We start from the raw sequence: 53,462 nt of genomic DNA, 5'->3' as shown, positions 1-53,462 counted from the left end.
ACTATGGGACATTGCGCAAAAGATCTCCGGACGCGGGGGTCTTTTTAACTTTAATTTACCTTAAATCAATAAACTTAAAAAATCCTTAACATAATCATCCCAAAATATTCACAACTCTATTGTATTCTAATAGCAGAAGATCCTACTTAGATAGAATAAGACTACATGAAAAAGCCAAAAAACCGCCCTATTTGAGGCGGTTTTTTGGCTGTCTTGGCTAACAGGGACTCCTCTGTCCTAACTTTTCCGTTTTTTATACCTCGAAATCAAATAATTGATGAGGTTTTTTCGAATACACTTGTTCTGAGAAGAAATGGAAAAATAGATTTCAAGTTGCAATTGAGATAAATGATGTCAAGAATGTAGAATCTGCAGTAAGACAATTGCAAAATGAAAATGATTAGTGCAATTATATTCCGCCAAGAGTTTGCAGTGGGACCATGAGTAGTTGCTCATTTTTAATAATTATTTACTCATTTATTTTTAGAGGATACTCTGTTATAATTCATATGACTCAAATAAATTTAGATAATAGACACGCAAGCCCGTGTATGACCCAACAAAAGATAAGCAAAATAAGGAGATTGAGTTATGTCTGACAAAATACCTATTTATCAACACCCTTGGGTAGGTGAAGATCCATTATTGGGAGAGTTAACGGACAAACAATGGAAAATACTAAAAGCGGCCCTTAAGGTTTTCACTGAAAAGGGATACAGTGCGTCCACCACGAGCGAAATTGCTCGTGAAGCCGGAGTGGCAGAAGGAACGATCTTTCGCCATTTTAAAACCAAAAAAGAGATTTTGTTAGCTACTTTAATTCCCTTGATGCAAAATTTTATTGGTCCAGGAGTGACAAATTCTCTGCACGATCTTTTATTGCAACATGATAATTTACCCATGGAAGATGTTCTTCTGCTCATTTTGGAAGATCGGCAAAAACACATTTCCGCCTTGTGGCCCTTGCTTCGGATCGTTCTACTTGAAGCTAATTATCACCCCGAACTCAGGGATGTCTTACTAAATAATGTGGTAACACGTGTTCAAGAGTCCTTATTAACGTTTTTGCAGAAACGCCAGAGTAAAGGCGAACTGCGTGACGATTTGGATGCTTGGACCTTGATGCGCAGTATTGTTGGGGCATTTGCCGCTTATCTCGTGTCCAAAACCCTGTTTCCGGAACGTGAGCAGGGCCACGAGAATCGGCAAGAACTTAAAGCGATTGTAAACCTTTTTTTGAGTGGAGCCAAAAAAAAGTCTTGAGTGTATGGTGAAGGAGGAAGAGAAAGAAGCCATGAGAAAAAAAATTGCCTTAATTGTCGTTGTTCTTATCCTTATTACCCTATCAGTTTTGGGTAACAGATATTTTAACCGTCCCTCAGATACGAACTCATATTCCGGTACGATTGAAGCAAATGAAATTCCTATCCAGCCAGAACTTGGTGGTAGAATCGTCGAGCTGTCCGTACGAGAAGGTCAGGTCATCAAAGCTGGTGACATCATTGCCAAGTTGGATGACAGTCAGGCTAAACTTACCTTGGCCACAGCGAAGAGTCAGCAAGTCCAGGCGCAAGCCAAACTCGACGATCTGTTGGGAGGGGCGCGGGCGGAAGAAATTCGTCGTCTGTCGTACTTGGTGGAACAGGCTAATGCTAATCTATCAAGTTTGGCGCTGAATATAAAATTCGAAGAAAATAATCTGGCAAATGATCAAAAGCTCTTGGGGAGCGGTGGGATTAGTAAACAGGTTGTGGATGCCCAACAAAACAAACTTGACACATTAAAGGCCCAGTATGAAAGCGCTCAAGCAAATGTGAATGCCGCCCAAGCAAGCTTAGACCAAGCTCAAGCTGGTAATATACAACCTACTATTCAGGCCCAGAAAGCGGCCGTTGATATCACAGCTCAGTCCGTCAAAGCGGCTGAATTGACGTTAAGTAAATTGATCATTAAGAGCCCAACTAGTGGTCAGGTTCTCTATCGGCATGTCGAACTAGGTCAAGTCGTCAATTCTGGTACTACGTTGGTAACGATGCTCGACCCGAATGATTTGTGGATTAAAATATATGTCCCCGAGGCCAAGCTGAGCCAAGTGAAAGTGGGCGGTACAGGTCTTATTGCTGTGGATTCTTACCCTGGAAAAACATTTAAAGGACAAATCCTATACGTCAGTAACCAGGCAGAATTCACTCCCAAGAACGTGCAGACGAAAGAAGAAAGAACCACGACCGTTTATGCTGTCAAACTTAGTATTACCGAAGGTAAAGATCAGTTGAAAGCAGGTATGCCTGCGGATGTGACCCTGCAATAGAGGAGTGAGAGAAAATGAATTTGGCCATCGATTGCCAGGGTTTGATAAAACGGTTTGGCTCCTATACGGCGGTTCAAGGGGTAACCTTTCAACTCCCACCTGGGGCAATTATGGGGTTTGTGGGACCGAATGGTGCTGGGAAAACGACGATCATTCGCATGTTATGCGGAGTTTTGATACCAACGGAGGGGCAAGCCACTGTGCTTGGGTACGATGTTAAAACTCAACCCGAGGAAATCAAACAGCGTATCGGCTATATGTCCCAAAAGTTTAGCCTTTATGACGATCTCACGGTTAACGAAAATCTTGATTTTTATGCCGGGGTATACAGCTTGAAGGGAAAAGAGGCCCGGGTCCAAAAAGAACGGGTGATTGAACGGATTGGACTAAAGGAGAGAACCCCACAGATGGTCGCTTCTCTTTCAGGTGGTTGGAAGCAAAGAGTGGCCTTGGCTTGTGCTTTGCTGCATAATCCACAATTGCTCATCCTGGATGAGCCTACGGCTGGGGTGGATCCTGTTTCTCGACGAGTTTTCTGGGACTTAATTCATCAACTGGCCAAAGAAGGGATGACGGTTCTAGTTAGCACACACTATATGGATGAAGCGGCTTCCTGTGATTACTTGGGTTTTGTCTTTTATGGGCGATTAATCGCTCTGGGCACGCCGGAGGATATGAAAAAAAGAGAAGCGAAGGATAATTTGGACGATCTCTTCATCTATTATGTTGAGCATGAAGCCTCAGATGACCCTCGCAACCTGATGCGTCAAAAAGGAGGGATAGGCTAATGCCACGATTTTCTTGGGTGCGTTTTATTGCGGTCTTGAAAAAGGAATTCATCCATATCCGTCGGGACCGAGCCAGCTTAGTCATGGCCATTGCCATGCCGATTGGGATGCTTCTCTTATTTGGTTATGCGGTAAACACAGATGTGGAGCACCTTTCTACGGTCGTTTGGGACCAATCTCAAACAGCCGATAGCAGGGATTTTATTACTTCGATGCGAAACACCCAATACTTGGATCCGGATAACTTCGTCCAGGGCTATACGCAGATTGAAGGCTATATAGATAGTGGCAAGGCACGGGCTGCTGTCATTATCCCTCCGGATTTTGGTAAACGATTGCAGGGGCAAGAACAAGCAACGGTACAGGTTTTGGTTGACGGCTCCGACCCCACCGTAGCCCGCGCGGTTATGTCTGCAGTTCAAATGCTTGGCCTGAATAAATCACTGCAGCTCCAGAGTGAACGCCTTGTCGCCAAGGGTGCTACGATTGTGACGAGCACACCGCTCAATATCGAGACTAGGGTCTGGTACAACCCGGATATGAAATCCAAGAACTTTAATATTCCAGCCCTAATCGGTCTAATACTGCAAAATGTGATTGCAATGTTAACTTCGTTCTCCATTGTACGGGAAAAGGAACGTGGCACCATGGAGCAATTGGTCGTGACCCCTATTCGATCTCTAGAGTTACTGCTGGGTAAACTCCTCCCCTTCGTGTTTATCGGATTTGTTTCCCTGTCCCTGATTCTAGCTACAGGGATTTTCTGGTTTGGAGTGGTGCCACTAGGAAGTCTGCCGCTTCTGGTCTTACTGTCCACCATTTTCCTGTTTACCATTCTAGCTATTGGTCTCCTGATCTCAAGCGTTGCCAAAACTCAGCTACAAGCGATGCAAATGACGTTCATCTTGATCTTGCCATCGATCCTGTTATCCGGCTTTATTTTTCCTCGGGAAACGATGCCCAGGCTGTTACAAATCATGGGCGGGTTGTTACCTTTAACCTATTTTTTGGACATCGTGCGGGGAATCTTTCTTAAAGGGGTGGGGGTCAAGTACCTTTGGCAGGACACCCTGACTTTATGTGCTTTTGCCTTTATTTTATTGGCGATTGCAGCTAAGACGTTCAAGAAGAATTTGGATTAATTGTGGTCAAGGGTATTTTTTAGGAAAGCCAGCACCATTAGTGGAAAAACTATAAATGCACTCTACTAACTTTTAACTAGTAAACTAGTATCAAAGAATTAAGGTATCAAGATTTCGTCAAGATATTGTAAAAGATTTGGCTAAGTGATATATTCAGCATAAAAATGTCACCAGTATTTAAAACTTTTTTTATCTAAATCATATTGAATATTTCTTTAAATATCACTAATTTATTTAAAATGGGGATGAACTATTTTTGTATTTTGAGTCAAATTGGCTCGTAGTTTAATACTTTCCGAAATGTATTCTTATAAAGAGAGAGGAGCCAAAAGATGAAGGGAATTCAAATACATACCATAAAAACTGTATCGGGAGTGATAAAATTATGGCTAAAATAAATTCGTCAAAGTCCGTGATTAGTTACGGAATAAAACTTAAGTTACAGCTAGGCTTTTTGGTTGTCTTGTTATTAACTCTGCTTGTAGGGGGCGTGGGTTATTACGGGGTTTATAAGATCAATCTGGGAGCGGAAGATTTAGGAGGGCATTGGTTAAAGGCAACTACATCTTTGGCGCAAGTGGTTGAGGATACAGAAGATACGCGCCGTACTCTCTTGTTAGGATTTACGATGCGTGCTGATGCGAAAATGTTTCAGGAGAATAAAGCCCAATTCATGAGCTTTAAAGCCAAATGGGAGAATGATTTTGCTACATATTCTAACTCTGTGACAACGACTGAGGGAAAATCACGAAACGAAGCTATGCGGAAATCGTTTGATACTTATATGTCCGATGCTGATCAGGTGTGGAAATTAGTAGGAGAAGGTAAGGATGTTGAGGCCCGTCCCATCTTAACCGATAAGAGTAAAGCAAGTTTTGAACAACTTCTTAAGGATATGGAAGCGCAGATGGCTTTTATGTCGACTGGGGGGACAAAATCTGTTACAGATGCTCAGACTACGAAGGATTCCGTGGTGAGGCTCCTGATCATGATTATTGCTCTTGCCTTGATCGGGGGGGGTGTTTTAGCGATTATGTTGGCACGGCATATAAGTATGCCGCTTGTAGCGGTGACGAAGGTTGCTCAGTCCGTGGCTGATGGGGACTTGAACATTAAGATGCCGGATATTAAAAATAGAGATGAAATCGGCGTCTTGTCACGAGCCGTCGGTGCGATGGTACATTCGCTAAGGGAACTCATCGGAGAAGTTTTAACCCAGTCCGAGAGCGTGGCGGCTACAAGCCAGGAATTGTCTGCTGCGGCGGAGGAAGCAACTGCTGCAAGTGAACAAGTTTCTGACACTCTTGCCCAACTCGCGACCGGTGCAACGGACCAAGCTATTTCAGTCGGGGAAACCAGTGGGGTCATTGAACAGTTGTCTGCAAGTGCACAGCAGGTAGCTGCCAATGCCGAGACTGTAAATCAAAGTAGTGGAAGGGCAGCGCAGGCTGCTGAATTGGGGGCTCTCCAGGCAGAAAATGCGGTTCAAAAAATTGAACAAGTCCGAGATGCTTCGGTTCAAACGGCTGAAGTCATTGCTGAGCTGGGAAATCAATCAATACAGATTGGGCAAATTGTTGATGTAATAAAAGGTATTGCTGATCAAACCAACTTATTGGCCTTAAATGCAGCCATTGAGGCTGCGCGGGCGGGCGAACAGGGTAGAGGTTTCGCTGTTGTTGCAGAAGAGGTACGGAAGCTCGCCGAACAATCATCCATGTCAACGACTCAGATTGCAACCCTAATTGCTAACATTCAACGGGAGACGGAACGTGCCGTTGGAGCGATGGAGAAAGGAAAGGTGGGAGTGGTTGCAGGAGTTGAAGCGGTTAATTTAGCCGGAAATTCCTTCCGAACCATTGTAGAAGAGGTTAATACAGTCGTCGAGCAAATTCAGCAGGTCACGGAGGCTGCACAACAAATGGCCAGCGGGAGCACCAAAGCGGTTAAATCTGTGGAGAGTATTGGCGTAATAGCAGAGCAAACGGCCGCCAGCGCGGAAGAGGTTTCCGCTTCGTCAGAGGAACAAGCTGCCACTATGGTATCAGTAAGCCAATCTGCAGAAGCTTTGGCTAAACTCGGGGAAAGTCTAATGTCTGCTGTTTCAAAATTTAAGGTTTAGCTATCCTGCTCCCATATAAAAAATGCACTCAATAGAGTGCATTTTTTATGCTATCATAGGGCCTGATAAGTTGATATTATCAAGATAAGTGAGCTTTCAATAGTTAGGGCAAGTTACTTTATTCTTCTGAGGCTAGAGGTTTCCAATTGGAGAACCTCCAATTTTTTCTCGATTCGATCAAGGGTTTCATCCACTCGGGCATTATGATCTTTTTGTACTTCTCGGGAATCATATAAAGCACTAATTTTTACAATAATATCATGTTCAATGGACAACGCAAGCTTTTCAAGTGTATTACTCATTGAGTGTAGCTTAGAGTTGAAATCTCGACTGATTGAATCATGCTTAGAGTTGAAATCTAAATTCATGGCATTTATATCTTGACTCATTGAATCTTGTTTAGAGTTGAAGTCTTGACTCATGGCATTTATCTCTCGACTCATTGAATCTTGACTTTGTCTAAACTCATTTTGCGACTCAAGTATTTTGGCGAGTATCTCCATGATCTGTTGTTGATCCATATAGATGGTCCCCCTTTGAACCCTATTATATACTCTCTCTGCAATATTGTAATCCCCTTAATAAGGAATATATGTAAATCGCAGAAAAGTTTCTATAGGAATTCATGCGGGTATACCTCTATTTGAATTCCGCCTTAAGTCAAATCAAAGAGATCCCTTAGCTCTTGTTCCGATAATTTGGAGAGCATAGTTTCTCCTGGTTGAATGACAGAATCAATCAACATCTTTTTCTTGGTTTGTAAGGTGTTGATTTTTTCTTCGACGGTTCCTTGGGTAATTAGTTTAATGACCTGTACTGAGCTTTCTTGGCCGATGCGGTGAGCTCGATCCGTGGCCTGGTCTTCTACAGCAGGGTTCCACCAGGGGTCGTAGTGAATGACCATATCCGCTCCAGTGAGGTTTAATCCAGTCCCGCCCGCTTTTAGAGAGATTAGGAAGACTTGGGCAAGGCCTGAATTGAAAGAATTGGCCATTTTTAAACGATCTGCCGCTTTGGTCGAACCCGAAAGATAGAAATGCTCAATACGTTCCGTGGTTAGATGGCTTTGGATAATATCGAGCATCGTTGTGAACTGAGAAAACACTAGGATCCGGTGACCGCTGTCTAGGGCGTCTGCAAGGATTTCCTGGAAAAGCAACATTTTGCCGCTCTCACCAGTGTAATTTTCTAAGAACATGGACGGGTGGCAGCAAATTTGCCTCAGACGGGTCAGGGCCGCGAGAATCTTTATATGGCTTCTGTTAAACCCTACGGCAGCTATTTCCTGGGCTATTTTGCCTTTTGCTTCCTGTAAATAGGCTAAATACAATTTTTTCTGTTCTTCTGTCAAGGGAGCGTTGAGCTGAGTTTCGATTTTGTCCGGTAGTTCCTTTAAGACATCCTTTTTTAGTCGACGTAAAATGAAGGGATTGGAGTGTCGGCTCAATTCTGCCAGGATCAGGGGGTCTTCCCCTTTAACAATCGGAAGTTCGTATTTTCTGCGAAATTCCTGATGGGTGAGGAGATAGCCTGGCATGATAAAATTAAAGAGGGACCAAAGTTCGGAAAGTGAGTTTTCAATCGGGGTTCCCGTGAGGGCAAAATAACCTTTAGCTTGAATTTGCTGCACGGACTTGGCGTTGAGCGTGAGTGGGTTTTTGGTATGTTGTGCTTCATCTAAAAAGCAATAGGAGAATTTGAACTTGTCAAATTTATCGATGTCTCGGCGCAGTAGGGGATAGGAAGTAACCACTAAGTCCCACTGTTCTTCCACATCTATTAACTGAGCATGTCTTTCTTGAGGAGTACCTTCTACAACAAGAACTCGTAAGCTGGGGGTGAACTTCTTAGCTTCCTCTTGCCAGTTATAGATTAGTGAGGTGGGGGCGATGACTAATGCTGGGCTAGAAGAGGAGGATTTTTCCGATAAAATAAAGGCGAGGACCTGTAGCGTCTTGCCTAGCCCCATATCATCGGCCAAAATCCCGCCTAAGCCAAAAGAGGCCAGTGTTTTTAACCATTTAAAGCCGGTCTTCTGGTAATCTCTCAACACATGCTGAAGCTCAGCTGGGATTTCGAACTCACTGTCTTGGGGCTCAAGAATGCTTTGAACCAATTGCTTAAAGGCTTTATTCCGTTGCACTCCCGGCAGATTTGCCTGGCGCAAGAAGCTGTCAATATACATTGCTCTGTATTTCGGCAGATTGAGCAATTTTTGGTTGAGATCATCGGCTTCAAGGTCTAAGTTATCGAGAAGTTGAGCGATAGAAGTCAATTCGGGTTGGTTTAAATCAAGGAAAGAGCCGTCCCGAAGGCGGTGATATTTTTTCTTCAGATGAAGGGAGTGGAAGATGTCCGCTAATTCGTCGTGTTCAATGTCGTTATATTGGAAGGAAATTTCTAAGATGTCCAGGGTTTCGTCGAGACGAACATGGCCAGAGAAGGTTGTTGAGGTCCGGATTTTGACCTTAAATTGGTCGGAATAGTATAGTTCCGCTAAGTCCTTAAGCTTGGGAAGCCAATTTACAGTGAAGTCGAAAATCTGTTCATCTTCCTCAAGGTGGATGTTACCTTGGGAGACAGTAAAATTGGCCTGTTCAAAAATATTCAGAATCGTTCGCTCTTGTTCTACAGAGCGAATGAGGATTAGATCACTAGCTTCGGAATCAATGTTGGTTTCTCGGGTAGACGCAAATGGATTAATAACAGTATCTCCATAGTGAAACTCTAGGCGAGCAGTGATGCCCATATCCCCTATGCGATCAAAATATATTTTAGCGTACAAATTCTCTTGACTGAATTTGTCTTCGAGGATGGGGTCAATACTAACCGGGCCTAGTTTTTTGATCAAGGGTAGGGCTTCCGATGCGAAAAATTCCTTCTGAGTCGCTGGAATAGCAATAGTTGTCATGGAGCCTTTGCGTAGTGCCGTTAAAATTGGGGGGAGCAGGTCTTTTTGGGTGGGAGAAGCTTGGTAGATCATTTGTCGATAAGCGTAGTAGCTGCCATCCGGCGTAAGTTGGATGGGTACTTCAGCGCCATCTAGGGCCAATAGTAAATCTTTATCTTGGGCTAGCAGAGAAAATTCTATGGGCAGACGATGTCGGATAATGTGAGAGGGTTGGGGGGGAGTAGAGCCGATCTCCCAAAGAAACTCTTTATCCCCTAAAGCGTCTAGAAATTTAGTCAGGTAATAACCGGTTAACGGCAAGGACTTTTGATTGAATAGGGTAGTGGAATAAAAGGGACCTTGCATTTCGGTCAAAGCTGTATGTTGCTCAAACATTTCCTGTAACATAGTAATCAGGGCCCTATCTTTCGTTTTAAAGGCTTGGCGCGTCGGTTCAAGGGTAAATTGTTTGCCGAATTCCAGAGAACGCCCTGTTTTAAGAGATGAGAGGAATTGTCCTATGTCCTTAACAACATAGAGACGCTGTAGACCCAGTTTGAGTTGCACATGGGCGGAAAGTCTGTGTCCTGCTGTAATTTGAAGCTCCACATTCAGGGTTAACTCTTCGAAGGGGGTCTCGGAGTGATGGTCGGCAAATACAGCGAACAGGTCTTCAACGACACGGTTCTGGACGACGGGATCTGGCCAGGCAATGGGCAGCTTTTGCTGGCAAGTTTTTAAAACAGCTATAACGTGTTTACAGGCACCGGGATACTCAGTAAAAGCCGGGCAAGTGCAGCGGTAAGATCGAACAGAGCTATCCTTTTCAAAAGCTATCTGAACTGAGTAGCGCAAACCCCCAATGACAGAAGCGTTAACTAGACCTTTATCGGGGGCAAAGATGAAATTACGGACTCTACTGGCCATATAATAAGAAACGCCCTTCTTATACACCCGGTCAGTGTTGGCAAGGTCTATAATTTGTTCCTCGGAAATAATAAAGCGAGGCATGAAAAGACTCCTTTGGCGATATTTATGTTAGTTTAAGTATATCCATTAAGAATATCATAGGTGGGGGTTTTGTGTCTAATAACAAGAATGTATGTCGACAGTGCCTTGGATAGTAGAAACTAGCGGACATTGTGGTATGATGTATTAAATAACTGATCAAGCTAGAAACGAAGCTTTGGGGGGGATGTTCTGTGCTTATTACCTGTGATAACAGCATGCAAATGGGCTACATTTACTTAATGCCTAATGAATCGACTGATGAGTATACCCTCGATAAAAGTGATATTGGACTTTTTTATGATGTCAACAGTCTCAGCATTCCAAGGATTAAATGGCTTGGCATGGGTCAAAGTTTGAGTCAAATGCGTCTTGCGACTAAAACGTATAGAGAGGCTGTTGATAACGCTTTTCACTGTGAATATTGGAATGACCTTGATAGTGAAGGATATATGATAGGAATTGAACTCTATTTGACAGAAGAACGGCTCTTGCCCTTAGTTGCTCACCAAGCCTTCAAGCTCTACGATGTTCGTTGGCGCAATCGTGATTTCAGAGTGCTTACCCTGGACGCCTACCACGATGTTCTTAATAAAAATAATGTCATCTATCCCTTATCCCCTGAAAAAGATGCTTTTGTAATCGTCTCTATTGATTCCCTATCCAAGGTCGGTAAGATTATGGCGTTGATCTCAGCAAGGGATGATTTATACCCATTAGATTATTTGCAGAAACCCCTGTTTATGTTAGCTAATTCAAGTCGCTGTTTCAGTGAGAATTAATCATTAAACTAGAAATAACAAGAAATGCTCAATGCCCTGAGGGCATTGAGCATTTCTTCTAAGGTTGGGAGTCTCACCAATTTCATAGATTGGGGACATGAATTACCCCTCAAATACTTTTTGGATTTCCTTCAGATGTTCCCGGATGCCAATCTGCTGTGGGCAGACTTCTTCACACGCTCCACATTCGATGCAGGTTGAGGCCTTGGCTTCTGAGGCAAGGAAGGTGTTATAGGCAAACTTTGAAGATGCGATGTCATCATAAATGTGAGCATCATTGTAGAGGGCGAAATTGCGGGGTATATCTACACCTGAAGGACAGGGCTGGCAATAACCACAGGCAGTACAGTCGACCTTCGTCAAAGAGAGGTATTGCTTTTTGACCTCTTTAATTAAAGAAAGTTCTTGTTCACTTAAGGAATTGCGTCCTGGAGGGCTTTGCCAACCAGGATTTCACTTTGTCCTTGATGGTAGGGGTAGACGGTATCCACATAATTTATTCCGTTATCGATAGCATGGCGGAGCATGGAGATGGCTTCGACTTCGTCTATTTTACCTGGATCATTGTCGAACATGGGTAGACGCATACACCCGAACCCGAGAATTGGAGCCTGAAAGTCAAGGTTGCCAAATTTACGGTATTGCATCAGTAATTCTCTCCTTTAGTTTGGTAAGCATTATTGGTGATCAAGAAGTAGACTCGCAAACGTTGTTTATTAATTATGACTAAGTTTGAGGAATTAAGCAAGAATGGAAGGGTTAATAATAACTTTAGAAAAATCACTAAAGTTGTAAAATGTTGAGTTGTTATAGTACAATATGGTTCGAGGATAATGTGAATCATGTCCGTAACAAATAGTACCAATTCCATGGGTTGAAGGAATTTGCTGAATTTCGCCGAATAAAAAGGTTTAGGTGAATAAAAAGAAGAGGGGTTCGGAATATATTATGCTTACTGTGGAAAAAATTGGTGGAACATCGATGTCCCAATTTCAGAATGTGCTAAAGGACATAATAGGCCACTCAAACTCAAAAGGTTTTCGTTATGGAAGGGTATTTGTAGTCTCTGCATATGCAGGGGTGACCAATATGCTACTTGAAGATAAGAAGACTAAAGCACCGGGTGTATACCAACGCTTTATTCAAGGTGAAGATTACGAGAGTGTTATGGATCACCTCCTGACAGAGACGCTTAAAATTAACGAATCGTTTACGGATATTGGTCTGGATTCTAAAGTATGCCGTGAATTCTTAGAAGAACGAGTTAGGCAAACGAAAGCTTATTTAAGTAGTATGGAAGATATCGTGGCTTCTGGATATGTCGAGCGGGATAGTATTTTCTCCGCGGCAAGAGAGTTACTTGCATCCATCGGAGAGGCTCATTCCGCCTTTAACACTGTAAACATACTGCGCAATAACGGTATTCTCTCTGAGTTAGTTGATCTAACGGGTTTTCGTGATTCTAAACAACTTTCGATTAGCGAACGCATCGAGAAATCCTTCAAGAACGTCAATCCTCACGAAGCAATCATCGTTGCCACAGGCTATACCAAAGGGATCGAAGGAATCATGCGGGAGTATGAAAGGGGATACTCGGAGATAACTTTTTCCAAAATAGCGACGCATCTTCAAGCGGATGAAGCAATCATTCATAAAGAATTTCATTTATCGTCTGCCGATCCGAAAATCGTTGGCGTGGACAAGGCAATCGTGGTGGGCAGGACAAATTATGATGTTGCCGACCAACTTGCGGACATTGGCATGGAGGCTATTCATCCTAATGCGTCTAAACCGTTAGAAATGGCTGGAATTAACCTTCGCATAAAGAATACCTTTGAACCCGATCATCCGGGAACGGTTATATCAAACGATTATATTGGTCCCCAAGCGAAAATTGAAATCATTGCAGGGTCGGATAAAATCGTGGTCTTGGAAATTCATGATACTTCAATGGTCGGAGAACCGGGGTTTGATCTTGAAATTATGGAGAAGTTTAAACGGTATAATATCAGCTACATCATGAAAACAACCAATGCCAATAGCATATCACTCGTTATCTGGCAAGCCGATCTGGATGAATCCTTGGCAGCTGAACTTGAAGTAGAATATCGAACGGTTACAGTTCAGGAGGCAGCGATTGTTTGTGTGATTGGATCCAATATTGCTATGCCTAGAATTTTAGCTAGAGCGGCTAATGCCTTGGCTAAAAACGACATTAACATTAAATGTATATCTCAATCTCTTCGTCAAGTGAACATGCAATTTGTCATTGATCGGGAAAATTATGCCAAGGCTATAGTATGTTTAAATGAGGATTTATGCGTTGCGGATTACTAGTATTCCGATCTTGATATCGAAATTAGGCCATTGGAGCTTGAGAACCTAATTAACGGGTTCTCTTCTTTTTGTTGAGCTCGTTTCGCTAGAGTGAACTTGTTTCCCAAAGTTATGATGTAAGTAAATTTGACCAATTCTACTTAAGGGCTTAGTATTTAACAAATAAGAACATTCATGAACCGAGGAAAGGAACTAACTATGAACTCTAACTCAATTTTAAGAGGTAAAGAACGCGGTTTAAGACACTACTTAACTAATAAATACTGGGTCATTGCCATTGCGATGTTTTGTGCAGTTCTTTGGGGAAGCGCCTTCCCAGTTTTGAAAGTAAGCTATGTCGAGCTTGGAATAGCAACGAATGATCAATCAGCCATCATTGTACTTGCAGGAATGCGATTTTTCTTGGCAGCTATCCTGATTTTCATCCTAATCGTCGCTGGAATTCGACAGTCACCTAAAGTGAGGGGGCAAATGCTCCCTCAACTATTTCTGCTGGGGTTGCTTCAAATTAGTTTGCAGTACTTCTTTTTCTATAATGGATTGGCTCATACCTCAGGCATGAAGGGTGCCATCCTATCTTCGGCAGGCACCTTCTTTGTGGTTGTCTTAGCGCATTTTGTTTATGTCAATGATCGCTTGAATTGGCGTAAGCTCTTTGGAATCATTGCAGGTTTTGCAGGGATTATTATGATTAATGCTGGAGCGCGTTTCACTCTTGATTTTTCTTGGCAGGGCGAAGGTTATATGATTTTATCAGGTCTAGTGAGTGCCATAGGAACGATTTTAGCAAAACGCCTTTCTAAAGAAATTCATCCCTTTGTTCTGACAGCGTGGCAAATGCTCTTAGGGTCCTTGCTCCTTATTGCGACTGGGTTACCGGGCTTAAAACCTCAGGCTATGGTTTTTACGAACCGAGCCTTCCTTCTTCTCATATATTCTGCCTTTCTTTCCGCGACCGCCTTTTCCCTTTGGTATGCCATTTTGAAATACAATAAGGCGGGAGAAATTAGTGTCTACAAGTTTGTGACACCCGTCTCCGGAGCCATTTTGTCTGCTTTCTTTATTCCTGGCGAACGATTGACTCTGAACATGTTTATGGCCTTAGTTCTTGTTGCGCTTGGAGTTATTATTGTAAATTATAGAAGAAGGAGTCCAAAAGAAGAAATTCTAAGTGAGGGACCTTACTGATAATCCAATCAGAGAGTACTTATGTATATGAAACCATAAAAGAAAGGGAGTCTAACATGGGAAAGACGTTAGTATTAACCGAAAAACCATCTGTTGGCCGTGAGATTGCAAAGATTCTTAATTGCAATCAGAAAGGTAACGGATGCTTCATGGGGTCCAAATACATTGTGGTTTGGGCCTTAGGGCATTTAGTAACGCTGGCAGATCCGGAGTCGTATGATGAGAAATATAAAACGTGGAGGATGGAAGATCTCCCAATGCTTCCGGTAAAGATGGATTTGGTGGTTATGAAAGAAACCTCGAAGCAATTTGGCGTGGTTAAAAATTTTATGAAAAGTCCCGAAATTGATGATTTGATTATCGCTACTGATGCGGGTCGGGAAGGCGAACTCGTAGCACGTTGGATTATGAAAAAGGCTGGCTGGCGAAAACCTGTCAAAAGGTTGTGGATATCTTCTCTAACTGAGCGGGCTATTAAGGAAGGATTTAACAATTTAAAACCAGGTAGAGATTATGAAACATTATATGCGGCAGCTGAATGCCGCGCTGAAGCTGATTGGCTAGTTGGGTTGAATGTCACTAGGGCTTTGACGTGTAAATATAATGCCCAGCTTTCCGCAGGGAGAGTTCAAACTCCGACACTGGCAATGGTTGTGGAACGGGAAAATGAAATTAGACAGTTTGTTCCGAAAGACTATTGGTCAATCAATGCCTTGACGAACGGCTTTGAACTTCGCTGGCAAGATAAGAACGGTCAAACTCGCTTATTCGATAAAACGAAAGCAGATATTCTCGTGGCTAAAGTGAATGGACAAACAGGCGAGGTCGTGGAGGTCACAAAAGAGGCGAAGAAGGAACTTCCACCTCTGGCGTATGATCTCACGGAATTACAGAGGGATGCCAATCGTAAATATGGATTCTCAGCTAAAACGACGTCTTCAGTAATGCAGCAACTTTATGAAAATCATAAATTAGTCACCTATCCGCGCACGGATTCACGTCATATCAGTGAAGATATCGTACCCACCTTGCCAGAACGTTTAAAAAGCATCGCCCTTGGACCTTATGTTGATTTGGCTCGAAGCATTTTGCGAAATAAACTAATCCTCACGAAACGGTTTGTAGATGGTTCCAAAGTATCGGATCACCACGCCATTATTCCAACCGAACAACCTCCTACATTGTCTCGGCTTAGCTCGGAGGAACTGAAAATTTACGACTTGATCATCAAACGCTTTCTTGCCGTTCTTTCTCCAGCGTTTGAATATGAACAAACGCTGGTTAAGGTGGTCATTAAAGGAGAACTCTTTACGGCCAAAAGTAAAATCGTGAAGCTTAAAGGATGGCGAAAGGTTTACGAAGGGCAGGGTCACTTCGACGATGAGTCAGAGAATGGAGAAGGGGAAGCAGAGCAAACTCTCCCGGAAATTCGCAAAGGTGATAGTCTTAAGAACTTGTCTATTAAGTTAACAATTGGCAAAACGAAACCTCCAGCTAGACATACTGAGGCGACGTTGCTTTCGGCCATGGAGCATCCGGGTAAATTAATTGACGACCGGAAACTGCGGGAAGCGATGGACCAGAGTCATGGACTAGGAACACCGGCAACACGCGCTGAAATTATTGAAAAGCTTTTCAATTCCTTCTATATGAATCGACAGGGTAAAGAGATAATCCCCACGTCAAAAGGGATTCAACTCATTGGTTTGGTCCCCCCTGAACTTAAATCACCAGAACTTACCGCCAAGTGGGAACAGCAATTGACAGAGATTAGCAAAGGGCGGGCCAACAGTCAAGCCTTTTTGACGGGAATGAGAGGGTATGCCACTCAACTCGTGTCAACAGTGATTAGCAGTGCTCAAACTTTTAAACATGATAATTTGACAAGGACAAAGTGTCCGGAATGTGGGAAGTTTCTTCTTCAAGTCAAAGGGAAGAAGGGTGAGATGTATGTTTGTCAAGATCGGGAATGCGGTTACAGGAAAGGTATTTCTCAAACGTCGAACGCAAGGTGCCCTGAATGCCACAAAAAGATGGAGATTAAGGGAGACGGGGAAAATAAACTGTTCACCTGCGTCTGTGGGCATCGCGAAAAGCTTTCAGCTTTTACGAAACGAAGAGAGACTGAAAAAGGAACTATGAATAAGAGGGAAGTTGGTTCGTTCTTGCAGAACCAAAATGAGGGTAAGTTAATTAATACGGCCTTAGCCGATGCTTTGGCAAAATTGAAAAAATGAAAAGGACTCCGCACACGCTTAGAGTGGGTGCGGAGTTCTTTGTCAGGGGTTACTTTTATACAACACAATTGAAAAATTGGTTTTGAGTATAGTAAAAATCATTGACAGAGTCAGTATTGCATTATATCATCTTAATAAATTGAATTCGGAATCAGATTATTAAATTTATCTGAATAATCTGTCTTTAATTCCTGTAATTACCAAGTTACTGCAAACGACGGGGGATTTCTAAGCTATTTCGCTTTGGGGATAGAGATATTTTAGGGGATAGCATACATAGAATGAATGGACAATCTGAATGAACTTTTTTACTGACCGGATCAAAGTGTTTGTAAGTATCGGTGATTTTGAAGGTGTTCGTATCACCGAGGGCTGAAAACCATTTTGTTGAGTTAGCAACCTATGGGTTGGGTCCGGAATTAGGGGGTGAAGCGGGGACGTAAAAAATCATAAAGTACCTATACATACAAAAAGGAGGAGGGGTAATTAAAATGTCCAAAAAGTATCTACGTATAGTGGCAGTGACTCTCCTAGTATTAGGTTTGGTTGTCACTGGGTGCGGCACACAGCCCAGCGCACCAATGACTCCAAGCGCTCAACCAGCAGCTAACGCTGGAGATATTAAGATCGGTTTACCTTTGCCTATGACTGGCTCGGAAGCGACTTACGGTAAAGATATGGAAAATGCAATCAAAATGGCTGTGGATGAAATTAATGCCAAAGGCGGGATCAACGGTAAAAAAATAACCACTATAATTGGAGATGATGCTTGTGATCCACAACAAGCGACTGCAGCTGCCAATAAGCTAGTCTCCGCAGGTGTTGTGGCGATTGTCGGCGGTTATTGTTCAGGTGCGGTCGTTCCGACTTTAACGATCTACAATGAAAAGAACATACCTTTTATCGTTGAGGCGGCTAATTCCTCGAAAATAGCAGCTCAAAATCCTGGTAATACCTATGAAATTAACGGTACAGCTGTGCACCAGACCCAGAAGGCTGTCGAACTCTTCAAAAAGTTGGGCGCTACAAAAGTAGCGTTGGTGGAACAAGGGGATGCTTATTCCTCCGATTTGGCCAAGCAGACTGAAACAGCATGGAAAGATGCCGGGAATACTGTCGTGTCTCATGACGTAACCACTAAAGGAGAGCAGGACTTCTCTTCCTTAGTTACTAGTTTGAAATCTAAAAATGCAGACTTGATTTTCTGGACCGCTTATTATGCGGATGGAGCACTTTTGATCAAACAGCTGCGTCAAGGTGGCTATAAGGGTTCGATCGTCGTTGGAGACGGAAGTAGTGATCCGAAACTTATTCAGATGTCGGGTGCAGCTGGGGAAGGTACGTATGTACTCTCGCCACCGGTTGCCGAATATTTGCCTGCGGCGAAACAGTTTGCGGATGCTTATAAGGCCAAATATAATCAAACCCCCGGAGCTTATGCCCCGCTGGCCTATGACGGTATGAACTTGATGGCAGATGCTTTAAAACGGGCCGGAGGTACGGATGGCAAGGCAATTATTAAAGCTCTGGCTGATACCAAAGATTTCACGGGATTGGCGGGCAAAGTAACGTTTGCTGCTGACAAGACCTTAAAAGAGAGTAACTTCATCGTGCTTCAAGTCAAGGGTGGTAAATTCGTTTTGCAATAAGTAATGAAACTGTGTCTAAGGACGACCGGGAATTTTTCCCAGTCGTCCTTAGACAACCACAAGATATTTAAATTTAGTACAATCTTCTTCGGTAGCTCAAAGAGGGTGAAGGAGTGCACGACATGTCAGTGTTTTATATCGTTATCCAGCAGATCGTGAATGGGTTAATTCTTGGTTCTTTTTATAGTCTCGTCGCTCTGGGTTATTCTATGGTTTACGGCATTATAAAGCTGCTTAATTTTGCACATGGTGATATTTATATGGCGGGAGCTTTCGTAGGTTTCGGAGCTCTGGGTATTTTCGGAAGCATATTAGGTGTCGGTTGGCTAGGGATTACTGTGGCCTTATTGATTAGCATGTTTCTTGTGGGGCTTTTGGGAATGTTGATACATAGGATTGCCTATCAACCGCTCTTAAATAAACGGGCACCGCGCATGTCGCTGTTGATCACGGCGGTGGGAGTGTCCTTTACGTTATTTAACGGGGTTATGGTTATGACCAATGGAGAATACAAAGCGTTTAGTACTAGCCTGGGTTATGAGGGCATTAGTATCGGACCTGTTAATATTACTTATACGCAAATCATCATGGTTGTGTCTACGGCAATTTTAATGCTCGTTTTGTATTGGTTCATTAATCGTACCATGTACGGTAAAGCTATGCGGGCCATTGCCCTTGATCAGGATGCTTGCCGTTTAATGGGGATTAATGTGACGAAGACGATCGGATTGACCTTCTTTGTTGGATCGGCCTTAGCGGCCGCGGCAGGGGTTATGGCCGGAGTGTATTATGGCAGTATTCATTTCTACATGGGTTTTATCATCGGCTTAAAGGCATTTACTGCCGCAGTCATCGGTGGAATCGGCAGCATTCCCGGAGCTATGCTAGGAGGTCTTGTCTTGGGGTTGCTGGAAACTGCTGGCACTCAACTTCCCTTTATTGGGTCCGCCTGGAAAGACGTTTTTACCTTCGGGATCTTGATTCTTTTGCTGGTTTTAAAACCGACTGGAATTTTGGGTAAAAGCGAGATTGAGAGGATGTAGAGGATGGGTAATTCTGTAGGTTTAAAAGATCGTTTAAAAGAAAGGCTGGGTGGCAGTAAAACACGTGGTGTTGCCCTAGCAGTACTTATTACTGTCGTCGTCCTACTTCCTCTGGTTACCAATAACTACGTAGAAGAAGTGGTGACCAATACCTTTTTCTATATCATTTTAGCTTTAGGGTTGAATATTGTTATAGGATATGCCGGGTTGGTTGACCTCGGTTATGCTGCTTTTTTTGCTGTCGGAGCCTACACAACCGGAATTCTGATGAATTTAGGTCTGAATTTCTGGTTAACCATACCGATAGCCGTGTTTTTTTGTATTATTGCAGGGATTATCATTGGTGGCCCGACGCTAAGGTTGCGCAGCGATTACTTAGCCATCGTGACCTTAGGATTCGGGGAGATCACCCGGATTGTTGCGCGTAACCTGAAAATTACGGGTGGAGCGAGCGGCCTGGTTGGCATTCAACGACCAAGTATTTTCGGGCATAAACTCTATCAGATTACGGATTTCTATTACACTTTTTTTGTCTTGGTCGTCTTGGCCATCATCATTGCCCTACGGCTTCATAATTCCCGCCTGGGGAGGGCTTGGCAATATATTCGCGAGGACGAAGATGCTGCTGAAGCCATGGGGATTGATCCAGTCAAGACCAAACTTTATGCTTATATGATTGGCGCTGCCTTTGGGGGAGTAGCGGGAGCATTCTTTGCCGTCAAGATGACTGCTATTTCGCCTGAGACCTTCGCTTTTACCCAATCCGCTATGATTTTATTGGCTGTAATTCTTGGTGGGATGGGCAAAATTCCTGGCGCGATTCTGGGGGCTGTTTTTCTGGTCTTCTTTCCGGAAATTTTCCGAAGCATCGGTCAGATGCGGATGCTTTTCTTTGGCATCCTGCTGGTTATTATTATGGTCTTCCGTCCTCAAGGGCTTTGGCCAGAACGAAAAAGTTAAAGTCTTTTAATCTTGAGATAAAAACTGTAATGTTTCTGAACGTGCCAAGAAAATTGCATAAATACCCGGAACTTAGAAAAAAAGGATGAAGTAGAATGTCTATCTTAGAAGTGAAAAAGCTAACCTTGCGTTTTGGTGGGTTGACCGCTGTGAGTAACTTGAGCTTCGATATAGAAGAGAATTCAATTATGAGTCTAATTGGGCCAAATGGGGCAGGTAAGACTTCTGCTTTTAATTGCTTGACGGGTTTTTATAAGGGAAGCCAAGGGGAGATCCTTTTCAAGGGGCAAAGTATCTTTTGGCAAAAGCCGCACAAGATCACTAAGCTGGGTATGGCACGAACGTTTCAGAATTTACGTCTGTTCAAAGATATGACTGTCTTAGAAAATGTCATGTCTGGCATGCATTGCCGTACTTCGGCTGGAGTCTTTGGAGCGATTTTAAGACTACCCAGCCAGCTTCATGAAGAACAGAAGATTAGGCAGGTCAGCGAAGAGTGTTTGGATTTCGTTGGTATTTTAGATAAGAAAGATCGTTTAGCCCGTAATTTGGCCTATGGAGACCAACGACGAGTGGAGTGGGCTAGAGCCTTAGCTACACAACCGAAGCTCCTTTTGTTGGATGAACCCGCGGCTGGGCTTAACCAAGATGAGAAAGAACAGCTAGTCGATTTAATCCGCCGTATTCAGAAGGACCTAGGAATTACTGTATTGCTGATTGAACACGATATGGGTCTCGTCATGAAGGTCTCGGAAAAAAATAGTGGTTATTGACTATGGACAGAAGATAGCTGAAGGGACGGCGGAAGAAGTCAAAAATAATCCAAGGGTAATTGAAGCCTACCTGGGTAAGGAGGATGAGGAATGAACGATATGGCTCTCGTCCTGCACAACGTGGAGACTTATTACGGCAAGATACATGCTCTGAGAGGGGTTAGTTTGGAAGTGCCCCGAGGGAAGATTGTCACTTTGCTCGGTTCCAATGGCGCCGGAAAGACCACGACCTTACAGACGATCTCAGGTTTGATCCAGGCTTCTTCTGGAAAAATTGAGTTTTATGGTCGGGATATTGCCAAAGAAAAAGCCCACAATATTGTTGGCATGGGGTTGATCCATGTACCAGAAGGGCGCCGGATTTTTAAGGACTTGACGGTCAAGGAAAATCTGGAGCTGGGTGGTTTTACATTAAAAGTTGAAGCGCTGCGCCGCAAAAGAATCGAACACGTCTTTGAAATTTTCCCGCGCCTAAAAGACCGTCAGAAGCAAAGTGGTGGGACGCTGTCTGGTGGAGAGCAGCAAATGCTAGCGATCGGCCGCGCCATGATGACAGAGCCAAAACTACTCTTATTGGACGAGCCTTCAATGGGTTTGGCTCCGCTGATAGTCCAAGATATCATGAGAATTATTAAGCGGTTGAATTCTGAGGGAACAACGATCTTACTTGTGGAGCAAAACGCCAAGATAGCCTTAAAATTAGCGGATTATGGGTATGTCTTGGAAACAGGTCAGTTAGTTATGGAGGGGGATAGTGCCGAGCTAAGGCGTGATGAGAGAATAACCAAGGCCTATCTTGGGGAGTGAAATTCTGAAAACTGAGCTTTTCTTAAACGAACTTTATAGCGACGTAAGCAAGCTGCTGTAATTCAGTGGCTTGTTCTCATACTATCGGTAGTAGAGATGGTTGAATGAAGAGGAGATGGTCGCAATCACGGTTGAAGGCAAGATTGTCAACATTATGAAGTATTCTATCCATGATGGGCCTGGTATTCGGACGACCGTCTTTTTCAAAGGCTGTCCACTCAACTGTCAGTGGTGTCATAACCCAGAAAGTCAGGGATTTGGACAAGAATTAATGTATTGGCCGGACCGATGTATCGGCTGTGGGCAATGTTTGGAGATTTGTTCGAACGGAGCGGTTATATCTACGGCGGGAAAATTAGAATACCTTCGGGATCAATGCCTAGCCTGCGGAGCATGCTGTAAGGCATGTCATGCTGGGGTAAGAGAACTTGTAGCTAAGACGATGTCAGTGAGCGAGGTCATGGCTGAGATCGAGAAAGATTTAATCTTCTATGACGAATCGGGGGGTGGGGTAACCTTTTCCGGAGGGGAAGCGGTTATGCAGCCCGTCTTTCTTTTAGAAATGCTTAAAGAGTGCAGGAAGAAGGAAATCCACACTGCTGTGGAGACCTGCGGGTACGTAAACCTTGAATTCTTGCAAATGATAAGCGATTATGTAGATCTGTTTTTGTATGATTTAAAACTTATGGATCGTCAGAAACATCAAGATTTCACAGGGGTTCCTAATGTACTTATCTTAGATAATCTGCGCTGGCTTGTTGAGCACCATCCCCGGATCATTGTCCGGGTACCGATCATTCCAGGAATTAATGATGATGAAGAAAACCTTAGCCAATTAGGAAACTTTGTGGCATCCTTAAAACGTGTCACTGAACTTCATATTCTACCCTACCATAAAGCGGGGGTGGATAAGTACCAGCGGCTTGGTCTTGCATATCTATTGTCGGACATACAATCCCCAGACAACGAACGCATGGAGCAGATCGTGGGCCAGTTGGAACAGTTTGGTCTGAAGGTTAAAATTGGGGGATAAATGTTGGGAAGGAGATCTAAGAATGAACGGAAGGGTAACCATGCTCAGGCAACTGAGTTTAGAGACAGAAGCCTATATTTCCTCAGAAAGAGCGGAGCTGATGACGGAGTTCTACCGTACGGCAGGAAATTCGTCCGTCCCTGTCCAGCGGGCTTTGGCGTTTAAGTACATGTTGGAGCAGAAAGAGATCTGTATTAACGAGGGTGAATTGATTGTAGGGGAGAGGGGACCGGCCCCTAAGGCTACCTATACTTATCCAGAACTCTGCTGTCATAGCCTTGAAGATTTAGATATTCTCGATTCCCGCCCTAAAATATCGTTTAAAGTCAGTCCCCAAGTGCGTGAGGCCTACGAAAAGCGCATTATTCCTCACTGGGAAGGAAGGTCCATGCGTGATCTCATTTTTACGGAGATGTCTGCGGATTGGAAAGCTGCTTATGATGCCGGGATCTTTACGGAGTTCATGGAACAGAGGGCACCGGGGCATACGGTACTTGATGATAAAATCTATCGTTTGGGTTTTCTGGATTTCATCGCCGACATCGATGCTCATTTGGCGAGACTCGATTATTTAAACGATGTCGAAGCATATCATAAGCAGGAAGAACTAAAAGCTATGCGGATCAGCGCAGAGGGGATCATTCTGCTTGCAGCGCGATATGCAGATAAGGCTAAGGAATTGGCCCAATCGGAAAAAGATGTTCTTCGTAAGGCGGAACTGGAAAGGATCGCTGAGGTCTGTTCTCACGTTCCGGCTCATGCCCCCCGAAATTTCTGGGAGGCTTTGCAAGCTTATTGGTTTGTGCATTTGGGTGTTATTATCGAACTTAATACCTGGGATGCTTTTAATCCTGGAAGGCTGGATCAACATTTATATCCCTTTTATAAAAAAGGCTTAACCGAGGGAACCCTGACTGAGGGAGAGGCTAAAGAGCTGCTGCAGTGTTTCTGGGTGAAGTTTAATAATCAGCCAGCGCCGCCTAAAGTCGGGGTAACTGCGGCGGAAAGCGGTACGTATACGGATTTCGCCAATATCAACAGTGGCGGGCTCAAAGCGGACGGATCGGATGGAGTCAATGATGTCACCTACTTGGTTTTAGATGTGATTGATGAAATGCGTCTTTTGCAGCCAAGTTCGAATATCCAGTTAAGCAAGAAAAATCCGGATCGCTTTTTAAGGAGAGCGGCCCGGATCATAAGGAAGGGTTGGGGGCAGCCTTCGGTGTTTAATGCTGACACGGTGGTTGAGGAACTTCTGCGTCAGGGTAAATCGATCGAGGACGCTCGTCAAGGCGGAACCAGTGGTTGTGTGGAAACAGGGGCTTTTGGCAAAGAAAGTTATATTTTAACAGGGTATTTTAATTTGCCCAAGATTTTTGAATTGGTCTTACACAATGGCCTGGATCCTAAGACGGGTCAACGGTTGGGCTTAGAAACCGGAGATCCCAAAAGGTTTAGTTCTTTTAATGAACTTTTTGCAGCCTTTAAAAAGCAACTTCATTATTTTATCGATCTTAAGGTTAAAGGAAGCAATATTATCGAGCGACTTTATGCGGCCTATATGCCATCTCCGTTCCTTTCTATGCTTATTGATGATTGTATCGCCAAGGCCAAAGATTATAATGACGGTGGCGCCCGTTATAATACAAACTATATTCAAGGCGTTGGTTTGGGAAGTCTAACGGACACGTTGTCAGGCATCCGTTACCATATCTTTGATCAAAAGGATCTCACTATGGAGCAGCTGCTTAAGGCCTTAGAGGCTAATTTCTCTGGATATGAGGTGGTGCGTCAGCTTCTCATCAATAAGACACCGCATTTTGGGAATGATCATGACTATGCTGACGAAATCATGGTGGATATTTTTAATGCTTACTATTCTGAAGTGAATGAAAGACCGAATACTAAGGGCGGTGTTTACCGGATCAATATGTTGCCAACGACTTGTCATGTTTATTTCGGGTCAGTCATTGGCGCTACGGCCGATGGCCGCCGGGCCTGGGAACCTCTCTCTGAAGGAATTTCTCCAGTTCAAGGATCTGATCGGCTAGGCCCGACAGCGGTCATCAAATCTGCTTCCAAACTGGATCATGCTCGGACAGGTGGGACCTTGTTGAATCTAAAGTTCACCCCACAAGTCTTAGAGGGGGAAGAAGGTCTTGATAAACTGGCTCAGTTGGTCCGGTCTTATTTTAAATTAAGTGGTCACCATATTCAGTTTAACGTGGTTAGTGCCAAGACCTTACGGGCTGCTCAAGGTGAACCAGAAAAATACCGAGATCTTATCGTGCGGGTAGCTGGGTATAGTGATTATTTCTGTGATCTGAGTGAAGCGTTGCAGGAAGAGATTATCGCTCGGACAGAGCATGCGGCATTTTAGGGGGAAATTAGCTAGAACAAAATAGGCCTTTTCCAATGATCCTACGGAACGGATCATTGGAAAAGGCCTATTTTTTGTTGGGTCTAGTAGTTGGTAGCTCGACATATGTTTAAACATTTTAGACACTTTAAACACTTGTGTTCAAAATAATTAGACACATGGAACTGAGAACGGGATACGGGAAGGAGCTAGCCTTTACATTTCTTGGCATAGTTTTTGCAATTAGAAAGAGTAGGCTGCCCGTCAGATAACTTAGAAAAAGAACGTTTACCTTTAAGGGGGTGTTATTTATGGAGCAAGACAGTTATCAAACTCAACTCGAATTGTATAAAACTCTTGTGAACGAAACTTTATTAAGGTTGGGAAGAATAGAATATTTCATTGGCAGCCTTGATTATGCTGCCAATATAGGGAGTGGGAAAATGTTAGATGGCTTAGATTTACGGGACATAGCAGAAACATTAGGATTATAGCCGGGATCGTGTCCCTTACCTTAGTGAATCTCGATGATTATGAGGACATTTCATAGTTGGGGGGGCATGTATAGGAATGAAACTCACTAATGAGCAACTCGAAAGGTATTCGAGACACATTAACTTAAACGAAGTAGGAACGGAAGGGCAAACAAAACTTCTGAATTCTAAAGTTCTTATTATAGGTATTGGAGGACTTGGAGCACCGGCGGCAATGTATCTTGCGGCCGCGGGCATAGGAACGATTGGACTCGTTGACCCTGATGTCGTCGAACTATCGAATCTGCAAAGACAAATCATCCACTCCAATAAAGATATTGGTAAACCTAAAGTCATATCGGGAAAAGAAACGATCCGAGATATGAACCCTGATGTCAATGTTGTAACGTATCAAGAATGGGTTAGTTCAGTCAATGTAACGGACATCATTAAGGATAGAAACTATGATTTTGTAATCGATGCCACAGATAATTTCCCTGCAAAATTTCTGATTAACGATGCCTGTGTGCTCTTGCAAAAGCCCTTTTCCCATGCGGGAGTCACTCAGCTATTAGGGCAGACGATGACTTATGTTCCGGGCAAAGGCCCTTGTTATCGGTGCGTATTCTTAAATCCCCCACCAACTAATGCTGTTCCTACCTGTAAAGAGGTCGGTGTTCTAGGTGTTGTACCAGGCATCCTAGGTACTATTCAGGCGACAGAGACTGTAAAATATCTTCTGGGGATCGGAGAACTCTTAACTGGGAAACTATTGGTATTTGATGCATTGGCAATGGAATTTAGAAATGTAGAGATCGCGACTCGAAGAAATTGTATCGTATGTGGAGAACAACATGTTAGTGAATAATAGGTTTTAACTCATTGTTAACTCCCAGTAATTCTGAATCCTTCAGGTAGTGGGTCTTTCGGATCCAGCACCAATTGATTAAAACCTACAATTTGTGCAGTACCTGATACTTCCGTGACAACAGCATCATAGTCTCCAACTTTCGTTTCTTCTACGAACTTTCCCTCAAACGGAGTATCAATGATGCTGTAATTGATGAGGGTATCCCCCTTTTGATAACAGCCATTACTCTATTTTTAATTTCCATTCCCATATGAACTAGTTTTTCTGTATTTTCAGGAGACACTGATAACCCTACTTTTTTGGAATCCAAATAAACATAAAATGCACCGCAATACACACAACGTCAGCGGTGATATCTCCTATACCATCTACAGAGACGGTGATCTTTTCTTTATAGACGAAGCAGGGTACATTTTGAAATCTAACTCGTTCAACTTCTCCCTTCCTAAACCAAGTATGGATGCGTTGGCAGGAGAAATTTACTACTATTCAAAGAGAAATTCTTGGCCGATGTCTTGTTTCAGAGCTTTTTGATAAATTTGGTAAGCCGTTACAACATCTAACACGGCCATCCCCACTGTCTTAAAGAGCGTTATTTCTTCTGGAGTTTCCCGGCCTGGGAGAATACCCGAGATTACCTTGCCAATCTCTCCCGTGAATTTATCCTTGTTAATCGTCCCTTGGGTTAGTGGAATAATAAAATCGCCTGATTCAGCCAGTACCGCCTCCTGGGAATCGAAGAAAATCTTATCGGCACGTTGCACGATATAGTCATCTAATTCCTGCATGTTCGGCATAAAGGAACCGACACCGTTGATATGTGCTCCTGCTTTAACTAGGCGACCGTTAAAAACCGGCTGTTGAGATGTGGTTACTGCTGTTATGATATCAGCATTCGTAATTGCTTCCTCAGAAGTAGTTACTGCCCGGAGGACTGTTCCGTAATTGGCGAATTCACCTTGCATTCTCGCAACAAAAGATTGGGCACGCTCCAAGTTAGTGCTGAAAACACGGACTTCCGTAAGATTCCTCACCGTTAACATAGCCTCAAGCTGGGTGATGGCTTGCCCCCCCGTACCGATCAGTGCTCCGATTTTGGCATCTGAACGAGCCAGTAGATCGGTAGCCGCCCCAGCCGCAGCTCCAGTACGAAGTTGGGTAAGGTAAGTTCCGTCCATGATACAGCATACTTCACCGCTCGTTCCATCGAGCAACACCATTGTCGAAGGAACTGTGGGTAAGCCTTTTTCAATGTTGTGGGGAAAAATCGAGACGATCTTTACTCCCATGCTGTCCAGTTCTCCTACGTAACCGGGCATGAACAAGGTCTGCCCCTCATAGTTTTGCGCACCAATATTAACCCGTAAGGGGACGACACTCCCCCCTTCCGAGTAGATACGAAAAGCCTGTTTGTCGGCTTCAACGGCATCTTGCATGCTAAAGATTCTTTTAATGTCCTTTTTGGTGAGTAGTAACATAATACCCCTCCAGTTATATAGTTCATTCATTTATAGCCTTATAAATTAACAGCATTTTATTTCAGATCTAGCTATTACACTATATTTTATGTATTTATTTGTCAATAAGGTATATTTAACGCAGGTGAAACAGTTTTATCGGAAAAACTTCAGTTTTTTACACGGCGATAATTACTTCAGCTAATCCTTTGAGTGTAATTCCTATTGTCCGCCTATTTTGAATTAATACAATATTGGCACAGAACTTGCATTTGTTTATTCATGAATCCTATCAGCTTGACTTGCAAGTTCCGAGTCGAGGAAAACCAGTGGGATTCTCTCGACTAGAGAGGAACATTCCAAACAAACGATTTACTAACCGGGGAGAGTGAGTTTTTATGCGAATCATCGAACATCCAATTTTAGATTTTCAGCGTGGAGAAGAGATCACCTTCTTCTTCGATGGCCAAGAAATTAAGGGCTTTGAGGGCGAGACCATTGCTGCTGCACTACATGCTGCGGGAGTTAGAGTTTTGGGCCACAGCCAAACAATGCACCGTCCTAGGGGTCTCTTCTGCGCCATCGGCAATTGTTCGTCCTGTCTGATGGTTGTTGACGGGGAACCTAATGTTAGGATCTGTGTGGAAAAGGTTCAGCCCGGCATGCGGGTGGAGACTCAGCAAGGAAAGGGGTGCCTAAGGTGAAAGAGATAGGGATTCTGATTATTGGTGGCGGACCAGCCGGTCTAAGTGCTGCCGCTGCCGCTGCTGACTTAGGTGCCAGTGTTCTTGTCATAGAACGAGATGGTAAGCTTGGCGGCCAATTGGTAAAACAGACTCATAAATTCTTTGGTTCGAAAAAGCAGTATGCTGGCGACCGTGGCTATAAGATCGGTGATTTTCTGATCGAGCAGTGTGAAAATAATCCCAAGGTTGAAGTGTGGTCCGGCACTACTGCTCTTGGGATTTATGAAGACGGTGTGGTTACCGCCGAAGGGGAAGGTAAACACCTGAAAATCAAACCGAAAAAAATCATTTTAGCCACTGGCGCTTCCGAGAAAATGATTGCTTTCCCCAATAACGATATGCCCGGCATTTATGGAGCTGGTGCTGTCCAAACCTTAATGAATGTGCACGGTATTGTCCCTGGACAACGCGTGCTGATGATCGGCGCTGGAAATATAGGGCTGATCGTCTCTTACCAATTGTTGCAAGCGGGCGTGGAAGTTGCTGCGATTATTGAAGCGGCACCGACCATCGGGGGTTATTTGGTGCATGCTTCCAAGATTCGACGCGCTGGTGTACCTATTTTAACCTCACATACCATTCAAGAAGCGTACGGTAAGGACAGCGTTGAAGGTGCGATAATCTGCAAACTGGACGAGAACTGGCAGGCGATTCCAGGGACAGAACAGGACCTTAAAGTAGATGTTATTTGTCTTGCCGTTGGTTTGAGCCCGTTAACGGAACTCTGCTTTCAAGCGGACTGCCAGATGAAATATGTGCCAGAGCTTTCTGGGCATGTGCCCCTTAGAAACGAATATCTGGAAACGACCCGCCCAGGTCTCTATGTCGCTGGGGACGTCAGTGGGGTTGAAGAAGCCAGTTCTGCCATGGTGGAAGGACGTTTGGCGGGTATTTGTGCTGCCTTGGGCTTGGGGTACGGAAGTGATGTGGCTCCGAAACTTCAAGCCGAAGCTTTGGCAGAGTTAAGCGAACTTCGGTCTGGTCCAGCTGGACAAAAAACTGTGCAAGGGATTAAGAACTTGATGGACAAGGGGGAAGCAGTATGCTAAACAAGACTGGAGTTCCAACAGCTGAAGACGTGAAAACAGTTTCCCCCTCGGAGGAGAGACTGAATAAAGGCCCCGTAGCCATCATCGAGTGTTTCCAAAGGCTTCCCTGCAATCCTTGCACGGAAGCCTGCAAGCAAGGCGCAATCTTGCCGATGCAAGACATCAATGACCTGCCGAAAATGGATTTTGACAAATGCAATGGCTGTGGTGTCTGTCTCAGCCGTTGCCCAGGGCTGGCCATCTTCGTGGTCGACGCCTCCTACAGCTCTACTGAAGCCATCGTCAGGATTCCCTATGAATATGTACCAGTACCCCAAGCCGGCAATAAAGTGGTTGGGGTAGACAGGGCTGGGGAAGAACTGGGCACATTTGAAGTGAAAAAAGTTCAGTCAGGCGGCCCCAAAAATAAAACTTACACAGTGTGGCTGGTCGTACCCAAAGAACTGGCCATGGACGTGCGCAGTATTCGTTTGGGAGGGGTTAGACATGCAAGATAAGGAAACGATCGTCTGCCGGTGTGAGGACATTACCCTGGACGAAATTCAATCATTGATCAAGCAAGGTTATCGCACAATTGATGAGATTAAACGTGTTATCCGAGCTGGGATGGGTCCCTGTCAGGGACGTACTTGCCAGATGCTGATTGCCCAGGAACTGGCTAAGGCCTACGGAATTCCTGTAGCAGAAGTCCAAATGCCTACTTTTCGACCAACAGTGAAGCCAGTGAAACTGGGAACGTTTGCGGGGGGTGAATCAATTGCAGAGAACAGCTAACGTAGTGATTATCGGCGGAGGGATTACAGGCTGCGCTGTTGCCTATGAAATGGCCATCCGTGGGGTGAAAGATATTGTGGTTATCGAAAAACAGTACCTTGCTTCGGGAGCAACAGGACGCTGTGGCGCCGGTGTTCGCCAACAGTGGGGTACGGAAACAAACGCCATTCTTGCTCGAGACAGTGTAAAACGATTTGAGGGCATGAACGAAGAACTTGACTATGATAGGGATATAGAATTTAAGCAAGGCGGATACCTAATGGTTGCCTACACCCCAAGTGAATGGGAGCAGTACAAAAAAAATGTTGCTGTGCAGCATCGTCTGGGGATTCCAACGAAAATGATAACGCCTCAAGAAGCAAAAGAGATTGTGTCCCATCTGAACATTGAGGGATTGATCGGTGCCACATTCTGTCAGACGGATGGACACGCCAACCCGTTTCATGTAGTCGATGCCTACTATAAAGCAGCCCGTCGGCTGGGAGTTAAATTCGAAACCTATACCACCGTCATCGACGTTAAACGGGAAAATGGTAAAGTTACGAGCGTTCAGACTTCCAAAGGGGATATCGATACACCGATCGTGATTAATGCCTGCGGTTTTGCGGCTGGCACTATCTGCAAGATGGTTGGTTTTGATTTGCCCCTCTATCCTCAGCGGCACCAAGCGCTAGTTACCGAACCTGTTGAACCCTGCCAAGGGCCGATGGTCATCTCTCTTCACCATCGTTTATACTGCCAGCAGTCCCCACATGGCAGTTTTATTATGGGCGTGGGTGATCCCCAAGAACCCAAAGATTTCAACATTCATTCCAGCTGGGAATTTTTAGAGGATGTCGCTCGCCAAGCCACCACTGTATTGCCCCTTCTAAAGAACCTCCGTGTCGTCCGCCAGTGGTCAGGTCTTTACGACATGAGCCCAGACGCCAATCCGATTTTCGACGAAATTCCTGATGCACAAGGGATGTGGGTAGCTGCCGGGTTCAGTGGTCATGGTTTTATGGTAGGTCCCCAGACGGCCGTTCTTTTGGCGCAGAAAATCCTCGGCCAAGAGTGTTTTATGCCGATTGAGAAATTCGGTTTGGACCGTTTCCGCAGGGGAGAATTGTTACTTGAGCCCGCAGTGGTATAAGAGAGTGAATTGACACGGTCAAGCTGATCTAGATCATCACAGGGAGGTGCCAAACTTGAAGCGATTAGCGAAGAAGGAAGACTTATGTATTGGCTGTGGAGAATGTGAGAAAGCATGTTCTAATGCCTATTTTAAGGAAAATAATCAAGAAAAATCATGTATCCAAATAAATAAAAATAAAATTAAGGTATGTAATCAATGCGGTGAGTGTATAGAAGTTTGTCCGATCGAGGCAATTTATCGTGATAAAAACGGCGTGGTTCGAATCAACAAAAAAATCTGTACCGGTTGCTTTATCTGCGTCGGTTTCTGCCCGGAACTGGCTATGATGATGCACGGTGATATGCTGGAACCTTTTAAATGTGTTGCTTGCGGTCAGTGTGCAAAGGTTTGCCCGACTCAGGCGGTCTTTATTTCAGAAGAAGTTTAGGGGGAAGACAGCATGACTATGGAAAACAATAAAATTAGTCATAAATTACTTAAAAAATATAACTACGATTTAGGGGTTATTGATAAAGGTTATACCAACCGCACACTTTATATCAATGTTTTTAACCATGATATAAAAGAAAAACCCGTTACTCAATTGATGAAAGACAAATTCATTGGTGGCAAGGGCTTTGGACTCTATTACCTGTGGCAGGCTGTAACTGAATCTACCCAGTGGAATGACCCGGAAAATGAAATTGTTATTTCCAGTGGCCCCATTGGAGGAATTACCCAATACCCCGGTTCTGGAAAATCACTGGTCGTGACGTTATCTCCACTGACCAAAATGCCCATGGATAGCAATGCTGGGGGTTATTTTGGTCCCTACCTCAAGTTTGCAGGCTTTGATGCCCTTGAACTTCAGGGTAAGGCTGATAAAGATGTCATTATTTTCATTGATGGCATCAAGGGAACTATTTCTATTGAGGAAGTACCTGATGAGGACATCGATACCCACATTCTGGGGGAACAATTGACTGAAATGTATGCGGATAACGAAGAGGACAAACGGAATATCGCCGTGATTTCTACTGGGAGTGCTGCCCGACATACGAATATCGGTCTTTTAAACTTTACCTTCTATGATACTCGACGAAAGGGTATTCGATTGAAGCAGGCCGGAAGGGGCGGTATCGGGACAGTCTTTAGAGATAAGCATATTAAGGCCGTGGTAATAAAAGTTGCAGGGGTCAAGGGCAACTTAAACCATCCTGTCGACCAGCTCACTTTGAATAAGACTGGGATCAAGTTGCATAAAGAAATTCATGACCTCGATAATTCACAGAACCGTATGCGTCAAATAGGCACTGCCAATATCATAGAAGTCATGGACCAGTACGATCTTTTGCCGACTCACAATTATAAATATGGTTCTCACAAGGATACTTCTAAAATTTCTTCGCATGTCTTCACAGCCAAAGTAACCCAGAATTCCCCAGATGGCTGCTGGTTTGGGTGCAGTTTGGCCTGCGCCAAAGCCGCCGATCACTTTGAACTGAAGACAGGCCCTTACAAAGGTCAAAAGGTGAGTATCGATGGTCCTGAGTATGAGAATGCGGCGGGTTTGGGTTCGAACTGCGGCATCTTCGATCCAGATGCGATATTGGAGTTGAACTTTTACTGTGACACGTATGGTATTGACACCATCTCCTATGCCACTCTCACCGCTTTTGTGATGGAATGTTACGAAAATGGTATTTTAAATAAAGAAAGAACCGGAGGTCTGGAACTGACCTTCGGCAATACAGAGGCATCCTTTGAACTTATCCACCAAATGTCTAAGGGCGTGGGCTTCGGAAAGATTGCTGGCATGGGGATCCGTAAAATGAAGGAGTACTTTGCTAAGGAATATGGCGCCGATCCTCAGTTTCTCTTTGACATAGGTATGGAACAAAAGGGCCTTGAGTTTTCTGAATACTTGCCCAAGGAATCCTTGGCCCAACAAGGGGGCTACGGTCTCACCAATAAAGGCCCACAGCACGATGAAGCCTGGCTGATCTTCATGGACATGGTCAATAATCAGATTCCAACTTTTGAAGATAAGGCAGAAGCCCTCCACTACTACCCAATGTTTAGAACTTGGTTCGGTTTAATGGGTTTCTGCAAGCTGCCATGGAATGACATCGCCCCTGCAGATAACAAGTTTACTGACGAACCCGCCAAAATTCCGGAGCATGTTCAAAACTATATCGGCCTATTCAATGCCGTGACGGGTAAGGCTATTGACAAATATGAACTCATCCGACAATCAGAGCGGGTTTACAATTTCCAGAGAATCTTCAACATTCGGATGGGTTACGGTAAACGTATTCATGACAAACTCCCCTACAGAGCCATGGGACCAGTGACTGTGGAGGAATACGAATCGAGGCAGGGACGCTACGACAAACAGCTCACTGAGCTTTTGGGCTACGATACGACTGGTAAAGCGACTGTCGAAAAGATCAAAGTTCTGAGAGAGTATCGCGAGGATCAATATGAAAAGCTCACCGACGCGGTTTACAAACGCCGAGGCTGGACTATGGACGGCGTGCCGATGGTCGAAAAGCTTCAGGAATTAGGGATGGACTTAACGGAGCTTTTAGAAGTCGTTAAAAAACATGTGCCGGTGATAAAATGATTAAGCTCAATAATCGGGACTACGAATGGCAGGAAGGGCTTACTGTGGAAGAGCTTATGAAGCTTAAAAACTTCACCTATGCGCGAATTATAGTTTATCTTAATGCCGAGGTTGTTTCTGCTGAGGATTATGCTTCCACGATGATCTACGATGGAGACGAAGTGAAGGCTATACACTTGATGGCGGGTGGCTGAAAGGAGCTATTAAGGTGAAACTGTACGAGTACATGGCTAAAGATATTTTCAGGAATAACGGAATTCCGGTTCCTAAGGGTCGGGTGTTCACCAGTGCTGAAGAAGTGACGGATTTTGTGGCTCAGGTTGGATCTGTCGCCATCAAATCACAGATTCTCACGGGAGGACGGGGGAAAGCCGGAGGAATTAAGTTTGCCAAAGATCCAGAAGAAGCCGCTGAAAAGGCCCGGGAACTTCTGGCGATGGACATTAAGGGTCTTAAAGTCGACCAAATCCTGGTCGAGCAAAAACTAAACATTGAAAAGGAAATTTATGTGGCCATTACTTATGATGGGGCACGTCGAAAACCGTTATTGATTGCCTCAGCAGCAGGGGGCGTAGAGATTGAACAAGTATCAGAGGAGTTACTGGTTAAACGATTGATCGATATTAACGTCGGATTACAACCCTACGCCACCCGAGAAATAACGCGTCAACTGGGACTGACCGGGCAGATCGCCAAAGAGGTCGCCGATATTATGTTAAAACTTTATCAAATTTTCCGGAAGTATGATGCGGAACTGGTTGAAATCAACCCTTTGGTTGTAGCCAATTCACAAGTCCTTGCCGCGGATGGCAAAATGACCGTTGACGATGATGCTTCCTTTCGGTTTGGTGATGATGTTCCCCTAGTTGAAGAAAAAACCGCCGTTGAGAGGAGAGCGGCTGAGCTGGGGATTTCCTATGTCGAACTGGATGGAGAGATCGGGGTCATGGCTAACGGTGCAGGTATTACTATGGCGACCCTCGACCTAATTAAGGAATTCGGCTCCAGTTCGCGTAATTTTATGGATGCGGGCGGTGGAACCAGCAGGGAAGCAACAGCCAGTGCCTTGGAGATTTTATTATCAACTCAGCCTAAAGCCCTCTTGATCAACATTTTCGGGGGAATTACCCGTTGTGATGATGTCGCCAAAGCATTTATCCAAGTTAAAGAAACCATGGATATTCGGATTCCTGTGGTCATTCGTTTAGTGGGTACCAACGAAGAAGCTGGTGTAGCCATATTAAGTGAACATGGCATTGAATCGTATCGAAAAATAGACGAGGCTGTCGCTAAAGTCGTTGCCTTTGTCCAGGCGAAGGGGGCGTAGGAACCATGGCGATTATTATTAATGAGACAACGAAGATTTTAGTACAAGGCATTACAGGAAAACAGGGGCAATTTCATACCTCCCAGATGCTGGCCTACGGTAGCAAGATTATAGGTGGGGTTTCTCCGGGCAAGGGAGGGAAAAGTATACAAGGCGTGCCAGTTTATGACACGATGGAAGAAGCAATGCTGGTTGAAAAAGCTGAGGCTTCAGTGATCTTTGTACCAGCTAAACAAGTGAAGGATGTAGCTTTCGAGGCTATTGACAGTGGAGTCCGGATCTTGGTAATCATTACAGAGCATGTGCCTTTGCATGATGCCATGGAAATCATGGCTTTGGCGGAAAAGAGACAGGTGCAAATTATCGGGCCGAATACTTTTGGTTTAATTTCGCCCGGCAAAACAAAGATGGGGATTATGCCTAATGGTATTTTTGTCCCTGGTTCAGTAGGGGTAGTGGCCCGTAGTGGAACTCTGAGCTATGAAATTGTTTATCAGTTGACCAACGCTGGGATTGGTCAGTCAACGGTGGTTGGTTTAGGGGGGGATCGGGTGGTCGGTTTATCCTTTCTCGATGTGTTGGCGCAATTTGAAGCTGATCCAGATACTAACGCAGTTGTTTTAGTGGGGGAAATTGGCGGCAATGCCGAAGAGGAAGCATCAATTTTCATTCAGCAGATGAGCAAACCCGTCATTGCCTTTTTAGCTGGTAAAAGCGCTCCTCCTGGCAAGAGAATGGGCCATGCGGGGGCAATCATTGAACGAGGCAAAGGAACTTATGACAGCAAAGTTGCGGCCTTAAAGGCGGCTGGAGCGTATGTAGCTTCACTTCCTTGGGAAGTGAGCGATTTAGTCAAAAAAGCGTTGACTGAGAAAAGGGCATAAGGAGATGTTTAGGCTATGGTACTGGCAATACAGACTGCTACCGTATTGGTCAGTCAAGATTGGTGTAAGAAGTGCGGTATATGTATCGCATTTTGTCCCAAAAAAGTGTTGGAAAGCGATGAATTTGGGAGGGTTGTGGTTGCCAAACCAGATCAGTGCATAGCTTGTAAGATTTGTGAACGGCTTTGCCCTGACTTTGCGATCAATATTGAGGTGACAAAAGATGAGTAAAGCAAGATTAATGCAAGGAAACGAAGCGGTTGCAGAAGGGGCTTTGGCGGCCGGGGTTCTTTTTTACGCAGGGTATCCCATCACGCCTTCTACAGAAATTGCCGAGATGATGGCCGAAAAATTGCCGTCGTTGGGTGGTACCTTTATCCAGATGGAAGACGAAATTGGGAGTATGGCCGCAGTAATTGGAGCCTCCCTGACAGGACTCAAAGCCTTGACGGCAACAAGCGGACCGGGCTTTTCTCTCAAACAGGAAAATTTGGGTTATGCCGTTGCTACAGAAGTGCCTTGTGTCGTGGTCAACGTGCAAAGAGGAGGCCCAAGTACGGGATTGCCGACCGGGCCAGCCCAATCCGACGTAATGCAAGCTCGCTGGGGCACTCATGGTGACCATCCGATCATTGCCTTAACGCCCTCTTCAGTCCAGGAATGTTATGAATTGACCGTTATAGCCTTTAATTTTGCCGAGGAATTTCGCATTCCAGTGATACTACTCATGGATGAAGTGGTTGGGCATTTGCGAGAAAAAGTTGTTTTGCCAGAAAAATTAACCATTGTTAATCGAAAGAGACCGACAGTCCTGCCCGGCGAATATAAACCCTATGAAAACGATGAAAGTATGATACCTGCCATGGCAAACTTTGGTGAAGGCTACCGCTACCATGTTACAGGGTTAAGTCACAATGAAAAGGGCTTGCCGACTGGGAAACCAGAAGTGGTTGAGAAATTTATGAAACGGCTAACACAAAAGTTAGATCCTTATTTAGATCGGATTCAATTAATAGAAGAGATACAGCTTGACGATGCGGAATTGGTCGTGGTAGCCTACGGATGTTCAGCCCGTTCCGCCTTGGAGGCAGTTTATCTAGCCCGCAGCGAAGGTCTAAAAGTGGGTCTCCTGCGCCTCATCACGATTTGGCCTTTTCCTCAAGCCCAGCTTGAAAGGTTTACGAATCGAAAACTCTTAGTGGTTGAAATGAATTGCGGTCAATTGGTCGGCGAAGTTGAGAGAATATTCGGTTATAAATCCGTCAAACGCCTTAACCGTATCGACGGAGAATTACTGACTCCCAAGGAAGTGTTAGACAGAATTCGGGAGGTAATATAGATGTTTAGCGATATTGCTCAATATTTCAGGACGGATACTTTGCCGCATATCTGGTGCCCGGGTTGCGGTATAGGAACCATTACGGCGGCAATCGTGCGGGCCATCAAAACATTGCAGCTTGACCAAAACAAGGTGATTTTTGTTTCGGGAATTGGCTGTTCTTCTCGCATGCCCGGTTACTTAGACTTTAATACTATACATACTACTCATGGTAGAGCTTTGCCTTATGCTACTGGAATTAAAGCTGCCCGCCCAGAGTTGGATGTCTTCGTCATCATGGGCGACGGAGATTCGGCAGCTATTGGCGGCAATCATTTAATCCATGCTGCCAGGCGAAATATTGATCTGACCGCAATCGTTGTCAATAACAGTATCTATGGTATGACAGGTGGTCAGACCTCCCCGTTAACGCCTCATGACAAACGAGGGACGACCTCGCCTTTTGGTAATCTGGAAAGACCGTTTCAAATTCTAGAGTTGAGCAAAGCAGCAGGAGCTACGTATGGAGCCAGGGCCACGGCATACCATAATCAACTCCTGACAAAGTTAATTATTGATGCCTATAACAACCCAGGGTTTTCACTCGTTGAAGCCATTTCCCAGTGTCCAGTATCCTATGGCCGACGAAACAAATTTAAAACCCCGGTTGATATGTTGCTCTGGCAAAAGGAGCATGCGCTTAAAGCAGGGCAACAAGTACAGAGTGAAGAAGATTTCCAGATCGGCGAGATTTTCAAACAACAGGCACCGGAGTATACGCGTGAATACGATAAGTTAAGACAGAAGTTAAAGGAGGGAACCATTAATGGCTAAGCAGGAATTTCTGTTAACCGGTACGGGAGGACAGGGTCTGATTTTAGCTGCCATTATGCTGGCTGAAGCCGGAATCTATGCTGGTCAAAATGTCGTGCAGAGTCAAAGTTATGGTCCCGAGGCCAGGGGAGGTGCAAGTCGAGCTGAAGTCATTATCGGCAATGAAGCGATTCGTTATCCCAAAGTGGAAAAACCGACTCTCGTTTTAACCCTTAGTCAAGAAGCCTACAAGAAGTATGGCTTAAATCTCACTGAAGACGCGATTTTGGTAGTGGATAGTTCCCAAGTCAATGAAGTCAAACCGCGTAGTAAAAATCTTTATTCTTTGCCCATCACCAAAACCGCTCGCACACGATTAGGATCTGAGCAAAGCGCTAATGTCGTGGCCTTAGGGGTTGTGGCTTCCTTTAGCGGACAAATTCCGATGGAGGATGTTTTGCAGGCTGTCCGGCAAAGAGCCCCCAAGGGCACGGCCGAGCAAAATGTCAAGGCCCTAGAACTTGGGTGGCAACTAGGACTGAAAGCGGGTGCTAAACAAGACGATCGACATAGTCAAAATGAAGGTGATGAACAATGTCGGATTTAAAGCAATGGGATTGGACCAAAAATGATTTAACAACATTGAAAGATAACTTAGCGTCCGTGCTCTTAGACGAGTGGGGCGGGCCAAGAAGCCCCCTTGCCTTGCAATATATTCATGAGACCATTATTCCTGATCTTGTCTATTGCTTTAGTAATAACGCTGATTTACTGACCAATTCCACCTTTGCTGAAGTGATCCAATGGAAGTTAAAAAACCAGTTTGCCAATCCTTCCGCTGTCGTAGCGGATTTGGCTAACGATCTGCTGCGCCCTGCCCAAACGATCATCAATCGTCCCCAAATCACAGATCCGAAAGAACCTTGGCGCCGGATTTTCCGCCTCTGGATTTGTGATGAATCCTTACCCAATATTGCTGAACGGACGGGCTATCCGCTAGATTATTTGGATTTACTCGTTCTCAGGTTAAAAAAGCTAAAGATATTTATTTCGACGAATAGGGTCAGCCTCTTAGAGTGTCTGCAAAACACGGAGCTGAGGGAATATGGAATCGAACAGTTAAGTTTCCTCTACCAATTCCAGACAGCGCTGGTCGGGGAACCTTTATGCAAAGAACGCTTGAAATTGGAGCAGGTGATTTGTGACCTAGGATTACCTTTGCAGGTTTCGGATTTGGTGACCTTGCTCGAAATTATTCACACCCATGAAGGCGAGTTGGATGAATATGCCTTAATTGCAGCCATGGGCGAGGCTAATCATAGAGGCAATTTGTTTTCGTGCGTCATAGATGGTCTAATAGCTATGCACTATATCCTAAAAAATAAGGCGGAAAAATTGACGTTAAGTGAGAAAAGCGCGCAAACTATTGCCGGTTTCTTACTCCCTAAATTAGGGGAACATTTAAGGAGAGCTTTAGCAATCCAGGATTATGAGCGAGCTCAAGAAACTCTATTGAGACAAAATCAGGAAGTTCTCGTTAAATTAATCGACTGGACTATCCGTGAGTTAAACCAAGAACAAGCGTTTAAGTTACTAGAGGGCATTTTCAAAAAGGGCAGCAGACGAGTCGATATCTATTTAATCAAGGTGTTTGCTAATTTCCCTTCTGCATTTGACCTTTTGATGCAATGTTTGGGTGACAATGACAGTTTGATCCGAGCCAATTCTTGTGAAGCCTTGGGGCAGATAGGAAATAAAGCTGCTGCTTTCTCGTTAATTCAGTTGCTGAGAGACCCAGTGGTTGAAGTAAAAGAAATGGCTGCCCACGCCTTGGGAGAAATAGGATCTTCGGCTGCTATCAAAGAATTAGTGAGAGTTACCGAGGATTATGGAGAATCAGTTGGCGTACGGGATCGAGCCAGGGGGGCGCTTAGTAAAATTGAAAGCAGAAGGGAGGGTTCCCCTAATGAAAAATAAACGCCTCGAGGCGGATGAACTTGAAGTCCAACGGCAGGAAGTTTTAAAACAATGGTCGACTGGGGCAGGGGTCAATTTGGAAGAGGCCGTTACCTATCATAAGGCTATGCCAGCAGAAAAGGTTTTCGCAGCAAAATTAGCCAAAGCTAAAGCAGAAGGAGCAACCCTGGCCCAACCCCGAGGCGGAACCACATTGCTCCAAGAACAGATCGATTTGCTCCAATACCTTCAGGATGAGGGTGGGGCAGATTTCTTGCCCACGACCATTGACTCCTTAAATCGCCAAAACCGTTATCAGGAAGCTGAAAAGGTGATTGAAGATAGCAAAAAAGCCGGGCATTCTTTGCGAAACGGCTTTCCAGCGGTCAATTATGGAGTGGTAGCCTGTCGCCGCATCATTGAGTCCGTGAATTTACCGTGTCAAGTACGCCATGGTACTCCTGATGCACGTTTATTGGCCGAAATCACACTAGCTGGAGGATTTACGGATTTTGAGGGTGGAGGAATTTCGAATAATATTCCATACGCTAAGAACGTGTCACTAGAAGAAACCATCAGTAATTGGCAGTATGTAGACCGATTAGTCGGTTTGTATGAAGAACAGGGGGTCCGAATTAATCGCGAGCCGTTTGGCCCTTTGACAGGCACGTTAGTTCCACCCTGTATTTCCCATAGTGTCGGCGTGATAGAAGCGTTGCTGGCGGCAGAACAAGGTGTAAAAAATATTTCCTTAGGTTATGGGCAGTGCGGTAATCTAATTCAAGATATTGCCGCTGTTCGGAGCTTAACTGAATTAGGAGAAGAATACTTAGCTAAGTTTAAGTATAAGGGCATGATGTTAACCAGTGTATTCCATCAGTGGATGGGAGGATTCCCCCAAGATGAAAGTCAGGCTTTTGGGGTCATTTCTTGGGGAGCAGTCGCCGCTGCTCTGGCAAAAGCGACGAAGGTGATTGTTAAGACTCCCCATGAAGCCTTAGGTATTCCCTCAAAAGAAGGGATTGCTGCTGGGATTAAAGCCACAAAGCAAATCATCAACATGGTACGCAATCAAGCCTTATTAAATTCTGAGGAACTTGAGCGTGAAAAAGAGGGGATCAAAGTCGAAACGAGGGCTATTGTAGATAAGATTTTGGAACTGGGGGACGGAGATATTGCGGTCGGTACTGTACGGGGATTTCAAGCGGGTATCCTAGACATCCCTTTTGCACCAAGTAGGTATAACGCGGGAAAGATTCTCCCTGTCCGTGATGCACAGGGAGCAGTGCGCTTCCTAGATCATGGTAACTTACCCTTTGACAAAGAAGTTATAGAGTTCCACCAAGAACGCATTGCCGAACGGGGAAGAATAGAGGGCAGGGATCCGTCGTTTCAAATGGTGATTGACGATATTTATTCCATTGGCAAAGGGAGGCTGGTGGCTATTGGGAGCGTTTAGACCAGAGTGCTTAGATCAGAGCGTATTGTTTTAGTTTGTAGTACAGGGTGCCGCGGGAAATGCCAAGAAGTTCAGCGGCTGCAGATTTATTGCCATGGGTTTTTTCAATGGCGTCATAAATCCGTTCTAGTTCCTCAGAACTATTGCGCCGGTAAGGTCGATCAATAATCCGTGACGTTAAAGATACTGAATTGGGAACAGACTTCGATATAGTTCGCTGCAAAGCTGGTGGAAGGTATTTGGTTTCAAGTGTTCCCTCATCCGCTAGGACGGTTAACCTTTCTGTGACATTGTGTAGTTCTCTCACGTTACCGGGCCAGTGATAGTTTAGAAACGCAACAATTACTTCAGGAGACAGGGAAGGTATGGGTTTATCGTGCTTAAGAGCGAATTCATGCAAAAAAGTTTGTACTAATTCGGGTATATCCTCAGTCCGTTCCCTGAGAGTCGGAACTTCCAAGGTAATGACATTTAATCGATAGTAAAGGTCTTCACGAAACTCACTTGTCTTAATCATTTTTTCTAGATCGCGGTTCGTGGCAGCAATTATTCGGGTACTGACTGTAATCGGTTCAGTTCCTCCCAGACGATAAAAGCACCGATCCTGCAGAACACGCAGAAGTTTTACTTGGAGACCCAGCGGTAATTCCCCTACCTCATCTAGAAAGAGGGTTCCTCCATGGGCGAGTTCCAATTTTCCAGGCTTGCCTTTTCTTTCAGCGCCTGTAAATGCACCGCCATTGTAGCCAAATAGTTCACTTTCAAACAGAGCAGTAGGAATAGCACCGCAGTTAAGGACTATTAAGGGTTGGCTAGCCCTGGGGCTGGCCAAGTGAATCGCTTGAGCAAATAATTCTTTTCCCACTCCGCTTTCACCAGTGATAAGAATAGTAGCCTCACTGGAGGATATTTTACGTGCAATAGATATTGTGCTGCGGATGGATTGGCCCTTGCCAATGATTTTACCAAATGGATCATTGGAAGGGATTATTTTTTGTTGAAGGTCTAGTAGTTGGGAACTAGTATTCGATAGTCTCTCATTGAGACGAACTATTTGAGTGATATCCTGCTCGCAGGATATGGCTCCAATTATTGTTCCATCATAGATTACAGGTGATGCGTTCATTAGGACGTGAGTTCCCGGACGGGGACTATGGTATGATTGGCGAACTGGTCGTCCTTCGTCTAAAACTTTTAGAGTGGCCAATGCTTCCTGCTCGAAAAAATTAGCAATTTGTTTTCCTATTATGTTTTGTTGAGGTATTGAATAGGTGTCTTGGGCGACTGAGTTCCAATGGCTAACGGTTCCTTCTTTGGTAACCACAGTTACTGCCTCGTTGACGGTATCGAGCAGGGTTTCTAAAAAAGAGTTTAAACTATCACAGTATTTCAATAGGTTATTCACCAAGATGGTAGAGGTAATTATTCCTTTTACTTTATCTGAGCTGTCCAGGACTACTACTGGACGCAAATCATAGAGATGCTCTTTATAAAAAGAAATTGCCTCAGTATCTGATTTGGCCAATATTGGTAGTTCCCAATGCATTTGCCTCGTTGTCATGTTGGGTGAACTTAATAGTAAGGTTTTTTGGTCTCTAGCGAGGACTTCTGTTGGCCGACCCTCCTGCAATAACACTAAATGGTATGCACTTATCAATTCGGTAGCTTCAACCTGGCTTGGTCTGTTTTTAAAGACTTTAACGTTTGGATCCATTAAATCGGTAAGGAATAAAGAGTTCAAGTTCACCACTCCTTTGCTTTTAACGTAGCACAAGTATAGGTTGTTGTCGAGTATAATGTTCAAAGTGTTTAGACGATTTAGACAATATTGTCTAAACACTTTGAACTTTGACTGGGATAAGTAGGTGAATTGTACATGTAAGAAGAGGATAGCTTTGCTCAAACATCTTAGCAACAAGGCAATAATTGTCCCAAAATGCTACTACGCTCGCCACTTGTATTCGAGCCCTATTCTCCTTTCTTTGGCATAGTTCTTGCAATTAAATATCAAGTACAGGCGGACTTGGTCAAGAATACTGCCTGATAAATATACGCATGTGGAATGCAGAGAGATTGGAGGAAGAATAAAATGAGCAAGGCATACAATCCGTATGACAACATGCTGAAGGTACTGGAGCAAGCGGCGAATATATTGGGTCTTGAAGAAAATGACTATGTGGTCTTCAAGTACCCGGAAAGAGAATTGAAAGTGGCTATACCTGTAGAGATGGACGATGGGTCGATAAGGGTCTTTGAAGGTTACCGGGTGCAGCATTCGAGTTTGAGAGGCCCATGCAAAGGTGGCCTCAGGTATCACCAGAATGTTGATATCGATGAAGTAAAGGCTCTGGCGGCTTGGATGTCGTTCAAGTGCGGCGTTGTAAATATCCCTTACGGCGGTAGTAAGGGTGCTGTCAAAGTTAATCCGAAGGAACTGAGTAAAAACGAACTAAAAAACCTCACACGAAGATATACGGCCATGATATTGCCGTTGATCGGTCCCGAACGGGATATTCCCGCACCTGACGTGAACACGGATGCAGAGGTTATGGGCTGGATCATGGACACTTACAGTATGTTTAAGGGTTATCCCGTTCCCGGAGTTGTAACCGGCAAACCCGTGGAAATTGGCGGTTCGCTTGGTAGAAAAGAAGCTACTGGACGTGGAGTTATGTTAATAACAAGGGAGACACTCCACTGTTTGGGAATGCCCATAATTGGCACTAAGGTCGCTATACAGGGTATGGGGAACGTTGGGGGAACAGCAGCTAAGTTATTGCACAATGAAGGCTGTAAAATAGTGGCTGTAAGCGATGCAACTGGAGGAGTCTACTGTAATACCGGGTTGAATGTTGATGAGCTTGTAAGCTTTCTTACCAATAACGGGGGGAGAGGTCTCCAGGAATACGATGCAACCGGAGTCACGCATATTACCAATGATGAGCTACTGACTGTAGAATGTGATGTTCTTGTACCCGCTGCCTTAGAAAACCAGATTACGGAGCGCATTGCACCTGATATTAAAGCAAAGGTAATTGTAGAAGGTGCGAATGGTCCGACAACGGTAGAGGCTGATAAGATTCTTGAAAGGAACAACAAAATCGTTGTACCTGATGTCCTAGCCAACGCGGGTGGTGTTGTTGTATCCTACTTCGAATGGGTACAAAACATACAGTCCTTGATGTGGGATGAAGAAGAGGTGAATCGTGCCCTTGAAAAAATTATGATTAGGTCGTTCAATGAAGTATGGGACAAGAAAAAGGAAAATAATACGACCATGAGAATGGGAGCCTATATGGTAGCCGTTAACAGGTTGGTCCAGGCCAAGAAGATCAGAGGCATATTTCCGTGAGCAGATGGAATGCCACCTTGCTCCTATTAATGCTTCCACGCTAGGTATCATCGGTGCAGGAAGACAGGGTTTATACCAGGCAATTTTTGTATTAGATGCCGCCCATCCACATTCACATAATACCGATTTTAACGCTTTATTCCCTGATGTGGTGCCAGTTCTTTTCTTTTTACCCGCACTCTCGTTGTTTCCTGGAGACACTCCGGCCCATGAAGATACCTGTTTATCCGTTGGAAAAACAGACATATCTGTGCCAAGTTCAGCAATGAATATGGCTGCAGCGTTATGACATACTCCTGGGATTGAATCCAATAGTTCAATGTCTTGTCGAAAGGGGTTTAAACATTGCTCTATTCTGACCTCAACATCAAGAATTGTTCGTTCTAAGTACTCCAGATGTTCCAAGAAAATCGGATCATTTCTCTATGATGGCTGCGTAAGCGGTTATTTAAAGCATCGACCAAACCCGTACTTTACCTCTTCCCTTACCTTTTAGCATCTTGGTAATTCACCGTACGGGGCACGGGATCGGTCTCGACTATCATGAAGAGCCGTACATTGTGGGCGGCAACCAAAAGGTATTAAAATCAGGACTGGCTTTCAGTGTGGAACCGGGAGTTTATCTTCCCGGAAAATTTGGGGTGCGGATTGAGGACATTGTCATAGTTACAGAAAGCGGACCGGTGCGATTAAACACTGCTCAGCGAGAGCTGATCGAAAGCTAAGACTTGTGTTAGCGACAAAAGAGGCACTTATTTTTTAGTACAAAACAATAGTGATGCTACTGTTATAAAGTCCATTTTACCTATTTGACATACTATATGCAGTGTATAACAAGATTAGCAGCAACCATATGTTGTGTATGTATCAAGCTAAATGGGGGTTTTCGCAGTAGCGTCAATAGTGAAAAACAGAATGTTTTATATTAAGCTAATAAAAAAATCAGATATCTAAAGAGGGGTGCGAGAAATGCACATTGTTAAAAAGAGACAAATGGCAAAAATGTCTGAAGACAGTTCGGTAAGACTTGTGATTTCGGCCAAGGGGTGCGGGGCGGAAAATTGCCAGGCGGGATTTGCCGTATTGAAACCGGGAGAAAGATTGCCGCAGACCGGTTATTCCCAGCATGATTCTGAGGAAGTCTCTTACGTTATTTCCGGACAGATTCAGGTGGCTACCGACAGTGAACTCGATATAGCCGAAGAAGGGGACATGGTTCTGCAGAAAAGGAACGCACCCCATTTTAACGTTAATTTATCAGATAAAGAGGCAGTTCTTGTGTGGTTTATCACACCGCAAACGGTAGCAGAACAATAATTTTAAAGGAGGGGTGTTTGTGAGTATACGGGTTGCAATTGACATTGGAGGGACTTTCACGGATTTTGTCAGTCTGAATGAAAAAACCAGTGAAATCATTGATGAAAAGGCCCATACCACGCCGGAGAACTTTGCTGAGGGGGTCATCAATGCCTTAAAAAAGTCTGGGGTAGATCTGAAGGATGTAGCCTATTTTGTCCACGGGACGACGGTTGTAATTAATGCTGTCACCGAGCGGAAGGGCGCGAAAACAGCGCTGGTTACCACTAACGGCTTCAGGGATGTTTTGGAAATCGGCCGTGCCAACCGGCCTGATATGTACAACTATTTTTATAAGAAACCCCAGCCGTATGTTCCCCGGTACCTTCGCTTTGAAGTAGATGAGCGTGTTAATTACCAGGGAGAGGTGCTTAGGGCCGTTCGGGAAGAAGAAATTATCCGGATTGCCCAACAACTAAAAGCGGAAAATGTTTCTGCTGTTGCAGTATGCCTGCTCCATTCGTATACCAATCCGGAACACGAAAAGTTTGTGGGCAGTGTTCTTCGTCGTGAGATTCCCGGTGTGGAAGTTACACTCTCTTCTGATTTGGTTAAAGTCTGGCGGGAATATGAAAGGACAAGCACTACCGTACTTAATGCTTATGTCCAGCCGGCGGCAAGAAAATATCTCGATACCCTGCAGAATGAAATGGAGAAAATGGGGCTGGCTATTGAACCCCATGCCATGCAGTCCAACGGAGGAACCGCCACATTTGCCCGGGCTAAGGAGATACCTATCAGTCTAATCGAATCCGGTCCAGTCGGAGGAGTAATCGGTGCCAACGAATTGGGGAAAATCATCGGAGAAGACAATATTATTACCTTTGATATCGGGGGGACCACTGCCAAAACATCTTTGATCAGCAGAGGAGATGTTAAGGTAACCACGGATTACAGGCTGGAGCGGACGCCTCTTTTTGCCGGTTATCCGGTGAAGAGTCCGGTGGTTGACATTATTGAAATCGGCAACGGCGGCGGGAGCATTGCCTGGATAGATGATGTTGGCGTACTGAAGGTTGGGCCACAGAGTGCCGGGGCTAACCCAGGACCGGCCTGCTATGGCTTAGGGGGTATGGAGCCTACTCTGACGGACGCAACTTTGATTACCGGCCGGATAGATCCGGACAATTTCTTGGGCGGCGAATTCAAAGTCAGCCTGGAACTTGCCAAAAAAGCTATACAGCCTATTGCCGATCACTTTGGCATTAGTGTGGAAGAAGTGGCATTGGGTGTTGTCAAAACCGCCACCAACAATATGCTCAATGTATTGAAACTGATCTCGGTGCGAAGAGGTTATGACCCACGGGAATTTTCCATGGTCGCCATGGGAGGTAACGGTGCGGTGCTAAGCCCGTTTTTAGGGGCGGAATTAAAAATAGCCAAAGTAATCGTCCCAAAATTGCCTTCCACTTTCTCCGCTTGGGGTATGTTGATGACAGACCTGAGGCAGGACTTTATTCAAACCCAGATTATGCCGGTAGTGGGTGCGGACTTCAGCAAAATAAATAGTATCTACGGAGAAATGGAAAAAGAAGCTCTTGATATCTTTGAACGGCAGAATATTGATTCGAAAGACCTGGTATTTGTGCGCACAGCCGACCTGCGCTACGTTGGACAGGAACACACTGTTAAAACTCCCGTGAGAAACGGAGAAATTACTGTCGAGGATTTAAAATATACACGGGAATCCTTTGATCAGGCTCACCGCCAACAGTACACATTCAGTATGGAATATGCGCCTGCCGAATTTGTTAATTTCAATCTCACTGTTTTCGGCACCGTCACAAAACCGCAGATTAAAAAGATTCCCCCTGCAGGCGTTTTGGATAATGCCATCAAAGGGGAAAGACCAATTAATTTTGAAGAACATGGCTGGTTAAACTGCAAGGTGTATGATCGGACCCTATTGGGGCCCGGTCACAAAATCGAAGGACCGGCTGCGGTGGAAGAACCTAAATCGGTAACCATACTCTGCCCGGGGCAGGTACTACAAGTTGATGAATACGGCAACTTAATTATCCAAACGGGGGTGCAGATCGATGGCTAAAGTTGATCCGTTTACTCGGGAAAATATTGCTCAGGGACTGATTGCTGCAGCGGAGGAAATGTTTCTCACCTGGGGACGTACCAGCCAGAGTACTATTATTTACGAAGTCTTGGACTATGCTGCCGGCATTACTGATGCTAGCGGAAATTTAATCGGTCAGGCAAACGGGGTGACCATGTTTTTGGGGGCCATTACCTATTCAGTTAAAGCGGTATTGGAAAAATTCCACCTTGACCAGATTAAACCCGGTGACATCTTCCTAACCAATGATCCATTTACCGGAAGCGGTACTCACCTTTGTGATGTTTCCGCAATCTCTCCCATTTTTTATGACGGCGAGTTAGTGTCCTTTGCCAGCAACAAAGGACACTGGAACGAAATTGGCGGCAAAAGCCTCGGGAGCTGGTCAACCAATGCCACGGAAATTTACCAGGAAGGTTTGCAGTTCCCAACTATTAAAATATATGAGCAGGGAAAATTAAATGAAGCTGTAAGGGATATGATTGAGGTTAACTGCAGGACACCGGAGATGACGTTGGGCGATTTATATGCTCAAACCGCATCCCTGCGGATTGCCGAAAAAAGGGTAATTGAACTTTTTGAAAAATACGGTAAGGAAGTAGTTTTTGAGAGTATTGAAACTACGCTGGAAAATGGCAAAAAACTGGCTTTGAAAGAGCTTGCTTCTCTGCCCAAAGGAACTTTTGAAGCGGAAGATTATATTGATACTAAAGCTAATGACATACCGGATGTTTATGTGAAAGTCAAAGTAACTATTACAAATGAAAATTTCATAATTGACTATACCGGGTCCGCGGATCAGGTTCCGGCTCCCATTAACTGCAGCATATACGGGGCATATTCCGCTGGGAGGATTATTTACCAGTCCCTTATTAATCCCCATGCAGAGGCCAATGAAGGATTTTATGCTCCGCTGAAGGTTATAGTGCCTGAGGGGACGGTATTTTCCGCTGTTCGGCCCGCTCCGGTAGGGTGCGATTGGGAAGCGTTCTCTTTTGCTACCGACCTTGTGGCAAAAGCACTGGCTCCCGTGATGCCGACCAAGGTTGCCGCGGGGCACTTTTTAAGTATTATCGGCACGATCCTTGGAGGGATTGATGATCGGTCAAAACAGCCATTTGTTCTTTGTGAGCCCCAGGCTGGGGGCTGGGGTGCGGGTTATAATAAGGATGGCGAAAATGGGTTGGTGGCCATTGATGACGGGGAGACATTTATTATCCCTGTGGAGGTGGCGGAGTATCGCTATCCTATTTTAGTAGAACAGTATTCCTTTAACATGCAGTCCGGAGCCGGTGAATTTGTGGGAGGCCACGGCTTGATTCGGGATTATCGGCTGATGAATTCCTCTGCGGAACTCACAACTATTGCCAGCAAACAAAATTATGCTCCCTGGGGTTTTGCCGGAGGCAAAGACGGGTCATGCAATGCCGTGGAAATCCACCGCGATGGCAGCTCGGAACCGGAGCGAGGGGGTACCTTCTCCAATGTTTTACTCCATAAAGGAGACTTGGTCAGGTTAATCAGCGGCGGAGGCGGAGGATACGGAGATCCCTTCAACAGACCGCCTGCCAAGGTTCTGCAGGACGTGAAAGACGGTTTTATGACTGTCCAGAATGCCAAGACGGATTACGGAGTAATAATCGATCCGGCAACTATGATAGTGGACATGAAAGACACCGAAGAATTAAGGAAAAAAGGGACAATGTAATTGAAAGGTGCGATTTTAATCGCACCTTTTTTTGGAGATGCTGGGCAAGCAGGAAATGACGAAAAAAAAAGGAATAGGAAATAAGAACTGGAAAAATATTTGATGCAGTGGTGATATGCGGGTGAAAGGAACTACTGTCAATGAAGCTTTGGAGCTATTAAAACCATACGGCGCAATTTTGGTTGCAGGAGGCAACGGCCTGTCCAACTGTATTGAGTCCTTGAATATTCAGGAACTCGCCGACTACCATACCTGGGTGCACGGTGGTGAGTTATATTTAACAACTTTACAGGCTTTTGACACGATTGAAGAAATACATGGTTTGATTTGTGCATTTGCCGAAGCTAAAGTAGCTGCCCTTGCCGTTCACCGGCTTTCAGCAATAGGTCTTTCAGAAGACTTAAGTCTTTAAAAGGACTTCCAGTCCACATTTTGCAAACACCTTTAGCCGTAATCACGACTTCCAGTCGCATAATAAACCCTGTACTTCAGTACAGGGTCGTTGAGTTTTTGAAATATCAATGCCTGAGTAGTAACCTTTAATTAATGCTGACAGACTAAGGGAAGATATCTAGATTATTAGGATTCCAGCCAACGAACTAGTCGAAGAGCATTTTCAGTCTGGAAAGGCTGCTAATATGATCATGTTAGGTGCCTTGGTGGAATCAGCACAGTGTGTAAAATTGGACTCAATTTTTGATGCGTTAAAATATAAGACTTCTGAGTCTCAACCTAATATTTTGGAAGCAAACTTAAAAGCAACTAGTATTGTCGCAAATTATATGAGAAGTCTTTTACAAAATAACCGGGAAACCATCTGCTCGGTATAAAATTAACTTCTTTTCCTTAGAGTAGCGCTTGCGGTTTTTTAAAAAAGAAGGAATTTGACAAAATAGATGGAATGAATTACCCTAAGAAAACTCAACTGGCTAACTTTTATGTGCGAGAAAGTTGCAGTTTTGGATAGGGGTGATTGGGGATGATTGGTATCCTTGCCGAGGAAGTTTTCGAATTGCTTAGCCCTGTTGGAGTGGAAATTAGGGCTGGGAAAAAAGGATTATCAAATGTTGTTGAAACAGTAAGTGTTTTAGAGGTCGGCCAATATGATGAATGGATGCATGAGGGTGTATTAATTTTAACAACACTTTCTCATTTTAATTCCATGGAGAAGATCTATAAACTGATAAGGGATTTAGGACGAGTTAAAAATTGCTTGGGCGTTCATCCGGGAAATAAAGCGGAGATTGCATTAGATAGGGTTGCCTACGAATTGGCCGATGAGTTAGGGGTTCCCATTTTTGTTTTACCAAAGGATTTACCTTATGATGGGATAATCTCAACTGTTTTGGAGACTATTCTTAATAGACAAAAAGTGAAATTAGAAAAGTCTCAACAAATCAACAAATATTTAACCGAAATCCTACTTACAGGAGGAAGTTTTGAACGGATTTCCTTGTTGCTAAAAAGTATTTTAAAACACGGAATATTGATTTTCGACAGTGATTTTAATACAATAGGTTTTCCGGATATAAAGGATTTCCCCAAAAAAGGTTTTATTGAAAGAGTTTCAAATGTACTAAGAGACCAAACCATCAATTACCAAGAAAAAAATCGAATCTGCCAGAGAAGATTTCCGGAAATTGAAACTTTTAATTTCATGTATAAAGACCAATGCTATTGGATAGTGGCTGCAAGTATATTCATAAATGAAGAATTTTGTGGTTGTGTAGTAGAAATAAGAGATACAGAACAAAATGATAGGGAACTGGAAATAGCTGAAATCGCATTAACTCATGGTGTGACTGCCTGTGCGTTGGAAATATTAAAGAGAAAAGCAGTTGATGAGGCGGAACACAAGTTAAATTTTGATTTTTTTGATGACTTACTAAATGAACATTATCCCAACGAGAAAGCAATACTGCAGCGAGCAAAGAACCTAGGAATTGATTTGCAGGGAAAACATATTGTAATGGTTGTTGATATAAATGGTTTTAGTGATTATCGTTTAAAGAATGCTCAAAAAGGGGAAGGGCATTTTCTAGAAGTCAAGAACAGAATGCTAAAGACAGTGAAAACAATATTAATGGCATCGTGTAATAAAAGCACTGTAATTCCTAAAAGCGATTGCTTTATTCTGCTTTTGAATCTGATAACGGGAATAAAAGACAAAAAGCATAAAAATTTTCTCCTCCAGATAGCGGAAGAGATAAAAGCCAGCATTAACAAGTCATTCGGGCAGTTAACCGTTTCTGTAGGAATTGGAAGTGATTTTTCATCGGTAATTAACCTATCCAAAAGTTTTCACCAAGCCCAACTTGCATTGGAGATTGGTCGGAAAATTAGAGGTTATGACAACATCTTTGATTTTCAAGAATTGGGAATTTACTCTTTTCTGTCTCAGTTTGGAAAAGAACAATTGAGGGAAACATGTTTGTTTAAACTGGAAAGGTTACTGGAGTATGACCGCACTAATAAAGGAGATCTTTTGAAAACGATGGAGTCATACCTCGACTGCAATGCAAACATTAATAAAACTGCATCTAAAATGTATATCCATCCAAATACTGTAAAATACCGGTTAAACCGAATTAAAGAAGTTTTAGGTGAGGATCCGTTCGAAAATGGTGAACAGAAACTAAGCTATCATTTTTCACTAAAAGCATTTAAGGTTTTATAGGAGTT

At 44.2% G+C, this 53,462-nt stretch carries 49 protein-coding genes and 2 pseudogenes; 42 read left to right on the top strand and 9 right to left on the bottom strand.

Annotation, left to right across the window (positions count from 1 at the left end):
* Window positions 1–591: 591 nt before the first annotated feature.
* From DSOL_RS17750 to DSOL_RS17730, 5 genes are all read left to right on the top strand, one after another.
* Complete coding sequence (locus DSOL_RS17750) at window positions 592–1,263, top strand: TetR/AcrR family transcriptional regulator (protein WP_075366151.1); 672 nt, start codon at window positions 592–594, stop codon at window positions 1,261–1,263.
* A 31-nt stretch (window positions 1,264–1,294) separates the two neighbouring features.
* Window positions 1,295–2,311, top strand: coding sequence for an HlyD family secretion protein (locus tag DSOL_RS17745; protein ID WP_075366155.1), 1,017 nt, complete (start codon window positions 1,295–1,297; stop codon window positions 2,309–2,311).
* A gap of 14 nt (window positions 2,312–2,325) precedes the next feature.
* The gene (locus tag DSOL_RS17740; RefSeq protein WP_075366150.1) at window positions 2,326–3,099 is read left to right on the top strand and encodes an ABC transporter ATP-binding protein; all 774 of its coding nucleotides are present in this window, start codon (window positions 2,326–2,328) and stop codon (window positions 3,097–3,099) included.
* The gene (locus DSOL_RS17735) at window positions 3,099–4,241 is read left to right on the top strand and encodes an ABC transporter permease (RefSeq protein WP_075366149.1); all 1,143 of its coding nucleotides are present in this window, start codon (window positions 3,099–3,101) and stop codon (window positions 4,239–4,241) included. The genes DSOL_RS17740 and DSOL_RS17735 overlap by 1 nt, the downstream gene beginning before the upstream one ends.
* Before the next feature lie 385 nt (window positions 4,242–4,626).
* A complete protein-coding gene (locus DSOL_RS17730; RefSeq protein WP_075366148.1) occupies window positions 4,627–6,363 on the top strand; it encodes a methyl-accepting chemotaxis protein in 1,737 nt (578 codons plus the stop codon).
* 113 nt (window positions 6,364–6,476) lie between these two features.
* Here the strand turns inward: DSOL_RS17730 and DSOL_RS26815 are convergent, their stop codons facing one another.
* On the bottom strand, window positions 6,477–6,884 hold the full coding sequence (locus tag DSOL_RS26815; protein WP_083642709.1) for a hypothetical protein: 408 nt from the start codon (window positions 6,882–6,884) through the stop codon (window positions 6,477–6,479).
* A gap of 134 nt (window positions 6,885–7,018) precedes the next feature.
* On the bottom strand, window positions 7,019–10,264 hold the full coding sequence (locus DSOL_RS17720; protein ID WP_075366147.1) for a DEAD/DEAH box helicase: 3,246 nt from the start codon (window positions 10,262–10,264) through the stop codon (window positions 7,019–7,021).
* A 191-nt stretch (window positions 10,265–10,455) separates the two neighbouring features.
* Here DSOL_RS17720 and DSOL_RS17715 point away from each other — a divergent pair, with 191 nt between their 5' ends.
* Complete coding sequence (locus tag DSOL_RS17715; RefSeq protein ID WP_075366146.1) at window positions 10,456–11,043, top strand: hypothetical protein; 588 nt, start codon at window positions 10,456–10,458, stop codon at window positions 11,041–11,043.
* Window positions 11,044–11,145: 102 nt separating this feature from the next.
* On the opposite strand, the gene DSOL_RS30120 is transcribed toward DSOL_RS17715, so the two are convergent.
* Both DSOL_RS30120 and DSOL_RS30115 read right to left on the bottom strand, forming a co-directional pair.
* Window positions 11,146–11,406, bottom strand: coding sequence for a 4Fe-4S dicluster domain-containing protein (locus DSOL_RS30120; protein ID WP_075366145.1), 261 nt, complete (start codon window positions 11,404–11,406; stop codon window positions 11,146–11,148).
* Between the two features lie 50 nt (window positions 11,407–11,456).
* Entirely contained in the window at window positions 11,457–11,690 is a 234-nt protein-coding gene (locus tag DSOL_RS30115) for an aldo/keto reductase (protein ID WP_075366144.1), read from the bottom strand.
* Between the two features lie 301 nt (window positions 11,691–11,991).
* Between DSOL_RS30115 and DSOL_RS17700 the strand changes: the two genes are divergently transcribed.
* From DSOL_RS17700 to DSOL_RS17645, 12 genes and pseudogenes are all read left to right on the top strand, one after another.
* A complete protein-coding gene (locus tag DSOL_RS17700; protein ID WP_075366143.1) occupies window positions 11,992–13,380 on the top strand; it encodes an aspartate kinase in 1,389 nt (462 codons plus the stop codon).
* A 198-nt stretch (window positions 13,381–13,578) separates the two neighbouring features.
* Complete coding sequence (locus DSOL_RS17695) at window positions 13,579–14,568, top strand: DMT family transporter (RefSeq protein ID WP_075366142.1); 990 nt, start codon at window positions 13,579–13,581, stop codon at window positions 14,566–14,568.
* Between the two features lie 56 nt (window positions 14,569–14,624).
* Window positions 14,625–16,805: a DNA topoisomerase III gene (locus tag DSOL_RS17690; RefSeq protein WP_075366141.1), complete on the top strand. Its 2,181-nt coding sequence runs from the start codon at window positions 14,625–14,627 to the stop codon at window positions 16,803–16,805.
* A gap of 491 nt (window positions 16,806–17,296) precedes the next feature.
* Complete coding sequence (locus DSOL_RS17685) at window positions 17,297–18,454, top strand: branched-chain amino acid ABC transporter substrate-binding protein (protein ID WP_075366140.1); 1,158 nt, start codon at window positions 17,297–17,299, stop codon at window positions 18,452–18,454.
* Between the two features lie 122 nt (window positions 18,455–18,576).
* Entirely contained in the window at window positions 18,577–19,497 is a 921-nt protein-coding gene (locus DSOL_RS17680) for a branched-chain amino acid ABC transporter permease (RefSeq protein ID WP_075366139.1), read from the top strand.
* Between the two features lie 3 nt (window positions 19,498–19,500).
* Complete coding sequence (locus DSOL_RS17675; RefSeq protein WP_075366138.1) at window positions 19,501–20,457, top strand: branched-chain amino acid ABC transporter permease; 957 nt, start codon at window positions 19,501–19,503, stop codon at window positions 20,455–20,457.
* Between the two features lie 95 nt (window positions 20,458–20,552).
* A pseudogene (locus tag DSOL_RS17670) lies at window positions 20,553–21,324 on the top strand (ABC transporter ATP-binding protein).
* Window positions 21,321–22,037, top strand: coding sequence for an ABC transporter ATP-binding protein (locus DSOL_RS17665; RefSeq protein ID WP_075366137.1), 717 nt, complete (start codon window positions 21,321–21,323; stop codon window positions 22,035–22,037). Before DSOL_RS17670 ends, DSOL_RS17665 begins: the two are co-directional and overlap by 4 nt.
* Before the next feature lie 100 nt (window positions 22,038–22,137).
* Entirely contained in the window at window positions 22,138–23,070 is a 933-nt protein-coding gene (locus tag DSOL_RS17660; RefSeq protein WP_345788399.1) for a glycyl-radical enzyme activating protein, read from the top strand.
* Between the two features lie 22 nt (window positions 23,071–23,092).
* Window positions 23,093–25,450 (top strand): trans-4-hydroxy-L-proline dehydratase, encoded by a 2,358-nt coding sequence (gene hypD, locus DSOL_RS17655; protein WP_075366135.1) that lies wholly within the window; start codon window positions 23,093–23,095, stop codon window positions 25,448–25,450.
* A gap of 290 nt (window positions 25,451–25,740) precedes the next feature.
* A complete protein-coding gene (locus DSOL_RS17650; RefSeq protein ID WP_075366134.1) occupies window positions 25,741–25,923 on the top strand; it encodes a hypothetical protein in 183 nt (60 codons plus the stop codon).
* Between the two features lie 76 nt (window positions 25,924–25,999).
* Window positions 26,000–26,770: a HesA/MoeB/ThiF family protein gene (locus DSOL_RS17645; protein ID WP_075366133.1), complete on the top strand. Its 771-nt coding sequence runs from the start codon at window positions 26,000–26,002 to the stop codon at window positions 26,768–26,770.
* Between the two features lie 17 nt (window positions 26,771–26,787).
* Here the strand turns inward: DSOL_RS17645 and DSOL_RS28995 are convergent, their stop codons facing one another.
* The 3 genes from DSOL_RS28995 to DSOL_RS17630 form a co-directional block, all read right to left on the bottom strand.
* Window positions 26,788–26,952 (bottom strand): proline racemase family protein, encoded by a 165-nt coding sequence (locus DSOL_RS28995; protein ID WP_235838872.1) that lies wholly within the window; start codon window positions 26,950–26,952, stop codon window positions 26,788–26,790.
* Between the two features lie 112 nt (window positions 26,953–27,064).
* Window positions 27,065–27,235 (bottom strand): proline racemase family protein, encoded by a 171-nt coding sequence (locus DSOL_RS28990; RefSeq protein ID WP_235838871.1) that lies wholly within the window; start codon window positions 27,233–27,235, stop codon window positions 27,065–27,067.
* Window positions 27,236–27,258: 23 nt separating this feature from the next.
* Window positions 27,259–28,251 (bottom strand): ornithine cyclodeaminase family protein, encoded by a 993-nt coding sequence (locus DSOL_RS17630; protein ID WP_075366132.1) that lies wholly within the window; start codon window positions 28,249–28,251, stop codon window positions 27,259–27,261.
* Between the two features lie 377 nt (window positions 28,252–28,628).
* On the opposite strand from DSOL_RS17630, the gene DSOL_RS17625 reads away from it, so the two are divergent.
* From DSOL_RS17625 to DSOL_RS17550, 16 genes are read left to right on the top strand one after another with little or no spacing between them, the layout of a single operon-like run.
* Window positions 28,629–28,934, top strand: a complete 306-nt coding sequence (locus tag DSOL_RS17625) for a (2Fe-2S)-binding protein (protein ID WP_075366131.1) — start codon at window positions 28,629–28,631, stop codon at window positions 28,932–28,934.
* Entirely contained in the window at window positions 28,931–30,025 is a 1,095-nt protein-coding gene (locus DSOL_RS17620) for an NAD(P)/FAD-dependent oxidoreductase (protein ID WP_083642706.1), read from the top strand. Before DSOL_RS17625 ends, DSOL_RS17620 begins: the two co-directional genes overlap by 4 nt.
* Window positions 30,019–30,522, top strand: a complete 504-nt coding sequence (locus DSOL_RS17615; RefSeq protein WP_075366129.1) for a 4Fe-4S binding protein — start codon at window positions 30,019–30,021, stop codon at window positions 30,520–30,522. Before DSOL_RS17620 ends, DSOL_RS17615 begins: the two co-directional genes overlap by 7 nt.
* Window positions 30,512–30,799 (top strand): (2Fe-2S)-binding protein, encoded by a 288-nt coding sequence (locus DSOL_RS17610; protein ID WP_075366128.1) that lies wholly within the window; start codon window positions 30,512–30,514, stop codon window positions 30,797–30,799. The genes DSOL_RS17615 and DSOL_RS17610 overlap by 11 nt, the downstream gene beginning before the upstream one ends.
* Window positions 30,783–31,931 carry an NAD(P)/FAD-dependent oxidoreductase gene (locus DSOL_RS17605; RefSeq protein WP_075366127.1) on the top strand — a complete coding sequence of 383 codons (1,149 nt, stop codon included), beginning with the start codon at window positions 30,783–30,785 and terminating at the stop codon, window positions 31,929–31,931. Before DSOL_RS17610 ends, DSOL_RS17605 begins: the two co-directional genes overlap by 17 nt.
* Window positions 31,932–31,986: 55 nt before the next feature.
* Window positions 31,987–32,361, top strand: a complete 375-nt coding sequence (locus DSOL_RS17600; protein ID WP_075366126.1) for a 4Fe-4S binding protein — start codon at window positions 31,987–31,989, stop codon at window positions 32,359–32,361.
* A gap of 12 nt (window positions 32,362–32,373) precedes the next feature.
* Complete coding sequence (locus tag DSOL_RS17595; protein ID WP_170871548.1) at window positions 32,374–34,539, top strand: aldehyde ferredoxin oxidoreductase family protein; 2,166 nt, start codon at window positions 32,374–32,376, stop codon at window positions 34,537–34,539.
* The gene (thiS, locus tag DSOL_RS17590) at window positions 34,536–34,733 is read left to right on the top strand and encodes a sulfur carrier protein ThiS (RefSeq protein WP_075366125.1); all 198 of its coding nucleotides are present in this window, start codon (window positions 34,536–34,538) and stop codon (window positions 34,731–34,733) included. Before DSOL_RS17595 ends, thiS begins: the two co-directional genes overlap by 4 nt.
* Before the next feature lie 14 nt (window positions 34,734–34,747).
* Window positions 34,748–35,866: an ADP-forming succinate--CoA ligase subunit beta gene (sucC, locus tag DSOL_RS17585; RefSeq protein WP_075366124.1), complete on the top strand. Its 1,119-nt coding sequence runs from the start codon at window positions 34,748–34,750 to the stop codon at window positions 35,864–35,866.
* A gap of 5 nt (window positions 35,867–35,871) precedes the next feature.
* Window positions 35,872–36,750: a succinate--CoA ligase subunit alpha gene (gene sucD / locus DSOL_RS17580; RefSeq protein ID WP_075366123.1), complete on the top strand. Its 879-nt coding sequence runs from the start codon at window positions 35,872–35,874 to the stop codon at window positions 36,748–36,750.
* A gap of 15 nt (window positions 36,751–36,765) precedes the next feature.
* A complete protein-coding gene (locus DSOL_RS17575; RefSeq protein WP_075366122.1) occupies window positions 36,766–36,981 on the top strand; it encodes a 4Fe-4S dicluster domain-containing protein in 216 nt (71 codons plus the stop codon).
* Window positions 36,974–38,089, top strand: coding sequence for a 2-oxoacid:acceptor oxidoreductase subunit alpha (locus tag DSOL_RS17570; RefSeq protein ID WP_075366121.1), 1,116 nt, complete (start codon window positions 36,974–36,976; stop codon window positions 38,087–38,089). Before DSOL_RS17575 ends, DSOL_RS17570 begins: the two co-directional genes overlap by 8 nt.
* Entirely contained in the window at window positions 38,090–38,902 is an 813-nt protein-coding gene (locus DSOL_RS17565; RefSeq protein WP_075366120.1) for a 2-oxoacid:ferredoxin oxidoreductase subunit beta, read from the top strand.
* Window positions 38,895–39,488: a 2-oxoacid:acceptor oxidoreductase family protein gene (locus tag DSOL_RS17560; protein WP_075366119.1), complete on the top strand. Its 594-nt coding sequence runs from the start codon at window positions 38,895–38,897 to the stop codon at window positions 39,486–39,488. The genes DSOL_RS17565 and DSOL_RS17560 overlap by 8 nt, the downstream gene beginning before the upstream one ends.
* Entirely contained in the window at window positions 39,476–40,858 is a 1,383-nt protein-coding gene (locus DSOL_RS17555; protein WP_075366118.1) for a HEAT repeat domain-containing protein, read from the top strand. Before DSOL_RS17560 ends, DSOL_RS17555 begins: the two co-directional genes overlap by 13 nt.
* Entirely contained in the window at window positions 40,848–42,296 is a 1,449-nt protein-coding gene (locus tag DSOL_RS17550; protein ID WP_075366117.1) for a methylaspartate mutase subunit E, read from the top strand. Before DSOL_RS17555 ends, DSOL_RS17550 begins: the two co-directional genes overlap by 11 nt.
* 10 nt (window positions 42,297–42,306) lie before the next feature.
* Here DSOL_RS17550 and DSOL_RS17545 read toward each other — a convergent pair whose 3' ends face one another.
* Window positions 42,307–44,043 carry a sigma-54 interaction domain-containing protein gene (locus DSOL_RS17545; RefSeq protein WP_235838870.1) on the bottom strand — a complete coding sequence of 579 codons (1,737 nt, stop codon included), beginning with the start codon at window positions 44,041–44,043 and terminating at the stop codon, window positions 42,307–42,309.
* 342 nt (window positions 44,044–44,385) lie between these two features.
* Here DSOL_RS17545 and DSOL_RS17540 point away from each other — a divergent pair, with 342 nt between their 5' ends.
* Entirely contained in the window at window positions 44,386–45,648 is a 1,263-nt protein-coding gene (locus tag DSOL_RS17540; protein ID WP_075366115.1) for a Glu/Leu/Phe/Val family dehydrogenase, read from the top strand.
* Between the two features lie 144 nt (window positions 45,649–45,792).
* Here DSOL_RS17540 and DSOL_RS30110 read toward each other — a convergent pair.
* Window positions 45,793–45,960: pseudogene (locus tag DSOL_RS30110) on the bottom strand (IS110 family transposase); the annotation flags it as partial.
* A gap of 248 nt (window positions 45,961–46,208) precedes the next feature.
* Here DSOL_RS30110 and DSOL_RS28985 point away from each other — a divergent pair.
* The 7 genes from DSOL_RS28985 (at window position 46,209) to DSOL_RS17500 (ending at window position 53,457) form a co-directional block, all read left to right on the top strand.
* Entirely contained in the window at window positions 46,209–46,373 is a 165-nt protein-coding gene (locus DSOL_RS28985) for a M24 family metallopeptidase (RefSeq protein ID WP_235838869.1), read from the top strand.
* A 244-nt stretch (window positions 46,374–46,617) separates the two neighbouring features.
* Window positions 46,618–46,965: a cupin domain-containing protein gene (locus DSOL_RS17525; protein ID WP_075366113.1), complete on the top strand. Its 348-nt coding sequence runs from the start codon at window positions 46,618–46,620 to the stop codon at window positions 46,963–46,965.
* A 19-nt stretch (window positions 46,966–46,984) separates the two neighbouring features.
* On the top strand, window positions 46,985–49,051 hold the full coding sequence (locus tag DSOL_RS17520; RefSeq protein WP_235838868.1) for a hydantoinase/oxoprolinase family protein: 2,067 nt from the start codon (window positions 46,985–46,987) through the stop codon (window positions 49,049–49,051).
* Window positions 49,044–50,780: a hydantoinase B/oxoprolinase family protein gene (locus tag DSOL_RS17515; RefSeq protein WP_075366112.1), complete on the top strand. Its 1,737-nt coding sequence runs from the start codon at window positions 49,044–49,046 to the stop codon at window positions 50,778–50,780. The genes DSOL_RS17520 and DSOL_RS17515 overlap by 8 nt, the downstream gene beginning before the upstream one ends.
* A gap of 121 nt (window positions 50,781–50,901) precedes the next feature.
* Window positions 50,902–51,192, top strand: coding sequence for a PucR family transcriptional regulator ligand-binding domain-containing protein (locus tag DSOL_RS17510; protein WP_075366111.1), 291 nt, complete (start codon window positions 50,902–50,904; stop codon window positions 51,190–51,192).
* Between the two features lie 163 nt (window positions 51,193–51,355).
* Window positions 51,356–51,610 (top strand): 2-oxoacid:acceptor oxidoreductase family protein, encoded by a 255-nt coding sequence (locus DSOL_RS30105; RefSeq protein ID WP_083642700.1) that lies wholly within the window; start codon window positions 51,356–51,358, stop codon window positions 51,608–51,610.
* Window positions 51,611–51,759: 149 nt separating this feature from the next.
* On the top strand, window positions 51,760–53,457 hold the full coding sequence (locus DSOL_RS17500) for a PucR family transcriptional regulator (RefSeq protein WP_075366109.1): 1,698 nt from the start codon (window positions 51,760–51,762) through the stop codon (window positions 53,455–53,457).
* Window positions 53,458–53,462 lie beyond the last annotated feature (5 nt).

The organism is Desulfosporosinus metallidurans, assembly GCF_001936615.1.
GTDB classification, from domain to species: Bacteria; Bacillota; Desulfitobacteriia; order Desulfitobacteriales; family Desulfitobacteriaceae; genus Desulfosporosinus; species Desulfosporosinus metallidurans.
Note: the sequence above shows the minus strand (reverse complement) of the source record. Positions and strands in the feature narration are given on the sequence as shown.

What these genes read in the sequence shown, in the direction of transcription:
- DSOL_RS17750 (WP_075366151.1), top strand. Translation starts at nt 592, where the DNA reads ATGTCTGACAAAATACCTATTTATCAACACCCTTGGGTAGGTGAAGAT.
- DSOL_RS17745 (WP_075366155.1), top strand. Translation starts at nt 1,295, where the DNA reads ATGAGAAAAAAAATTGCCTTAATTGTCGTTGTTCTTATCCTTATTACC.
- DSOL_RS17740 (WP_075366150.1), top strand. Translation starts at nt 2,326, where the DNA reads ATGAATTTGGCCATCGATTGCCAGGGTTTGATAAAACGGTTTGGCTCC.
- DSOL_RS17735 (WP_075366149.1), top strand. Translation starts at nt 3,099, where the DNA reads ATGCCACGATTTTCTTGGGTGCGTTTTATTGCGGTCTTGAAAAAGGAA.
- DSOL_RS17730 (WP_075366148.1), top strand. Translation starts at nt 4,627, where the DNA reads ATGGCTAAAATAAATTCGTCAAAGTCCGTGATTAGTTACGGAATAAAA.
- DSOL_RS26815 (WP_083642709.1), bottom strand. Translation starts at nt 6,884, where the DNA reads ATGGATCAACAACAGATCATGGAGATACTCGCCAAAATACTTGAGTCG.
- DSOL_RS17720 (WP_075366147.1), bottom strand. Translation starts at nt 10,264, where the DNA reads ATGCCTCGCTTTATTATTTCCGAGGAACAAATTATAGACCTTGCCAAC.
- DSOL_RS30115 (WP_075366144.1), bottom strand. Translation starts at nt 11,690, where the DNA reads ATGCAATACCGTAAATTTGGCAACCTTGACTTTCAGGCTCCAATTCTC.
- DSOL_RS17700 (WP_075366143.1), top strand. Translation starts at nt 11,992, where the DNA reads ATGCTTACTGTGGAAAAAATTGGTGGAACATCGATGTCCCAATTTCAG.
- DSOL_RS17695 (WP_075366142.1), top strand. Translation starts at nt 13,579, where the DNA reads ATGAACTCTAACTCAATTTTAAGAGGTAAAGAACGCGGTTTAAGACAC.
- DSOL_RS17690 (WP_075366141.1), top strand. Translation starts at nt 14,625, where the DNA reads ATGGGAAAGACGTTAGTATTAACCGAAAAACCATCTGTTGGCCGTGAG.
- DSOL_RS17685 (WP_075366140.1), top strand. Translation starts at nt 17,297, where the DNA reads ATGTCCAAAAAGTATCTACGTATAGTGGCAGTGACTCTCCTAGTATTA.
- DSOL_RS17680 (WP_075366139.1), top strand. Translation starts at nt 18,577, where the DNA reads ATGTCAGTGTTTTATATCGTTATCCAGCAGATCGTGAATGGGTTAATT.
- DSOL_RS17675 (WP_075366138.1), top strand. Translation starts at nt 19,501, where the DNA reads ATGGGTAATTCTGTAGGTTTAAAAGATCGTTTAAAAGAAAGGCTGGGT.
- DSOL_RS17665 (WP_075366137.1), top strand. Translation starts at nt 21,321, where the DNA reads ATGAACGATATGGCTCTCGTCCTGCACAACGTGGAGACTTATTACGGC.
- hypD (WP_075366135.1), top strand. Translation starts at nt 23,093, where the DNA reads ATGAACGGAAGGGTAACCATGCTCAGGCAACTGAGTTTAGAGACAGAA.
- DSOL_RS17650 (WP_075366134.1), top strand. Translation starts at nt 25,741, where the DNA reads ATGGAGCAAGACAGTTATCAAACTCAACTCGAATTGTATAAAACTCTT.
- DSOL_RS17645 (WP_075366133.1), top strand. Translation starts at nt 26,000, where the DNA reads ATGAAACTCACTAATGAGCAACTCGAAAGGTATTCGAGACACATTAAC.
- DSOL_RS17630 (WP_075366132.1), bottom strand. Translation starts at nt 28,251, where the DNA reads ATGTTACTACTCACCAAAAAGGACATTAAAAGAATCTTTAGCATGCAA.
- DSOL_RS17625 (WP_075366131.1), top strand. Translation starts at nt 28,629, where the DNA reads ATGCGAATCATCGAACATCCAATTTTAGATTTTCAGCGTGGAGAAGAG.
- DSOL_RS17615 (WP_075366129.1), top strand. Translation starts at nt 30,019, where the DNA reads ATGCTAAACAAGACTGGAGTTCCAACAGCTGAAGACGTGAAAACAGTT.
- DSOL_RS17610 (WP_075366128.1), top strand. Translation starts at nt 30,512, where the DNA reads ATGCAAGATAAGGAAACGATCGTCTGCCGGTGTGAGGACATTACCCTG.
- DSOL_RS17595 (WP_170871548.1), top strand. Translation starts at nt 32,374, where the DNA reads ATGACTATGGAAAACAATAAAATTAGTCATAAATTACTTAAAAAATAT.
- thiS (WP_075366125.1), top strand. Translation starts at nt 34,536, where the DNA reads ATGATTAAGCTCAATAATCGGGACTACGAATGGCAGGAAGGGCTTACT.
- sucD (WP_075366123.1), top strand. Translation starts at nt 35,872, where the DNA reads ATGGCGATTATTATTAATGAGACAACGAAGATTTTAGTACAAGGCATT.
- DSOL_RS17575 (WP_075366122.1), top strand. Translation starts at nt 36,766, where the DNA reads ATGGTACTGGCAATACAGACTGCTACCGTATTGGTCAGTCAAGATTGG.
- DSOL_RS17570 (WP_075366121.1), top strand. Translation starts at nt 36,974, where the DNA reads ATGAGTAAAGCAAGATTAATGCAAGGAAACGAAGCGGTTGCAGAAGGG.
- DSOL_RS17565 (WP_075366120.1), top strand. Translation starts at nt 38,090, where the DNA reads ATGTTTAGCGATATTGCTCAATATTTCAGGACGGATACTTTGCCGCAT.
- DSOL_RS17560 (WP_075366119.1), top strand. Translation starts at nt 38,895, where the DNA reads ATGGCTAAGCAGGAATTTCTGTTAACCGGTACGGGAGGACAGGGTCTG.
- DSOL_RS17555 (WP_075366118.1), top strand. Translation starts at nt 39,476, where the DNA reads ATGTCGGATTTAAAGCAATGGGATTGGACCAAAAATGATTTAACAACA.
- DSOL_RS17550 (WP_075366117.1), top strand. Translation starts at nt 40,848, where the DNA reads ATGAAAAATAAACGCCTCGAGGCGGATGAACTTGAAGTCCAACGGCAG.
- DSOL_RS17540 (WP_075366115.1), top strand. Translation starts at nt 44,386, where the DNA reads ATGAGCAAGGCATACAATCCGTATGACAACATGCTGAAGGTACTGGAG.
- DSOL_RS17525 (WP_075366113.1), top strand. Translation starts at nt 46,618, where the DNA reads ATGCACATTGTTAAAAAGAGACAAATGGCAAAAATGTCTGAAGACAGT.
- DSOL_RS17515 (WP_075366112.1), top strand. Translation starts at nt 49,044, where the DNA reads ATGGCTAAAGTTGATCCGTTTACTCGGGAAAATATTGCTCAGGGACTG.
- DSOL_RS17500 (WP_075366109.1), top strand. Translation starts at nt 51,760, where the DNA reads ATGATTGGTATCCTTGCCGAGGAAGTTTTCGAATTGCTTAGCCCTGTT.